The following is a 53,511-nucleotide window of genomic DNA, read 5'->3' as shown; positions in this document are numbered from 1 at the left end:
CGTCCGAAACCCGCGCGTCCGGAACCCGCGCCCCGCTGATGCGCCACCGCGCGGACCGGCCGGTCTCCGGCGTCGCCGCCGGCGTGGCTCGCCACCTGGACCTGTCGCCGCGCACGGCGCGGGCCGGGTTCGCCGTGCTCGCGCTCGCGGGCGGCGCCGGGCTCGCCCTCTACGTCTGGCTGTGGCTGCTCATGCCCGAGGAGGGCGCGGACGGCGCGCCGACCGGCGAGGCGCCGAGCCTGCGCGGGCGCGCCCCCGAGGTGCTCGAGCGGGTGCGCGAGGGCGGCTGGCCGGTGCTGCTGGCGGGAGTGGTGCTCGGCGTCGGCGTGATCACGGTCGCGGACGGCCTGGGGCTCGCCGTGGACTGGGCCCTCGTGGGGCCGGTGGCGGTGCTCGTGATCGGGCTCGGGCTGGCCTGGATGCAGCTCGACCTGGCCGGGGGCCCGCCCGCCGGGCGTGTGGGACGGGTCGTGCGCCTGGCGCTCGGCACCGCGCTCGTGCTGCTCGCCGTGCTCGCGATCGTCCTCGGCGGCGTGACCTCGGGGGACCTGTGGCTGGGGCTGCTGGTCGCCGTCGCCCTGATCGCCGGCGTCGCGATGGTGGCCATGCCCTACGCGCTGTCGTGGCTGCGCCGGCGCGACGCCGAGCGCACAGCGTTCGCGGTGCAGGCCCAGCGGGCCGAGATCGCGGCCCACCTGCACGACTCGGTGCTGCAGTCCCTGGCGCTGATCCAGCGTCGCGCACACGACCCCGAGGCCGTCGCCCGGGCCGCCCGTGCACAGGAGCGCGAGCTGCGCCGGTTCCTCGCCCTGGACGACCGCGGCGGCCACGACTCGCTGGCCGCCACCCTGCGGGAGCACGCCGCCGCCGTCGAGGACGCCCACGGGCGCCGCGTCGAGGTGGTGGCCGTGGGCGAGGCCTCGGGGGCGTGGCTGGAGCCGCTGACCGCCGCGGCCCGGGAGGCGATGCTCAACGCGGCCCGGCACGCCGGCGACGCCCAGGTGTTCGCCGAGGTCGCCGAGGACGACGACGGCCGGACCGTGGCCGAGGTGTTCGTGCGGGACCGGGGCCCCGGCTTCGACCCGGGGGCCGTCCCGGCGGACCGCCTCGGCGTCCGCGAGTCCGTGGTCGGGCGCATGGAGCGCGCCGGCGGCACCGCGCGGATCCGCTCCGGCCCCGGCGGCACCGAGGTCCACCTGACCCTGATCCGACCCGACCGCGTGCCCCCGCACGCCGCCCAGGAGCGTCCGTGAGCGTCCCCGCCCCCCGCACCGCCGTGATCGTCGACGACCACGCCATCTTCCGCTCCGGCCTCCGGGCGGACCTGGACCCCGCCCGCCTGGCGATCGTGGGCGAGGCCGGGGACGTGGACGAGGCGGTCCGCGCGGTCCTCGAGCTCGCCCCGGACGTCGTGCTCCTGGACGTGCACCTGCCCGGCGGCGCCGGCGGCGGGGGCGCCGAGGTGGCCGAGCGGGTGCTGGCCCGCCGGCCCGCGCAGCGGTTCCTGGCGCTGTCCGTCTCGGACGCCGCCGAGGACGTCGTCGCGGTGATCCGGGCGGGGGCGCGCGGCTACATCACCAAGACGGCGTCCGGGGCCGAGGTCGTGGACGCCGCGGTGCGCGTGGCCGGCGGCGACGCGGTGTTCTCGCCCCGGCTGGCCGGGTTCGTGCTGGACGCCTTCCGCGGCGCCGCGGCCCCGGCGGCAGCGCCCGCCGCGCCGGCCTCGCCCGCCGTCCCCGACGAGGACGTGGACCGGCTCTCCGCGCGCGAGCGCGAGGTGATGCGCCTGATCGCCCGCGGCTACACCTACCGCGAGGCCGGCGCCGAGCTGTTCATCTCGGACCGGACCGTGGAGACCCACGTCTCCTCCGTGCTGCGCAAGCTGCAGCTCTCCAACCGCCACGAGCTCACCCGCTGGGCCGCCCGCCGCGGCTACGCCTGAGCGGGTCTGCGCTCCGGACACCCGGCTCCGGACACCCCGCTCCGGACGCCCCGCCCCGGGCGTCACGCCCCCGGATGCGCGCGGGCCCCCGCGGCCGGCGTGCGGCGGCGGGGGCCCGGGCGTCGGGAGCGGGTCACTCGGAGAGCAGCGCCCGGATCCGCTCCACGCCCTCGGCGAGGTCGTCGTCGCCCAGCGCGTAGGACAGGCGCAGGTAGCCGGAGGGGCCGAACGCCTCGCCCGGGACCACGGCCACCTCGGCCTCGTCCAGGATGAAGGCGGCCAGCTCGGCCGACGTCGTCGGGGTGACGTCGCCGCGGTAGGTCCGGCCGAGGGCCTCGCGGACGTCCACGTACGCGTAGAACGCGCCCTGCGGCGTGGGGCAGTGGAAGCCGGGGACGGCGTTCATGGCCTCGACCATGGCGCGCCGGCGGCGGTCGAAGGCGACCTTCATCTCGTCCACGGCGTCCAGCGGTCCGGCGACGGCGGCCAGGGCGGCCCGCTGGGACACGTTGGACACGTTCGAGGTGGCGTGGGACTGCAGGTTCGTGGCGGCCTTGATCACGTCCAGCGGGCCGGCCATCCATCCCACGCGCCAGCCGGTCATGGCGTAGGTCTTGGCGACGCCGTTGAGGATCACCGCCTGGTCTGCCAGCTCCGGGACGGCCTTCAGGATCGAGGTGAACGGCATGCCGTCGTAGGTGAGGTGCTCGTAGATCTCGTCCGTGATCACCCACAGCCCTCGGTCCAGAGCCCAGCGGCCCACGGCCTCGGTCTCCTCGGGGGAGTAGACGGCGCCGGTGGGGTTGGACGGGGAGACGAACAGCAGGGCCTTGGTGCGCTCGGTGACGGCGGCCTCGAGCTGCTCCACGCTCACCTTGTAGCCGGCCTCGGGGCCCGCGAACACGTCCACGGGGACGCCGCCGGCCAGGCGGATGGCCTCCGGGTAGGTGGTCCAGTAGGGGGAGGGGACGAGGACCTCGTCCTGCGGGTCCAGCAGCGCGGCGAACGTGTTGTAGACGGCCTGCTTGCCGCCGTTGGTCACCAGCACCTGGGCGGCGTCGATCGCCACGCCGGAGTCGCGCAGCGTCTTGGCGGCGATGGCCTCGCGCAGCTCGGGCAGGCCCGCGGCGGGGGAGTAGCGGTGGTTCTTCGGGTCCTTCGCGGCCGCGACGGCGGCCTCCACGATGTAGTCCGGGGTGGGGAAGTCCGGCTCCCCGGCGCCGAAGCCGATCACGGGGCGCCCGGCGGCCTTGAGCTCCTTGGCGCGGGCGTCGACGACGAGGGTGGCGGAGGGGGCGATCGCGGCCAGACGGGCCGAGACGCGGCGGGCGGGGGCGCTCATGGAGACCTTCTTCGAGATCGACGACGGCGGCGGGACGGAGCGTGCTCCGTCAGGCCCAGCGTACTGACTGTCCACGGGCCCGTTCGACGCGCGCCGCTCGATGGCGTATCCTTGATCACCGGTGCCGCGATCACGGTCGATCCCGCGAGGGTTCGGCCGGACGGATCCGGAGCCGAAGGGTAGTGGCGCAATTGGTAGCGCAGCGGTCTCCAAAACCGCAGGTTGCAGGTTCGAGTCCTGTCTGCCCTGCTCGATGCCGGGCCTCGTGCTCGGCATCGGACGTGTAGAAAGCGATTCGGCGATCCGACGAGTGAGGCCACGTGACTGACATTGCGGCGAACGGCGGGGGCTCGACCCCCGCGCCGGACAGGCAGCGTCGCGGGCTGTTCACGCGGATCGCGCTGTTCCTGCGCCAGGTGGTGGACGAGCTCCGCAAGGTGGTCACCCCCACGAGCGAGGAGCTGCTGCGCACGACCGGAGTGGTGCTCGCCTTCGTGGCGTTCATGATCCTGCTGGTCATGGGGCTGGACTGGGTGTTCGGCACCGTGGCGGGCCTCCTGTTCGGCGGCGGCGGCGGCCTCTGAGCCCGGCGAGGACGGTCCCGACGTCGCTGGACGCGTCCGCCGCACCCCCGTGAGGGCCCTCCCGGACGGCAGGGCCCGACGCCCGTCAGCAGAAAGCAGGAACCGTGTCCGAGCAGGAACTGGATCGTCAGGCCGCCGAGGAGTCCGTCTCCGTGCAGGAGGACGGCGCCGTGGAGGAGACCGTCGAGACCGCGCAGGACGCCCCGGCCCCCGCTGAGGACGCCGCCGGCGAGTCCGCCGTCGACGGCGAGCAGGCCGCCGAGGCCACCGTGCAGGAGGCCGACCTGGCCGCCGCCGAGGGCGAGGACGTCCCGGCCGCCGTCGAGCAGGCCGAGGAGGAGCCCGCCGTCGACCCCGGCGAGGAGCTGCGCACCCGCCTGCGCCGCCAGCCGGGCGACTGGTACGTGGTCCACACCTACGCCGGCTACGAGAAGCGCGTGAAGACGAACCTCGAGGCCCGCATCCTGACCCAGGACATGGAGGACGCGATCTATGAGATCGAGGTCCCCATGGAGGAGGTCGTGGAGATCAAGAACACCACGCGCAAGATCGTCTCGCGCGTGCGCATCCCGGGCTACGTGCTCGTCCGCATGGACCTCGACGACGCCTCGTGGGGCGTCGTGCGCCACACCCCGGGCGTCACGGGCTTCGTGGGCAACGACGCCCACCACCCGCAGCCGCTCAGCCTGGACGAGGTCTACGACATGCTGGCCCCGTCCGTGATCCAGGAGGCCGCCCGCGCCGCCGAGAAGGCCGGCCTGGCCGTCCCCGCCTCCGCGGAGTCGAGCGCGGCCGCCGCCCCGGCGATCCACGTGGACTTCGAGGTGGGCGAGTCGGTCACCGTCAACGACGGCCCGTTCGAGACCCTCCCGGCCACGATCTCCGAGATCAAGCCGGAGGCCCAGCAGCTCGTGGTGCTCGTCTCGATCTTCGAGCGCGAGACCCCCGTGACCCTGTCCTTCAACCAGGTGACCAAGGTCATCTGAGGACACCCGACGCTTCCGCACCGGGCCGGCCGCCTGCCGGCCCGGACGCGGCACCGGCCGCCGCGCCACGGCGGCCACCGCCCCCGGTGCGCTCCTGCGCCGAGGGTCCCCCAGTGAGAGAAGGATCCACTCATGGCTCCCAAGAAGAAGGTCTCCGGTCTGATCAAGCTTCAGATCCAGGCCGGCGCGGCCAACCCGGCCCCGCCCATCGGCCCTGCCCTGGGCCAGCACGGCGTGAACATCATGGAGTTCTGCAAGGCCTACAACGCCGCCACCGAGTCGCAGCGCGGCAACGTGGTGCCGGTCGAGATCACCGTGTACGAGGACCGCTCGTTCACGTTCATCACCAAGACCCCGCCGGCCGCCGAGCTCATCAAGAAGGCCGCCGGCGTCGCCAAGGGCTCCGCCACCCCGCACACGGCCAAGGTCGGCAAGCTGACCCAGGCCCAGTGCGAGGAGATCGCCCAGACCAAGATGGAGGACCTGAACGCCAACGACGTGCAGGCCGCCGCCAAGATCATCGCGGGCACCGCCCGCTCCATGGGCATCACCGTCGAGGGCTGACGCCCTCCTCCCACCACCTTCCAGTGGCAGGGCCGAGCGCGGCCCGCAGACCACGACTGCACAAGGAGAAGAACGCAGATGGCACAGCGCAGCAAGGCATACAAGGCGGCCAAGGCCGCGATCGGCGAGGACGTCTACTCGCCGGTGGAGGCGATCCGCCTCGCCAAGGAGACCAACCCCTCCAAGACCGACGCCACCGTGGAGGTCGCCCTCCGCCTCTCGGTCGACCCCCGCAAGGCCGACCAGATGGTGCGCGGCTCCGTGAGCCTGCCCCACGGCACCGGCAAGACCGCCCGCGTCGTCGTGTTCGCCACCGGTGAGCGCGCCGAGGCCGCCCGCGCCGCCGGCGCGGACGTGGTGGGCGACGACGACCTGATCGCCAAGATCTCCGACGGCTGGGTGGACTTCGACGCCGCCGTGGCCTCCCCCGAGCTCATGGGCAAGGTCGGCCGCCTGGGCAAGGTGCTCGGCCCCCGCAACCTGATGCCGAACCCCAAGACCGGCACCGTGACCCCGGACGTGGCCAAGGCCGTGACCGACATCAAGGGCGGCAAGATCGACTTCCGCGTCGACAAGCACTCCAACCTGCACTTCATCATCGGCAAGACCTCCTTCGAGGCCAAGGCCCTGGTGGAGAACTACGCCGCCGCCCTCGAGGAGGTGCTTCGCCTGAAGCCCTCGTCCTCCAAGGGCCGCTACATCTCCAAGGCCACCGTGGCCACCACCTTCGGCCCGGGCGTGTCCATGGACCCGAACGTGACCTCGGTGGACTCCTCGGAGCTCTGATCCCGCCCGGGTCCCGGTGAGTCCGGGCCCGTCGAGACGGCCGGTCGCCCCCTGCGGGGCGGCCGGCCGTCGTCGTCCCCGGCCACCGTCGTCCCCTGGCGACGGCGGCGCTGCCGCGACCGTGGCCGGGGGCCGATTCGGCTGGCCGGGTGCCGATTTTGCGGGGGCCGGGGGAGGGGGTACGCTGGTGCCTACCGAAGACCGCCGGTCGTGGTGCCCTGCCCTCGGGCAGTGCCCAACGAAGGATCTCCCTGACGGGGAGGCGACCTGCGCAGGTGAACGTGAGCCCCGCTCGCATCCGCGGACTGACCCTGGTCGGATCGCGTCGATGCTCCCGCTGCGCCCCGTGCATCTGCACGGGGCGTTTTCTCGTCTTGCGGGGGAGGCGGTCCCCACGAATCATCGAGAGGAGTGCCATGGCGACGTCCGCGAAGGAGTCGGCGGTGGCTGAGCTCACGGACCTGTTCCGTGAGTCCAACGCCGCTGTTCTGACGGAATACCGTGGCCTGACGGTGACGGAGCTCAAGCAGCTGCGTGACTCCATCCGTCAGGACGCGACCTACGCCGTGGCGAAGAACACGCTTGCCGAGATCGCGGCCAAGGAAGCCGGCGTGGAGGGCCTCGAGGCCCACCTGTCCGGTCCCACCGCGATCGCCTTCGTGACCGGTGACCCGGTCAACGTCGCGAAGGCCCTGCGTGACTTTGCCAAGGATCACGAGAAGCTCGTGCTCAAGGGCGGCTACATGGATGGCCAGCCCCTGGACGAGGCCGGCATCAAGAAGATCGCGGACCTCGAGTCCCGCGAGGTTCTGCTGGCCAAGTTCGCCGGCGCGATGAAGGGCAGCATGTCCAAGGCTGCCGCCCTGTTCCAGGCGCCGCTGTCCAAGACCGTCCGCACGGTCGAGGCGCTGCGCGCCCAGCAGGGCGAGGCTGCCTGAGCAGTCCGCCCCGGGCTGCACGGCCCACCACTTCACACGTAGACAAGACGTACACGTAAAGGAGCCATCATGGCCAAGCTGACCACCGAAGAGCTGCTCGCCGCGTTCGAGGAGCTGACCCTCATCGAGCTGTCCGAGTTCATCAAGGCGTTCGAGGAGAAGTTCGACGTCACCGCCGCCGCCCCCGTGGCCGTGGCCGCCGCCGCCGGTGCCGCCGGTGGCGACGCCGCCGCCGCCGAGGAGAAGGACGAGTTCGACGTCGTCCTCGAGTCCGCCGGCGACAAGAAGATCGGCGTCATCAAGGAGGTGCGCGCCCTCACCTCCCTCGGCCTGAAGGAGGCCAAGGACCTGGTGGACGGCGCCCCCAAGCCGATCCTCGAGGGCGTCAACAAGGAGACCGCCGAGAAGGCCAAGGAGCAGCTCGAGGGCGCCGGCGCCACCGTCACCCTCAAGTGATGATCGCGGCCTGAGCCGCATCACGCTTCGCCACGAGGCCCCCGGATCCGCACAGCGGACCGGGGGCCTCGCGGCGTCCGGGGGAGTGCTCGGGGGAGCGGCCCGAGCGGCCGAGCGGCTGCTGGACACGCGCGCCGGACAGGGCTACGATGGATCTTTGCACCTCCCCTGTTCCGTGCCGCCCACAGGACGCCATGTCCGAGAGAACGGCCGCACGGTCCCGTGCGGCCTTCATATAGCGGTGGGCCCGGGCGCTCGCGCGAGCGGACGAAGGGGAGTGGAACGGAACCCCAGAAGGCCTGTGGAAGGATCCTACGTGGTCGCCTCGAGCACCTCCAACGAAACCGCTACCGTCTCCCCGCGATCCGGCGCCTCCGCCGGACGCATCTCCTTCGCCAAGATCTCCGAGCCGCTGGACGTGCCGGACCTGCTGGCGCTGCAGACCGAGTCGTTCGACCGCCTGATCGGCAATGAGCGCTGGGTCGCCCGCGTGGAGGAGGCCCAGGCGGCCGACGACCACTCGGTGCCCGTCACCTCCGGCCTCACGGACATCTTCGAGGAGATCTCCCCGATCGAGGACTTCCAGGGCACCATGTCCCTGTCCTTCTCCGAGCCGGAGTTCGCCGACGCGAAGATGACGGAGGAGGAGTGCAAGGACCGCGACGCGACCTTCGCCGCCCCGCTGTACGTCAAGGCCGAGTTCATGAACAACACGACCGGCGAGATCAAGCAGCAGACCGTCTTCATGGGCGACTTCCCGCTGATGACCCGCAACGGCACGTTCATCATCAACGGCACCGAGCGCGTCGTCGTCTCCCAGCTGGTCCGCTCCCCGGGCGCCTACTTCGAGCGCACCCCGGACAAGACCTCCGACAAGGAGATCTTCTCCGCCAAGATCATCCCCTCGCGCGGCGCCTGGTTCGAGCTCGAGGTGGACAAGCGCGACCAGGTCGGCGTCCGCCTCGACCGCAAGCGCAAGCAGCCCGTGACCGTGCTGCTCAAGGCCATGGGCTGGACCGAGTCCCGCATCCTCGAGGAGTTCGGCCACTACGACTCCATCCGCGCCACCCTCGAGAAGGACGGCACCGCGGACCAGGACGAGGCCCTCCTCGACATCTACCGCAAGCTGCGCCCGGGCGAGCCGGCCGCCGTCGACGCGGCCCAGACGCTGCTGAACAACCTGTACTTCACCCCGAAGCGCTACGACCTGGCGAAGGTGGGCCGCTACAAGCTCAACCGCAAGCTCGGCGTGGACGTGCACCTGGGCGACCCCAACGCCTCCGTGCTCACCGAGGACGACATCGTCCAGATGGTGCACTTCATCGCCGCGCTGCACGCCGGCGAGAAGACCGTCAAGGGCGTCCGTGACGGCGAGGCCGTGGACGTGCGCGTCGAGATCGACGACATCGACCACTTCGGCAACCGCCGCATCCGCGCGGTGGGCGAGCTGATCGAGAACCAGATCCGCACCGGCCTGTCCCGCATGGAGCGCGTCGTGCGCGAGCGCATGACCACCCAGGACGTCGAGGCGATCACCCCGCAGACCCTGATCAACATCCGCCCCGTGGTGGCGGCGATCAAGGAGTTCTTCGGCACCTCGCAGCTGTCCCAGTTCATGGACCAGAACAACCCGCTGGCCGGCCTGACGCACAAGCGTCGCCTGTCCGCGCTGGGCCCCGGCGGCCTCTCCCGCGACCGCGCGGGCATGGAGGTCCGCGACGTGCACCCCTCGCACTACGGCCGCATGTGCCCCATCGAGACCCCTGAAGGCCCGAACATCGGCCTCATCGGCTCGCTCGCGACCTTCGGCCGCATCAACTCCTTCGGCTTCATCGAGACCCCGTACCGCCGCGTGGTGGACGGCCGTGTCACCGACACCGTCGACTACCTGACCGCGGACGACGAGCTGGCCTACCAGATCGCCCAGGCGAACGCCCCGGTGGCCGAGGACGGCACCTTCGAGGAGGAGCTCGTGCTCTGCCGCCAGCGCGGCGGCGACGGCGAGCCCGTGCTCTCCACCGTCGACGAGATCGACTACATGGACGTGTCCCCGCGCCAGATGGTGTCGGCGGCCACCGCCCTGATCCCGTTCCTCGAGCACGACGACGCCAACCGCGCCCTCATGGGCGCGAACATGCAGCGTCAGGCCGTGCCGCTGCTCCGCTCCGAGGCCCCCTACGTGGGCACCGGCATGGAGAAGTACGTGGCCGTGGACGCGGGCGACTCCGTGACCGCCACCGCGGCCGGCGTCGTGACCGAGGTGGCCGCGGACCTGGTGACCGTGATGAACGACGACGGCACCACCACGCACTACCCGATCATGAAGTTCGCCCGCTCGAACCAGGGCAACGCGTACAACCAGCGCGTGCGCGTCTCCGAGGGCGACCGAGTGGAGCCGCTGAGCGTCATCGCCGACGGCCCGGCCACGGACAACGGCGAGCTCGCGCTCGGCAAGAACCTCCTCGTCGCGTTCATGCCCTGGGAGGGCCTGAACTACGAGGACGCGATCATCCTGTCCCAGCGCATGGTCTCCGAGGACGTCCTCACCTCGATCCACATCGAGGAGCACGAGGTCGACGCCCGCGACACCAAGCTGGGCGCCGAGGAGATCACCCGCGACATCCCCAACGTGTCCGAGGAGGTGCTGTCCCAGCTCGACGAGCGCGGCATCATCCACATCGGCGCCGAGGTGGAGGCCGGCGACATCCTGGTCGGCCGCGTGACCCCGAAGGGCGAGACGGAGCTGACCCCGGAGGAGCGCCTGCTGCGCGCGATCTTCGGCGAGAAGTCCCGCGAGGTGCGCGACACCTCCCTGAAGGTGCCCCACGGCGAGTCCGGCACCGTCATCGGCGTGCGCATCTTCGACCGCGACGAGGACGACGACCTGCCCCCGGGCGTGAATCAGCTGGTGCGCGTCTACGTGGCCCAGAAGCGCAAGATCACCGACGGCGACAAGATGGCCGGCCGCCACGGCAACAAGGGCGTCATCTCGAAGATCCTGCCGCTCGAGGACATGCCGTTCCTGGCGGACGGCACCCCGGTGGACATCGTGCTGAACCCGCTCGGCGTGCCCGGCCGCATGAACCTCGGCCAGGTCATGGAGCTGCACCTGGGCTGGGCCGCCTCGCGCGGCTGGGACATCCAGGGCGAGCCCGAGTGGATCAAGGACCTGCCGAACTTCCCGCGGCAGTCCGACCCGGTCAACGTCGCCACCCCGGTGTTCGACGGCGCGGAGGCGTACGAGATCACGGGCCTGCTCGGCCACGTGAACGCCACCCGTGACGGCGACCGCCTCATGGGCGAGAACGGCAAGGCGCAGCTGTTCGACGGCCGCACCGGCGAGCCGTTCCCGGACCCGGTGTCCGTGGGCTACATGTACATGCTCAAGCTGCACCACCTGGTGGACGACAAGATCCACGCGCGCTCCACGGGCCCGTACTCGATGATCACGCAGCAGCCGCTGGGCGGAAAGGCCCAGTTCGGCGGCCAGCGCTTCGGCGAGATGGAGGTGTGGGCGCTCGAGGCGTACGGCGCCGCGTTCACCCTCCAGGAGCTGCTGACCATCAAGTCGGACGACATCCACGGCCGCGTGAAGGTGTACGAGGCCATCGTCAAGGGCGAGAACATCCCCGAGCCGGGCGTGCCGGAGTCCTTCAAGGTGCTCATCAAGGAGATGCAGTCCCTCTGCCTCAACGTGGAGGTGCTCTCCGCGGACGGCCAGACCATCGAGATGCGCGACGCGGAGGACGAGGTCTACCGCGCCGCCGAGGAGCTGGGCATCGACCTCTCCCACGCCGAGCCGAGCTCGGTCGAGGAAGTCTGAGCCGGGCCCGATCCCGCATCCACAAGACGTCACCTGAGAACCACTGAACCAAGGGAGTTCACCGGAGCATGAGCGTGAACAGCATGTCCACTGACAACTCTTTCGGCCTGATGCGCATCGGCCTGGCCACGGCGGAGGACATCCGCCGCTGGTCCTACGGCGAGGTCAAGAAGCCGGAGACCATCAACTACCGCACCCTGAAGCCGGAGAAGGACGGGCTCTTCTGCGAGAAGATCTTCGGCCCCACCCGTGACTGGGAGTGCGCCTGCGGCAAGTACAAGCGCGTGCGCTTCAAGGGCATCATCTGCGAGCGCTGCGGCGTCGAGGTGACCCGCTCGAAGGTGCGCCGCGACCGCATGGGCCACATCGAGCTGGCCGCGCCGGTCACCCACATCTGGTACTTCAAGGGCGTCCCCTCGCGCCTGGGGTACCTGCTGGACCTGGCGCCGAAGGACCTCGAGAAGGTCATCTACTTCGCGGCGTACATGATCACCTCGGTGGACGAGGAGGGCCGGCACCGCGACCTGGCCAACCTCCAGGCCGAGTACGACCAGGAGACCCGCGTGCTGGCCGACCAGCGCGACGCCGACATCGCCGCGGTGGCCGCCGACCTCGAGAAGGACCTGGCCAAGCTGGAGTCCGAGGGCGCCAAGGCCGCCGAGAAGAAGAAGGCCCGCGACGCCGCGGACAAGACCATGTCGCAGATCCGCAAGCGCGCGGACGCGGAGCTGGACCGCAAGGAGCAGGTCTGGGACCGCTTCAAGAACCTCAAGGTCGCCGACCTCGAGGGCGACGAGGGCCTGTACCGCACCATGCGGGACAAGTACGGCCAGTACTTCGAGGGCTCGATGGGCGCGGAGGCGATTCAGCGTCGCCTGCAGACCTTCGACCTCGCGGCCGAGTCCGAGATGCTGCGCGAGACCATCAAGACCGGCAAGGGCCAGCGCAAGACCCGTGCCCTGAAGCGCCTGAAGGTCGTCAACGCGTTCCTCACCACGGACAACTCGCCCGAGGGCATGGTCCTGGACGCGGTCCCGGTGATCCCGCCGGAGCTGCGCCCGATGGTGCAGCTGGACGGCGGCCGCTTCGCGACCTCCGACCTGAACGACCTGTACCGCCGCGTGATCAACCGCAACAACCGCCTGAAGCGCCTGCTCGACCTCGGTGCCCCCGAGATCATCGTGAACAACGAGAAGCGCATGCTCCAGGAGGCCGTGGACTCGCTGTTCGACAACGGCCGTCGCGGCCGTCCGGTCACCGGCCCGGGCAACCGTCCGCTGAAGTCGCTCTCCGACATGCTCAAGGGCAAGCAGGGCCGCTTCCGTCAGAACCTGCTCGGCAAGCGCGTGGACTACTCGGGCCGCTCGGTCATCGTGGTGGGCCCGCAGCTGAAGCTGCACCAGTGCGGCCTGCCCAAGCAGATGGCCCTCGAGCTCTTCAAGCCGTTCGTGATGAAGCGCCTCGTGGACCTCAACCACGCGCAGAACATCAAGTCCGCCAAGCGGATGGTGGAGCGCTTCCGTCCGCAGGTGTGGGACGTGCTCGAGGAGGTCATCACCGAGCACCCGGTGCTGCTGAACCGCGCCCCCACCCTGCACCGTCTGGGCATCCAGGCCTTCGAGCCGCAGCTGGTGGAGGGCAAGGCCCTGCAGCTGCACCCGCTGGTCTGCTCCGCGTTCAACGCGGACTTCGACGGCGACCAGATGGCGGTCCACCTGCCGCTGTCGCCCGAGGCCCAGGCTGAGGCGCGCCTGCTGATGCTCTCGAGCCACAACATCCTGAAGCCCTCGGACGGCCGCGCGGTCGCCGTGCCGGCCCAGGACATGATCATCGGCCTGAACCACCTGACCACGGTGCGTCCGGACGCGGTCGGCGCGGGCAACGCCTACGCCACCGTCGGCGAGGCCGTCATGGCCTTCGACGGCGGCGACCTGCACCTGAACGCCCCGGTGAAGATCGGCGTGGACGGCTTCGTGCCGTCGACCGCGGTGCCGGCCCCCGAGGGCTGGTCCGAGGGCGAGCTCGCCGTCATCGAGACGACCCTGGGCAAGGTGCTCTTCAACGAGCTGCTCCCGGCCGACTACCCGTGGCTGGACACCCAGGCCACCAAGGGCAGCCTCGGCCAGCTGGTCAACGACCTGGCCGAGCGCTACCCGATGGTCGTCACCGCCCAGACGCTGGACAACCTCAAGGACGCCGGCTTCCACTGGGGCACCTGGTCGGGCGTCACCGTGGCGATCTCGGACATCACGTCCGACTTCGACAAGGCCGCCATCATGGAGGGCTACGAGGAGCAGGCCCTGCGCGTGCAGCAGCAGTACGAGAAGGGCCTCATCGCGGACGACGAGCGTCGCTCCGAGCTGATCGACATCTGGAACAAGGCCACCGACGAGGTCGCCGCGGCCATGAAGGACGGCCTCCCGGAGCTGAACACCATCAACCGCATGGTGTCCTCCGGCGCGCGAGGCAACTGGCTCCAGGTGCGCCAGATCGCGGGCATCCGCGGCCTGGTGGCCAACCCGAAGGGCGAGATCATCCCGCGTCCGATCAAGTCCTCGTACCGCGAGGGCCTGTCCGTGCTCGAGTACTTCTCCGCCACCCACGGCGCCCGCAAGGGCCTCGCGGACACCGCGCTGAAGACCGCGAACTCGGGCTACCTGACCCGTCGCCTCGTGGACGTCTCGCAGGACGTCATCGTGCGCGAGGAGGACTGCGGCACCGAGCGCGGCCTGTCCGTGACGATCGCCGTGCCGAACGCGGACGGCGAGCTCGTGGCCCACGAGCAGGTCGAGAACTCGGCCTTCGCCCGCACCCTGGCCCAGGACGTCACCGGCGAGGACGGCTCCGTGCTGGCCTCGGGCGGCGCCGACGTGGGCGACGTGCTGATCGACCAGCTGGTCGGCGCCGGCGTCTCGGAGATCAAGGTCCGCTCGGTCCTGACCTGCGAGTCCGCCGTGGGCACGTGTGCCAAGTGCTACGGCCGCTCCATGGCCACCGGCCAGCTGGTGGACATCGGCGAGGCCGTGGGCATCATCGCCGCCCAGTCCATCGGCGAGCCAGGCACCCAGCTCACGATGCGCACGTTCCACACCGGCGGTGTGGCCTCGGCGGACGACATCACCCAGGGTCTGCCCCGCATCCAGGAGCTCTTCGAGGCCCGCACCCCGAAGGGCGTGGCCCCGATCTCCGAGGTCGCCGGCCGCGTGACCATCGAGGACACCGACGCGTCGGTGCGCCTGCTGCTCACCCCGGACGACGGCTCCGAGGAGATCGCCTACCCGGTGCTGCGCCGCGCGCGCATCCTGGTGGCGGACGGCGAGCACGTGGCCGTCGGCACCCAGCTCGTCGCCGGCGCCGTGGACCCCAAGCAGGTCCTGCGCGTGCTCGGCCCCCGGGCCGCCCAGCGGTTCCTCGTGGACGAGGTGCAGAACGTGTACCAGTCCCAGGGCGTGGGCATCCACGACAAGCACGTGGAGGTCATCGTCCGCCAGATGCTGCGTCGCATCACCGTCATCGAGTCCGGTGAGACCGACCTGCTGCCGGGCGAGCTGACCGACCGTGCGCGCTTCGTGGCCGCCAACCGCTCCGCCGTCGCCGAGGGCCGCCAGCCGGCCTCCGGCCGCGACGAGCTCATGGGCATCACGAAGGCCTCGCTGGCGACGGACTCGTGGCTCTCGGCCGCGTCCTTCCAGGAGACGACCCGCGTCCTGACGCAGGCGGCCATGGAGGGCAAGTCCGACCCGCTGCTGGGCCTGAAGGAGAACGTGATCATCGGCAAGCTGATCCCGGCCGGCACCGGCCTGGACCGGTACACGAAGACCGTGGTGGAGCCGACGGAGGAGGCCAAGGCGAACCTGTTCGCCTCGCCGGCCGGCTTCGCGGACTTCGACTACCCGGGCCTGGACCAGCAGCTCGGCGAGAGCGACTTCCACGCCGTCTCGCTGGACGACTACGGCCGCGGGGGCGACTTCCGCTCCTGAGCCGCGTGCCCGACCGAGGGGCCCGTCCCTCCCGCCTGAGCGGGGGAGGGGCGGGCCCCTCGCCGTCGGGTGGGACGGCGACCCGGCACGTGGTATGCTTGCAAGGATTGTTTTTCGTGTGGCAAATCGGACGCTGTCCACGTCGCGGGGTACTTGCGCGGCAGATGCCACACTTTTGCACGCCTGCGGACGTCTGCTCGATGCGAGCCCCACAGGGAGAGGCAGAGCAGAGGAACGAGCAGCCGGCGCCGGCGGCGCCGGTCGATCACGTCAGCGATCACCCACACAGGAAGGCTGGAGAGTGCCTACGATTCAGCAGCTGGTCCGCAAGGGCCGCTCACCCAAGGTCGTCAAGACCAAGGCCCCTGCGCTGCAGGGGAACCCCATGCGCCGTGGCGTGTGCACCCGCGTGTACACCACCACCCCGAAGAAGCCGAACTCGGCTCTGCGCAAGGTCGCCCGTGTGCGCCTCAACGGCGGCATCGAGGTCACCGCGTACATCCCCGGCGAGGGCCACAACCTGCAGGAGCACTCGATCGTGCTCGTGCGCGGCGGTCGTGTGAAGGACCTGCCCGGCGTGCGCTACAAGATCGTGCGCGGCGCCCTCGATACCCAGGGCGTGAAGAACCGCGGCCAGGCCCGCTCCCGCTACGGCGCCAAGAAGGAGAAGAAGTAATGCCTCGTAAGGGTCCTGCGCCGAAGCGCCCCCTCGTCGTCGATCCCGTCTACGGCTCCCCGCTGGTCACGCAGCTGATCAACAAGGTGCTCATCGACGGCAAGAAGTCCACCGCCGAGCGCATCGTGTACGGCGCGCTCGAGGGTGCCCGCGCCAAGAACGGCGCCGATCCCGTGGCCACGCTCAAGAAGGCCATGGACAACATCAAGCCGGCCCTCGAGGTCCGCTCCCGCCGCGTCGGCGGCGCCACCTACCAGGTGCCCGTCGAGGTCAAGCCGGGCCGCTCCACGGCCCTGGCCCTGCGCTGGCTGGTCGGCTTCTCCAAGGCCCGCCGTGAGAAGACCATGACCGAGCGTCTGATGAACGAGATCCTGGACGCCTCGAACGGCCTGGGCGGCGCCGTGAAGCGTCGCGAGGACACCCACAAGATGGCCGAGGCCAACAAGGCCTTCGCCCACTACCGCTGGTGATCCGTGCGGCCCGGGGCGCGCGTTCCGCGCCCCGGGCCGTCCGCCGTGGACCGGTCGTCGGACCTGCGGCCCCCTGACGAATCCATCTCACGAGCCCCCAACACCACCCGAGCAAGGGAGACACCGTGGCACAGGACGTGCTGACCGACCTGAACAAGGTCCGCAACATCGGCATCATGGCCCACATCGATGCCGGCAAGACCACCACCACCGAGCGCATCCTGTTCTACACGGGTGTCAACCACAAGCTGGGCGAGACCCACGACGGCGCCTCGACGACCGACTGGATGGAGCAGGAGAAGGAGCGCGGCATCACCATCACCTCCGCCGCGGTGACCTGCTTCTGGAACGACAACCAGATCAACATCATCGACACCCCCGGCCACGTGGACTTCACGGTCGAGGTGGAGCGCTCGCTGCGCGTGCTGGACGGCGCCGTGGCCGTGTTCGACGGCAAGGAGGGCGTGGAGCCCCAGTCGGAGACCGTGTGGCGCCAGGCGGACAAGTACAACGTCCCCCGCATCTGCTTCGTCAACAAGATGGACAAGCTCGGCGCGGACTTCTACTTCACCGTCGACACCATCGTGAACCGCCTCGGCGCGCGTCCGCTCGTGATGCAGCTGCCGATCGGCGCCGAGAACGACTTCGTGGGCGTCGTCGACCTGCTCTCCATGAAGGCCTTCGTGTGGCCGGGCGACGCCAAGGGCGACGTGACCATGGGCGCCGAGTACGAGACCCGTGAGATCCCGGCCGAGCTCCAGGAGAAGGCCGAGGAGTACCGCGCCCAGCTGGTGGAGGCCGTGGCCGACACCTCCGAGGAGCTCATGGAGAAGTACCTCGAGGGCGAGGAGCTCACCACCGAGGAGATCCAGGCCGGCGTGCGTCACCTGACCGTGAACGCCGAGGCCTACCCGGTGTTCTGCGGCTCCGCGTTCAAGAACCGCGGCGTGCAGCCGATGCTCGACGCCGTCGTCGCCTACCTGCCTAACCCGCTGGACGCCGGCGCCGTGAAGGGCCACGACGTCAAGGACGAGGAGGTCGAGCTGGAGCGCGAGGCCTCGAAGGACGCGCCGTTCTCCGCCCTGGCCTTCAAGATCGCCTCGCACCCGTTCTTCGGCACCCTGACCTTCATCCGCGTGTACTCCGGCCGTCTGGAGTCCGGTGCGCAGATCCTCAACGCCACCAAGGGCAAGAAGGAGCGCATCGGCAAGCTCTTCCAGATGCACGCCAACAAGGAGAACCCGGTGGAGGAGGTCGTGGCCGGCCACATCTACGCGGTCATCGGCCTGAAGGACACCACCACCGGCGACACCCTGTGCGACGCCGCGCACCCGATCATCCTCGAGTCGATGACCTTCCCGGAGCCCGTGATCTCCGTGGCCATCGAGCCGAAGACCAAGGGCGACCAGGAGAAGCTCTCCACCGCCATCCAGAAGCTCGTCGCCGAGGACCCCACGTTCCGCGTGAACCTCAACGAGGAGACCGGCCAGACCGAGATCGGCGGCATGGGCGAGCTCCACCTGGACGTCTTCGTGGACCGCATGAAGCGCGAGTTCAAGGTCGAGGCCAACGTGGGCAAGCCCCAGGTCGCGTACCGCGAGACCATCAAGCGCAAGGTCGACAAGGTCGACTACACGCACAAGAAGCAGACCGGCGGCTCCGGTCAGTTCGCCAAGGTGCAGCTGTCCTTCGAGCCCCTGGACACCGCCGACGGCGAGATCTACGAGTTCGAGAACGCCGTCACCGGCGGTCGCGTGCCCCGCGAGTACATCCCGTCCGTGGACGCGGGCATCCAGGACGCCATGCAGTTCGGCGTGCTGGCCGGCTACCCGATGGTGGGCGTCAAGGCCACCCTGCTCGACGGCGCGTACCACGACGTCGACTCCTCGGAGATGGCGTTCAAGATCGCCGGCTCCCAGGCGTTCAAGGAGGGTGTCCGCAAGGCCAACCCGATCATCCTCGAGCCCCTGATGGCCGTCGAGGTGCGCACCCCGGAGGAGTTCATGGGCGACGTCATCGGCGACCTGAACTCCCGCCGTGGCCAGATCCAGACCATGGAGGACGCCACCGGCGTCAAGGTCGTCAAGGCCCTCGTGCCGCTGTCCGAGATGTTCGGCTACATCGGCGACCTGCGCTCCAAGACCCAGGGTCGCGCCGTGTACTCGATGACCTTCCACTCCTACGCCGAGGTCCCCAAGGCCGTGGCGGACGAGATCATCCAGAAGTCCCAGGGCGAGTGACCTCAGGTCCCCTGCTCTGAACGACCTGCCCCGGGTCGGCCGCCGCAGCCGCGGCCGGCCCGGGGCGACCGGACCGGCGCCCCCGGCGCGTCGGTCCGCGAACAGGACGGGTCAGGCCCGGTCCGCTTCCGGCGGTCCAGGAGCCCTGGAACCGGACTGGCCCCGTGAGGCCGGGATTTCCCCAACCCAGCACCATCCGAGTAGACTCCATCAAGTTGTCAGCACGTCGCAGGCGGCTGAGCAGTCTACTTGACGATGAACCAGTTCTTAGGAGGAACTAGTGGCAAAGGCAAAGTTCGAGCGGACGAAGCCGCACGTCAACATCGGCACCATCGGCCACGTTGACCACGGCAAGACCACGCTGACCGCCGCCATCTCGAAGGTCCTGTACGACAAGTACCCGGACCTGAACGAGGCCCGTGACTTCGCGACGATCGACTCGGCCCCCGAGGAGCGTCAGCGCGGCATCACCATCAACATCTCCCACGTGGAGTACCAGACCGAGAAGCGTCACTACGCCCACGTGGACGCCCCCGGTCACGCCGACTACATCAAGAACATGATCACCGGCGCCGCTCAGATGGACGGCGCGATCCTCGTGGTCGCCGCCACCGACGGCCCGATGGCCCAGACCCGCGAGCACGTGCTCCTGGCCCGCCAGGTCGGCGTGCCGGCGCTGCTGGTGGCCCTGAACAAGTCCGACATGGTCGAGGACGAGGAGCTCCTGGAGCTCGTCGAGATGGAGGTCCGCGAGCTGCTGTCCTCCCAGGAGTTCGACGGCGACGACGCCCCGGTCATCCGCACCTCCGGCCTGAAGGCCCTCGAGGGCGACGCCCAGTGGGTCAAGTCCGTCGAGGACCTCATGGACGCCGTGGACGAGTACATCCCGGATCCGGTCCGCGACAAGGACAAGCCGTTCCTGATGCCGATCGAGGACGTCTTCACCATCACCGGCCGCGGCACCGTGGTGACCGGTCGCGCCGAGCGCGGCACCCTCGCCATCAACTCCGAGGTCGAGATCGTGGGCATCCGCGACGTGCAGAAGACCACCGTCACCGGCATCGAGATGTTCCACAAGCAGCTCGACGAGGCCTGGGCCGGCGAGAACTGCGGCCTGCTGCTTCGCGGTCTGAAGCGTGACGACGTCGAGCGCGGCCAGGTCGTCGTGGCCCCGGGCTCGATCACCCCGCACACCAACTTCGAGGCGAACGTCTACATCCTGTCCAAGGACGAGGGTGGCCGTCACAACCCGTTCTACTCGAACTACCGCCCGCAGTTCTACTTCCGCACCACCGACGTCACCGGCGTCATCACGCTGCCCGAGGGCACCGAGATGGTCATGCCCGGCGACACCACCGAGATGACGGTCGAGCTCATCCAGCCGATCGCCATGGAGGAGGGCCTCGGCTTCGCCATCCGCGAGGGCGGCCGCACCGTGGGCTCCGGCCGCGTCACCAAGATCACCAAGTGATCTGACGCATCCCGTCGCCCGGCTCGTCTGAGCCGCTGACGCACAGCGCCCCCGTCTCCGGGTCTCCGGAGGCGGGGGCGCTGTCGTGCGCCGGGGCCGCGGCCGCACGGGGGCCGTTAGGCTGATGGGATGCCAGAACTGCTGATCACCCTCCTGGTCCTCGCGGCGGCCGTCGTCGCCGTCGTGTGGGCCCTGCGCACCTTCCGACCCGAGATCGACCGCGCCCGCCGGATCCGCCGGGCGAACCGGAACGGGGAGCTGCGTCGATGAGCCTGCCGTCCCCGCGCAGCCTGTTCCGGGTGACCGCCGCCGCCGAGATGGTGACGTGGGCGGGTCTGCTGACCGCCATGGCCTTGAAGTACACGGGGGTCACCGACGCGGTGATGCCGATCGCCGGCGGCATCCACGGCTTCGTCTTCCTCTGCTACTTCGTCGTCACCGTGGCGGTGTGGATCGACGGCCGCTGGCCGGCCGCGCGCGGCCTGCTCGGCCTCGGCTCCGCCGTCGTCCCGTTCATGACCGTCCCCTTCGAGCGGGCCCAGCTGCGCCGCGGGGAGCCGGCGCCGCACTGGCGCGTGCTCGAGGGCGAGCCGGGGGAGCGGACCGGGGCCCAGCGGGTGCTGGCCGCCGTGCTGCGCCGCCCGCTGGTCAGCGCGCTGGTGGCGCTGATCGCCGTCGTCGTCGTGTTCACCCTGCTCCTCAACGCCGGCCCGCCCACCGAGTGGGGTCGCTGAGCCGAGCCTCAAGGACGGGCCCGGATCGCCGAGTGGCGGTCCGGGCCCGTCTCTGTCTATACTGGTTCGGTTGCTCAAGCGCCATTGCGCTGTCGTCGTGTGTCTCGCGGCGCCAGCTCGGCCCAGATGTGACGTCACCACTCCGATCCGCCCACGGCGCGCGCGTCCTCAGGAATGCGACACGCCCGACCGCGTGGACCGGAGTCCGACGGAGGCGAGGAACCCGGTCCAGACCGGATTCGCCCCGTGCGGGTGGAGGACAAGGAGGCGGACCCCGGTCCGCCGCACAGGGACAGGAACAGCACACCCGACGAGAGAGGCGTGACGCCATGGCGGGACAGAAGATCCGCATCCGGCTGAAGTCGTACGACCACGAGGTCATCGACGTCTCGGCCCGCAAGATCGTTGACACGGTCACGCGCGCAGGCGCGACGGTGGTCGGCCCCGTGCCGCTGCCGACGGAGAAGAACGTGTACTGCGTTATCCGTTCTCCCCACAAGTACAAGGACAGCCGCGAGCATTTCGAGATGCGCACCCACAAGCGGCTCATCGACATCATCGACCCGACCCCCAAGGCCGTCGACTCGCTCATGCGACTGGACCTGCCCGCGGACGTCAACATCGAGATCAAGCTCTGAGAGGGAGGTGCTGAGAGACTATGACCAACACCCAGAACATCAAGGGCCTGCTGGGCACGAAGCTCGGCATGACCCAGGTCTGGGATGAGGACAACAAGCTCATCCCCGTGACCGTGGTCAAGGCAGACCCGAACGTCGTCACCCAGCTGCGCTCCGAGGAGACCGACGGCTACACCGCCGTGCAGATCGCCTACGGCCAGATCGACCCCCGCCGCGTGACCAAGCCCCTGGCCGGTCACTTCGAGAAGGCCGGCGTGACCCCGCGCCGTCACCTCGTCGAGCTGCGCACCGCCGACGCCGCCGAGTACTCGCTCGGCCAGGACCTGACCGTGGAGGTCTTCGAGGCCGGCCAGAAGGTCGACGTCGTGGGCACCACCAAGGGCAAGGGCTTCGCCGGCGCCATGAAGCGCCACGGCTTCGCCGGCGTGAGCGCCTCCCACGGCGCCCACAAGAACCACCGCAAGCCCGGCTCCGTGGGCGGCGCGTCCACCCCGGGCCGCGTGTTCAAGGGCCAGCGCATGCCCGGTCGCATGGGCGCCGTGCGCCAGACCACCATGAACCTGACCCTCCACGGCGTCGACGTGGAGAACAACCTCCTGCTGATCAAGGGCGCGGTGCCCGGCTCCAAGGGCCAGGTCGTGCTCGTCCGCAGCGCCGTGAAGGGAGCCTGAGACCATGGCTGAGAACTCCGTGAAGACCGTCCAGGTCGATCTGCCCGCCGAGATCTTCGACGTGCAGTCCAACGTGCCGCTCATGCACCAGGTCGTCGTGGCCCAGCTCGCCGCCGCCCGTCAGGGCACGCACAAGGTGAAGCGCCGCGGCGAGGTGTCCGGCGCCGGCCGCAAGCCGTTCAAGCAGAAGGGCACCGGCCGCGCCCGTCAGGGCTCGATCCGCGCGCCGCACATGACCGGCGGCGGCATCGTCCACGGCCCGACCCCGCGCGACTACTCGCAGCGCACCCCCAAGAAGATGAAGGCCGCCGCCCTCCGCGGCGCCCTGTCGGACCGCGCCCGCAACGGCCGCGTCCACGTCATCGAGGCCCTCGTGTCCGGGACCACCCCGTCCACCAAGGCCGCCAAGGCGGGTCTCGCGTCCCTGAACACCGGCCGCAAGAACGTGCTGCTGGTGATCGACCGGGCCGACGACGTCGCCGCCCTGTCCGCCCGCAACCTGCCGGCGGTCCACACCCTGTACGCCGACCAGCTGAACACCTACGACGTGCTCGTCTCCGACGACGTCGTGTTCACCCAGGCGGCCTACGAGGCGTACGTGGCCCAGGCCTCCGGTGCCAAGAAGGAGGATGCCCAGTGAGCGGCTCCATCAACAAGGATCCCCGCGACGTGATCATCGCTCCCGTCGTGTCGGAGAAGAGCTACGGCCTGATCGACGAGGGCAAGTACACCTTCCTGGTCGACCCGCGCTCCAACAAGTCCGAGATCAAGCAGGCGGTGGAGCGCATCTTCAACGTCGACGTGGCCTCGGTCAACACCCTGAACCGTTCCGGCAAGCGCCGTCGCACCCGCTTCGGGTGGGGCCAGCGCAAGTCCACCAAGCGTGCCATCGTCACGCTCAAGGACGGGACGATCGACATCTTCGGAGGTCCGCTCGCCTGACCGGCGTGCGGAGACCACTTAATCGAGGAACTGACACATGGCTATCCGTAAGTACAAGCCGACCACCCCGGGCCTGCGCGGCTCGTCCGTGGCCGACTTCGCAGAGATCACCCGGTCCACGCCGGAGAAGTCCCTTCTCCGTCCGCTGCACAAGACCGGCGGCCGCAACAACACCGGCCGCATCACCACCCGTCACAAGGGCGGCGGCCACAAGCGCCAGTACCGCCTGGTCGACTTCCGTCGCCACGACAAGGACGGCGTGCCCGCCACCGTCGCGCACATCGAGTACGACCCGAACCGGACCGCCCGCATCGCGCTGCTGCACTACGCGGACGGCGCCAAGCGCTACATCCTGGCCCCGGCCAAGCTGAAGCAGGGCGACGTGGTCGAGGCCGGCCCGAACGCCGACATCAAGCCCGGCAACAACCTGCCGATGCGTAACATCCCCGTGGGCACCACCATCCACGCGGTGGAGCTGCGTCCGGGCGGCGGCGCCAAGATGGCCCGCTCCGCCGGCGCCTCCGTGCAGCTCGTCGCCCGTGAGGGCAAGTACGCGCAGCTGCGCCTGCCCTCCGGCGAGATCCGCAACGTCGACGTGCGCTGCCGCGCCACGATCGGCGAGGTCGGCAACGCCGAGCAGTCGAACATCAACTGGGGCAAGGCCGGCCGCATGCGCTGGAAGGGCGTGCGCCCGACCGTCCGCGGCGTCGTGATGAACCCCGTCGACCACCCGCACGGCGGTGGCGAGGGCAAGACCTCCGGCGGCCGTCACCCCGTCAACCGGAACGGCAAGCCCGAGGGCCGCACGCGCCGCCCGAACAAGGAAAGCGACAAGCTCATCGTGCGTCGCCGTCGTACCGGCAAGAACAAGCGATAAGGGAGCAGGGAAGACATGCCTCGCAGCCTGAAGAAGGGCCCCTTCGTCGATCAGCACCTCTACCTGAAGGTTCTGGCCGAGAACGAGAAGGGCAGCAAGAACGTCATCAAGACCTGGTCCCGCCGGTCGATGATCATCCCGGACATGCTGGGTCACACCATCGCGGTCCACGACGGACGCAAGCACGTCCCGGTGTTCGTCACCGAGTCCATGGTGGGTCACAAGCTGGGCGAGTTCGCCCCGACCCGCACCTACCGCGGCCACGTGAAGGACGACAAGAAGGGCAAGCGTCGCTGAGCCTGACGGCACAGCACGCTTGACCTTCTCGAGAATCGAAAGAGAGAAGCAATGGAAGCCAAGGCAATTGCGCGCCACCTGCGCGTGACGCCGATGAAGGCCCGGCGCGTCGTCGACCTGGTCCGTGGCAAGCAGGCCACCGAGGCACTGGCCATCCTGAAGTTCGCCCAGCAGGGCGCTTCGGAGCCGGTGTACAAGCTGGTGGCCTCCGCGGTGGCGAACGCCCGCGTGAAGGCGGACCGCGAGGGCCAGGCCTTCGACGAGGACGCCCTCTACATCACCGAGGCCTTCGTGGACGAGGGCCCGACCATGAAGCGGTTCCAGCCCCGTGCCCAGGGCCGCGCATACCGCATCAACAAGCGCACGAGCCACGTCACTGTGGTCGTCGCGTCCAAGGACGAGAAGGGTGGGAACTGACAATGGGACAGAAGATCAACCCCAACGGGTTCCGCCTCGGCATCACCACCGACCACGTCTCGCACTGGTTCGCGGACTCCCACAAGGAGGGCCAGCGCTACGCTGACTTCCTCAAGGAGGACGTCAAGATCCGCGAGCTGATGACCACCGGCATGGAGCGCGCCGGCATCTCCAAGGTGGAGATCGAGCGCACCCGTGACCGCGTTCGCGTGGACATCCACACCGCGCGTCCCGGCATCGTGATCGGTCGCCGCGGCGCCGAGGCCGACCGCATCCGCGGCGAGCTCGAGAAGCTCACCGGCAAGCAGATCCAGCTGAACATCCTCGAGGTCAAGAACCCCGAGACCGATGCGCAGCTGGTGGCGCAGGGTGTGGCCGAGCAGCTCGCCTCGCGCGTTGCGTTCCGCCGCGCGATGAAGAAGGCGATCCAGTCCGCCATGCGCGCCGGCGCGCAGGGCATCCGCATCCAGTGCGCCGGCCGCCTCGGCGGTGCCGAGATGAGCCGTTCGGAGTTCTACCGCGAGGGCCGCGTGCCGCTGCACACCCTCCGCGCGAACATCGACTTCGGCAAGTTCGAGGCCAAGACCACCTTCGGCCGCATCGGCGTGAAGGTCTGGATCTACAAGGGCGACCTGACCGCCAAGGAGCTCGCGGCCAAGGAGGCCGCGCAGCCCTCCGGCCGTGGCCGTGGCGGCGACCGCCGCGGCGGCGGCGGTGGCGAGCGTCGTCGTCGCAACGACCGTGCCGAGCGTGCTCCCCGCCAGGAGAACGCCGGCGCCGGCGCCGAGACCCCGGCCGCCGCTCCCGCTGAAGGAGGCAACGCCTGATGCTGATCCCCCGTCGCGTCAAGCACCGCAAGCAGCACCACCCCAAGCGTTCCGGCGCCGCCAAGGGCGGCACCACCGTGACCTTCGGCGAGTGGGGCATCCAGGCGCTCACGCCGGCCTATGTGACGAACCGTCAGATCGAGGCCGCCCGTATCGCCATGACCCGTTACATCAAGCGTGGCGGCAAGGTCTGGATCAACATCTACCCGGACCGTCCGCTCACGAAGAAGCCCGCCGAGACCCGCATGGGCTCCGGCAAGGGCTCGCCCGAGTGGTGGGTCGCCAACGTCAAGCCCGGACGCGTGCTCTTCGAGCTCTCGGGTGTCTCGGAGGAGGTCGCCCGTGAGGCGCTCCGCCTTGCCATCCACAAGCTGCCGCTGAAGGCCCGTGTCATCCGTCGAGAGGGTGGTGAGTGATCCCATGGCGATCGGCACCAAGGATCTGAACGTCGAGTCCCTGGACGGGATGGACAACGCCCGCCTGCTGGAGGCCCTGAAGTCCTCCAAGGAGGAGCTGTTCAACCTGCGCTTCCAGGCCGCCACCGGCCAGCTGGACAACTCCAGCCGGCTGAAGGCCGTCAAGCGTGACATCGCGCGCATCTACACGATCCTGCGCGAGCGCGAGCTGGGCATCCGCGGCGATGTCGCCGCCGAGGCGCAGGCCGACAACAACGAGGAGGCTGCCAAGTGACCGAGCAGACCCCCGCCGTCTCCGAGGAGCGCGGCTACCGCAAGGCCCTGCGCGGCGTCGTCGTGTCCGACAAGATGGACAAGACGATCGTCGTCGAGGTCGAGGACCGCAAGAAGCACTCGCTGTACGGCAAGGTGATGAAGACCTCGAAGCGCGTCAAGGCGCACGACGAGGACAACACCGCCGGCATCGGCGACCGCGTCCGCATCGCCGAGACCCGCCCGCTGTCCGCCTCCAAGCGGTGGCGCCTGGTGGAGATCGTCGAGCGCGCCAAGTGATCGACCCGGCCCCCTGAGGGCCGGCGACATGGAAGGCCGCCCCGTGCACTGGCACGGGGCGGCCTTCTGCGTTAGACTCTGATATTCGTGCGCCCTTTCGTTGGCAGGACCATCCATCCTGCGTGCCGAGGGCAGCGCACGCCGATCCCGGATCCGCCTCGGCCCTGCCCTGCGCGCCCCTCCGCTCTCGACCTCCCCGACGCTGTCTGAACACGCGCCGGCCGGAGACGACGACGGGAGGCCCGCCTCGGGGGAGGGGTAAGCGTCCCGGGATGACCGTTCAACCGTTCCGCAAGGCTCGCCCATCGTGGGGGAGAACCGGCGCGACGCTAGGAGAGACAAGTGATCCAGCAGGAGTCGCGGCTCAAGGTCGCCGACAACACCGGTGCGAAGGAGATCCTGACCATCCGTGTTCTCGGTGGCTCAGGACGCCGCTACGCAGGAATCGGCGACACCATCGTCGCCACCGTCAAGGACGCCATCCCCGGCGGCAACGTCAAGAAGGGCGACGTCGTCAAGGCCGTGGTGGTCCGCACCCGCAAGCAGTCCCGTCGTCCCGACGGCTCGTACATCAAGTTCGACGAGAACGCGGCCGTCATCCTGAAGACGGACGGCGAGCCCCGTGGCACGCGCATCTTCGGCCCCGTGGGCCGCGAGCTGCGTGACAAGAAGTTCATGAAGATCGTGTCGCTCGCCCCGGAGGTGATCTGACCTCATGGCCAAGATCAAGAAGGACGACCTCGTCCAGGTCATCAGTGGCAAGGACAAGGGCAAGCAGGGCAAGGTCCTGCGCGTGTTCCCGGCTGACGAGCGCGTGCTCGTCGAGGGCGTGAACCGCGTGACGAAGCACCTGCGCGCCGGCCAGGACAACAACGGCTCCACCGAGGGCGGCCGTCAGGTCGCCGAGGCCCCGATCCACATCTCGAACGTGGCCGTGGTGGACCCGGAGACCAAGAAGCCGACCCGTGTGGGCTACCGCTTCGAGACCGTCGAGAAGAACGGCGAGAGCAAGACCGTGAAGGTCCGCTTCGCCAAGGCCTCGGGGAAGGAGCTGTGATGACCGAGGTGCAGCAGACCGAGAAGGTCGCCCCGCGTCTGAAGACCAAGTACCGCGAGGAGATCCGCGCGACCCTGCAGGAGCAGTTCCAGTACGGGAACGTCATGCAGGTGCCCGGGCTCGTCAAGGTCGTCGTGAACATGGGCGTCGGCGAGGCCGCCAAGGACTCCAAGATCATCGACGGCGCGGTCACCGACCTCACCGCCATCACCGGCCAGAAGCCGATGATCACCAAGGCCCGCAAGTCCATCGCGCAGTTCAAGCTGCGCGAGGGCATGCCGATCGGCACGCACGCGACCCTGCGCGGCGACCGCATGTGGGAGTTCCTGGACCGCCTGGTCACGCTCGCGCTGCCGCGCATCCGTGACTTCCGCGGCCTGTCCGACCGCCAGTTCGACGGCAACGGCAACTACACCTTCGGCCTGTCCGAGCAGACCGTGTTCCACGAGATCGATCAGGACAAGATCGACCGCGTGCGCGGCATGGACATCACCGTGGTGACCACCGCCAAGAACGACGACGAGGGCCGCGCGCTGCTGAAGGCGCTGGGCTTCCCGTTCAAGACCGACCAGTAAGACCTCCACGCCACAGGTCCTCCACCGGTGAACCGGTGGCGGAAACCACGGCGAGAAAGGGCGTGAAGCCCACATGACCATGACCGATCCCGTCGCAGACATGCTGACCCGTCTGCGCAACGCAAACTCGGCCTACCACGACACCGTGTCCATGCCGTCCTCGAAGCTGAAGACTCGCGTCGCCGAGATCCTCAAGTCCGAGGGCTACATCCAGGACTGGCGCGAGGAGGAGGCCGAGGTCGGCAAGAAGCTGACCATCGACCTGAAGTTCGGCCCGCAGCGTGAGCGTGCGATCGCCGGCCTGCGCCGCATCTCCAAGCCGGGCCTGCGCGTGTACGCCAAGTCCACGAACCTGCCCCACGTGCTGGGCGGCCTCGGCATCGCCATCCTGTCCACCTCCTCTGGTCTTCTCACGAACCAGCAGGCCGCCAAGAAGGGCGTGGGCGGAGAAGTCCTCGCCTACGTCTGGTGACGGGCACGACGGAAGAAAGGCTGAACTGACATGTCTCGAATCGGACGTCTCCCGATCACCATCCCCAGCGGCGTCGACGTGACCATCGACGGCGACCGCGTCTCCGTGAAGGGCCCCAAGGGCCAGCTCGAGCACTCGCTGCCCACGCCCATCACGGCCACCCTCGAGGAGGGGCAGGTCACCGTGGCCCGCCCCGACGACGAGCGTGAGTCCCGCTCCCTGCACGGCCTGACCCGCACCCTGATCAGCAACATGGTCGAGGGCGTGACCAACGGCTTCTCCAAGCAGCTCGAGGTCGTCGGCACCGGCTACCGCGTGCAGGCCAAGGGCCAGGACCTGGAGTTCGCCCTGGGCTACTCCCACCCCGTCCCGGTCAAGGCGCCCCAGGGCATCACCTTCACCGTCGAGGGCAACAAGGTCACCGTCGCCGGTATCGACAAGCAGCAGGTCGGCGAGACCGCCGCCAACATCCGCAAGCTGCGCCGTCCCGACCCGTACAAGGGCAAGGGCGTGCGCTACGCGGGCGAGCAGATCCGCCGCAAGGCCGGAAAGGCAGGTAAGTGATGTCTACTCTGAAGGTGAAGGGCAAGGGCAAGTTCAACGCCCGCACCCGCCGCCACCTCCGGGTGCGCAAGCGGATCTCCGGCACCACCGTCCGTCCCCGCCTGGTCGTCAACCGCTCTGCACGGCACATGTTCGTGCAGGTCGTGGACGACACGCAGAGCCGCACGCTCGCCTGGGCCTCCACCATGGAGGCCGACGTGCGCGCGCTCGAGGGTGACAAGACGGCCAAGGCCAAGCGCGTGGGCGAGCTCGTCGCCGAGCGCGCCAAGGCCGCCGGCATCGAGGCCGTGGTCTTCGACCGCGGCGGCAACAAGTACCACGGGCGCGTCGCGGCCGTGGCCGACGGTGCGCGAGAGGGTGGACTGAAGCTGTGACCGAGAACAACAACCAGAAGGACACCCAGGTGACCGAGAGCACCGAGACCACCGTCTCCGAGACCGCGTCGGGCTCGGCCAGCCAGACCACCGAGCGTTCCGCCGGCGGCCGTGGCGGTCGCGACGGCGGCCGCGGTGGCCGTGACGGCGATCGCCGTGGCGGTCGTCGCGACGACCGCAACCGTCGTGGCGCCCAGGACGACGAGAAGGACCAGTTCCTCGAGCGCGTCGTGGCCATCAACCGCGTCTCCAAGGTCGTCAAGGGCGGCCGTCGCTTCTCCTTCACCGCCCTCGTGGTGGTGGGTGACGGCGACGGCACCGTCGGCGTGGGCTACGGCAAGGCGAAGGAGGTTCCCGCCGCGATCCAGAAGGCCGTGGAGGAGGCCAAGAAGTCCTTCTTCCGCGTCCCGCGCGTCGGCTCCACCATCCCGCACCTGGTGCAGGGTGAGGACGCCGCCGGCGTCGTGCTCCTCCGTCCGGCCTCGCCGGGCACCGGCGTGATCGCCGGCGGTCCCGTGCGCGCCGTGCTCGAGTGCGCCGGCATCCACGACGTGCTGTCGAAGTCCATGGGCTCCGTGAACGCGATCAACATCGTGCGCGGCACCGTGGACGCCCTCAAGAAGCTCGAAGAGCCCCAGGCCGTCGCCGCCCGCCGCGGCAAGGCCCTGGACGAGATCGCCCCCCATGCGATGCTGCGCACCATGGAGAACGATCGCGCCCAGAAGAGCGCGAAGGCAGGTGCGTGAGCCGTGACTGAGCCCACCCGCAAGAACATCCAGCCCTCGGACGCCACCCTGGTCATCACCCAGACCCGCGGCGTCACGGGCACCAAGCAGAACCATCGGGACACCCTGCGCTCGCTGGGCCTGAAGCGGATCGGCCACCAGGTCACCCGCAAGGCTGACGCGGTGACGGTCGGCATGGTCAACACCGTGCCGCACCTGGTGTCCGTGGAGGAGGTCAACAATGGCTGACAACGACGCCATCAAGGTCCACGACCTGCGTCCGGCCCCCGGCGCCAAGACCGCGAAGACCCGTGTGGGTCGCGGTGAGGCCTCGAAGGGCAAGACCGCCGGCCGCGGCACCAAGGGCACCAAGGCCCGCTACCAGGTGCGCGCGGGCTTCGAGGGCGGCCAGCTGCCCCTGCAGATGCGTCTGCCGAAGCTCCGCGGGTTCAAGAACCCGTTCCGCACGGAGTACCAGGTCGTGAACCTGGACAAGCTCTCCGCGCACTTCCCCGAGGGCGGCGAGGTGACCGTGGACGCGCTCGTGTCCAAGGGCCTCGTCCGTCGCGGCCAGCCCGTGAAGGTGCTGGGCACGGGGGAGATCACCTCGGCCGTGCAGGTGAAGGTCGACGCTTTCTCCGCCTCCGCCGTGGAGAAGATCCAGGCCGCCGGCGGGTCCACCGAGACCCTCTGACGCGCCGCGTTTCATCCCGAGGGCCCCGGCCCGGAGCATCCGCTCCGGACCGGGGCCCTCGGCCTGTCCGTGTAGACTCGCACAGCGCCCGCCCGGATGTGGCGGCCGTCTCGCGCGCCCCCTGCCCTGCACGGGGCCGGCGCACGCCATCTCAGGACCACCGCAGGAGGACTCGTGTTCAAGGCCATCGCCCGGATCGTCCGGACGCCTGACCTGTTGCGGAAGATCGCCTTCACGCTCGGGATCATCGCCGTCTACCGGATGGGCGCGTTCGTGCCCTCCCCGGGTGTCGACTATCCCGCGGTGCAGCAGTGCCTGGCCGCCGGCAACGCCCAGGGCGGCCTGTACTCGTTCGTGAACATGTTCTCCGGCGGAGCGCTGCTGCAGGTCTCGATCTTCGCGCTCGGCATCATGCCGTACATCACCGCCTCGATCATCGTGCAGCTGCTGCGCGTGGTGATCCCGCGCTTCGAGCAGCTGCACCAGGAGGGCCCGCAGGGCCAGTCCACGCTGACGCAGTACACCCGCTACCTCACCCTGGCGCTGGCGCTGCTTCAGGCGACGACGATGGCCTCCCTCGCCCGCACGGGCGCCCTGCTCGGGTGCCAGCTGCCCCTGCTGCGCAACGACTCGATCCTCACCGTGCTGCTCGTCGTCGTCGTCCTCACGGCGGGCTGCATCATTGTGATGTGGCTCGGCGAGCGCGTCACGGAGAACGGCGTGGGCAACGGCATGTCCCTGCTGATCTTCGCCTCGATCGCCGCCGGCTTCCCCGCGGGCCTCGGCCAGGTCGTGCAGACCCAGGGCTGGCGCGTCTTCGCCATCGTCATGCTGATCGGCCTGCTGACCATGCTCGCCATCGTCTTCGTCGAGGAGTCCCAGCGCCGGATCCCGGTGCAGTACGCCAAGCGCCAGATCGGCTCGCGGACCGTCGGCGGCTCCAGCACGTTCATCCCGATCAAGGTGAACATGGCCAACGTCATCCCGGTCATCTTCGCCTCGTCCGTGCTGATGCTCCCGGGCATCCTGATCCAGTTCAACACCCCGCAGGACGGCACCGCTCCGGCCCCGTGGATCGCCTGGCTCAGCCGGTACTTCGGCAACGGCGACCACCCGGTCTACATGGCCGTGTACTTCCTGATGATCATCGGGTTCACCTACTTCTACGTGTCGATCACGTTCAACCCGCAGGAGATCTCGGACAACATGAAGCGCTACGGCGGCTTCATCCCCGGCGTGCGCGCCGGCCGGCCGACCGAGCGCTACCTGCAGTACGTCATCAGCCGCATCACGCTCGCGGGCGCCCTCTACCTCGGTATCGTGGCCATGATCCCGCTGATCGCCTTCGTGGTGATCGGCGCCAGCCAGAACTTCCCGTTCGGCGGCACGTCCATCCTCATCATGGTGGGCGTGGGCCTCCAGACGGTGAAGCAGGTCAACGCCCAGATGGAGCAGCGCCACTACGAGGGCCTGCTGCGCTGAGACCCGCCCGCCACACGCAACGCCGTCCGCTTCGACAGTGAGGAACACACGATGACCCGCATGCTGCTCATGGGCCCTCCCGGTTCCGGCAAGGGAACCCAGGCCACCCGGATCGCCGACAAGCTGGGGATCGTGGCGATCTCCACGGGCGACATCTTCCGCCACAACGTGAAGTCGATGACCCCGCTGGGCGTCGAGGCGAAGAAGTACATCGACAACGGCGACTTCGTCCCCGACGACGTCACCAACCGCATGGTCGCCGACCGCATCGCCCAGGCGGACGCCGAGCACGGCTTCCTCCTCGACGGCTACCCGCGCACCAAGGGCCAGGTGGAGGCCCTTGACGCGATGCTCACGGAGGCCGGCCTGGCGCTGTCCGCCGTCGTCGAGCTGGAAGTCCCGGACGCCGAGCTCGTGGAGCGACTTCTCAAGCGCGCCGAGATCGAGGGCCGCGCGGACGACACCCAGGAGGTCATCGAGCACCGCCTGGACCTGTACCACCGCGAGACCGAGGCGGTCATCCACGAGTACGTCGAGCGCGGCATCGTGGCCCGCGTCGACGGCACCGGCCAGATCGACGACGTGACCGAGCGCCTGCTCCAGTCCGTCTACTCGGTCCGCGCGGCCACCGGCTCCCTGCCGGTCATCGCCCCGGACACGGAGTCCTGACCTCCGTGGTCGGCCGCCGCTCGCTCGAGCTCAAGACCACCCCCCAGCTGCAGACGATGCGGCGTGCGGGGGTGGTCCTGTCCGCGGCGCTGGACGCCACGCTCGCCGCCGCCGCCCCCGGGGTCACCACCGCGGAGCTCGACGCCGTCTTCGCCGGCGTCCTGGCCGAACACGGGGCGTCGTCCAACTTCCTGGGCTACTACGACTTCCCGGCGACCATCTGCGCCTCCGTGAACGAGGAGGTCGTGCACGGCATCCCCGGGGACCGCGTCCTGCAGGCCGGAGACGTCCTCAAGGTCGACGGCGGCGCGATCGTCGACGGCTGGCACGCCGACTCGGCGCGCACCCTGGTGCTGGGCTCCTCGGAGGCCGGCACCGCGGACGAGGGCGACGAGCGCCTCTCCGCGATCACGCGCGAGGCCCTCTGGGTCGGGATCGCCGCCTTCGCCACCGCCAAGCACGTCGGGGACATCGGCGACGCGATCGACGACTTCGTCTCCGCGCAGCCGGGGGAGCCCCTCGGGATCCTCGAGGAGTACGTGGGCCACGGCATCGGCTCGTCGATGCACATGCCCCCGGACGTCTTCAACTACCGCACGGGCCACCGCGGGCCGAAGGTGCGTCCGGGCCTGGCCCTGGCGATCGAGCCCATGCTCGTCCGCGGCGGCATCGAGACCCGTGTCCTCGAGGACGACTGGACCGTGGTGACCGTCGACGGCGCCCGCGCGAGCCAGTGGGAGCACTCGGTCTGCCGCCACGCCGGCGGCCTCTGGGTGCTCACCGACCCGGACGGCGGCGCCTCGGAGCTGGAGCGCTTCGGCGTCGTCCCCGTCCCGCCGGGGGAGTAGCCCCGGGAGGCCGCACCCGCCGTCCCGTGTGGAACCCGGGCGCGGAATGCGGTACCATCGAACGTTGATCGTGTGCGTGCACTGTCGTGCGGCCTCGATCAGACCCGTTCCCGTCCCGCCGGTGCGGCCCTTCGCGGCCGGCCTCGGGGCATGACGATTGTGGAGGACATGGCTAAGAAGGAAGGTGTCATCGAGGTCGAGGGCACGGTGTCGGAGGCATTGCCGAACGCGATGTTCCGAGTCCGTCTGCAGAACGAGCACGTCGTGCTCGCCACGATCTCCGGAAAGATGCGTCAGCACTACATCCGCATCCTCCCCGAGGATCGCGTCGTGGTGGAGCTTAGCCCGTACGACCTCAGCCGGGGTCGCATCGTGTACCGCTACAAGTAAGAACCCCCGTCCAAGCGAGCGCAGGAGGAAGAGCCGTGAAGGTTCAGCCGAGCGTGAAGCGGATTTGTGACAAGTGCCAGGTCGTGCGCCGTAAGGGCCGCGTGCTGGTGATCTGCTCGAACCCGCGCCACAAGCAGCGCCAGGGCTGATCGCGTCCCCGGGAGACCGGGGAGCGACGCCACCGCGTTGACCACACCACCCATCCGGCCCATCCGGGCCGAACAGCAGGGACAGCGGTCCACCCCGAGCAGGGGAGGGCCTCCACCTCCGGCCGCAGGGGCCGGAGACCGACGACGGCGGACTTCCGTCGCGGAGCACGCCGGAGCTTCCCCGGCGCCGCGACGCGGGGATCCGCGGGGCCGCAGGCCGCGTCGTGCGGGACGTCCCTGGTGCAGACCCCTGCTGCAGAAGAACAGGAGGACGGCCACATGGCTCGTCTTGCAGGCGTTGACATTCCGCGCGAGAAGCGCGTGATCATCGCACTCACGTACATCTACGGTGTGGGCAAGACCCGCGCTGAGGAGACCCTCGCCGCCACGGGCATCGACCCGAACATCCGCGTGAAGGACCTCTCCGACGAGCAGCTGGTGCAGCTGCGCGACCACATCGAGGGCAGCTACAAGGTCGAGGGCGACCTCCGCCGCGAGGTGGCCGCCGACATCCGCCGCAAGGTGGAGATCGGCTCCTACGAGGGCCTGCGCCACCGTCGCGGCCTGCCGGTGCGCGGCCAGCGCACCAAGACCAATGCCCGCACCCGCAAGGGCCCCAAGAAGACGGTCGCCGGCAAGAAGAAGTGATCCTGCCTCGGCGGTGACCGCGTCCGGACCCGGACGCCCCGCCCGCAGCATCGGCACCAGCAGCTTTCCCGGAGGAGAAACACATGCCCCCCAAGACCCGCGCATCGGCCGCTCGCAAGCCGCGTCGCAAGGACAAGAAGAACATCACCGTGGGCCAGGCCCACATCAAGAGCACGTTCAACAACACCATCGTGTCCATCACGGACACCACGGGTGCCGTCATCTCCTGGGCCTCGTCCGGCGAGGTGGGCTTCAAGGGCTCGCGCAAGTCGACCCCGTACGCCGCGCAGATGGCCGCCGAGCAGGCCGCCAAGCGTGCGCAGGAGCACGGCATGAAGAAGGTGGACGTCTTCGTGAAGGGCCCGGGCTCGGGCCGCGAGACCGCCATCCGCTCCCTGCAGGCCGCCGGCCTCGAGGTGGGGTCCATCCAGGACGTCACCCCCATGGCCCACAACGGCGCTCGCCCCGCGAAGCGCCGCCGCGTCTGACCTGAGCGCTGTGTCCGCGTCCGCCCCCGCCGGGGGCGGACGCGGACAGGTCTGCGGACCTGCCCCCACCCCGTCCTCGTTTCCACCCACCGCGTGCGTCATATGGCGGACGCTCGCCGAAAGGAAATGTCCGTGCTCATTGCACAGCGCCCCACGCTGACCGAAGAGGTCGTCTCCGACCGTCGCTCCCGGTTCGTCATCGAGCCGCTGGAGCCCGGCTTCGGCTACACCCTCGGCAACTCCCTGCGCCGCACTCTGCTCTCGTCGATCCCCGGTGCTGCCGTGACCAGCATCCGCGTGGACGGCGTGCTGCACGAGTTCAGCACCGTCAACGGAGTCAAGGAGGATGTCACCGAGATCATCCTCAACATCAAGAAGCTCTCCGTCTCCTCGGAGAACGACGAGCCCGTGGTCGCCTACCTGCGCAAGCAGGGGGCAGGCGTCGTCACCGCCGCGGACATCACCGCGCCGGCCGGCGTCGAGGTCCACAACCCCGACCTGCACATCGCGACGCTGAACGCGAAGGGCAAGTTCGACATGGAGCTCACCGTCGAGCGCGGTCGCGGCTACGTGACCGCCGCCCAGAACAAGTCCGCGGACGCGGAGATCGGCCGGATCCCGGTCGACTCCATCTACTCGCCGGTCCTCAAGGTGACCTTCAAGGTCGAGGCCACGCGTGTGGAGCAGCGCACCGACTTCGACCGCCTCATCCTGGACGTGGAGACCAAGGAGAACATGCTGCCGCGCGACGCGGTGGCCTCCGCCGGCTCCACCCTCGTCGAGCTGTTCGGCCTGGCCCGTTCGCTCAACGTCGAGGCCGAGGGCATCGACCTGGGCGACGAGCCGGAGACCGCCGAGGGCTCGGCAGACCTGGCCCAGCCCATCGAGGAGCTCGAGCTCACCGTGCGCTCGTACAACTGCCTCAAGCGCGAGGGCATCCACACCGTGGGCGAGCTCGTGGGCCGTTCCGAGGCCGACCTGATGGACATCCGCAACTTCGGCGCGAAGTCCATCGACGAGGTCAAGGAGAAGCTCTACGAGCTGGGCCTGTCCCTCAAGGACTCCCCGGCCGGCTACGACCCGCAGGCGCACGCGCGTCAGATGGACGACGACCCGTTCTCGGACTTCTGAGCCGACCCCGCACCACCTGAAATCTTCGACCCGACGCCGCAGTCGGCTGAAGGGTCCCACCCGAGGAGAAACACCATGCCTACCCCCACCAAGGGTCCGCGCCTGGGCGGCAGCCCGGCCCACGAGCGCATCATGCTGGCGAACATGTCCGCCCAGCTGTTCGAGCACAAGTCGATCACCACGACGCTCACCCGCGCCAAGCGCCTGCGCCCGTACGCCGAGCGCCTGATCACCTTCGCGAAGAAGGGCGACCTGCCCGCGCGTCGCAAGGTCCAGGGCCTCATCGCCGCGAAGAACCGCACGAACAAGTCGATCGTGCACGAGCTGTTCACCGTGATCGGCCCGGCCATGGCCGAGCGCAACGGCGGCTACACCCGCATCACCAAGATCGGCAACCGCCAGGGCGACAACGCGCCGATGGCCGTGATCGAGCTGATCATGGAGCCGATCTCCGGCAAGCAGGCCGTGGTGCGCGAGGCCGAGCAGGCCGCCGCGTCCGCGCCGGCCGCCGAGACCGCGCCCGTGCAGGAGACCGCCCCGGTCGAGGCCGTGGACCCGGCCGCTACCGAGGACGTCACTGTGGCCGAGTCCCAGGAGGCCGCCGCCGAGATCGACGGCGCCGTGGCCACCACCGAGGACGGCTCCGCCCCCGAGGGCGCGTCCATCAAGGGCAACGCCAGCTCGAAGAAGTACCACGTGCCCGGCTCCCGCTGGTACGACCAGACCACCGCCGAGGTCTGGTTCTCCACCGTCGAGGAGGCCAAGGCCGCGGGCTTCGAGCCCGCCGGCGGCGAGGCCGCCCAGAAGATGGCCGACTGAATCCTGTCGACCACGGCGCGCCGTCCCTCGTGACGGCGCCGCGGCGAGGGCCGTCCACCACCGGTGGGCGGCCCTCCGCCGTCTCCGGCCCCCGCGGGCCCGCCGCCCGCCTTCCGCGTGCCAGCCCCGCCCTGCCGCCCCCGACCAGCCGACCTCGAGGAGCACCATGACCGAGCAGTCCGCCCCGTCCGCCCCCTCCGCGGCGCGCGTGGAGCCCGTGCGCGTCCGCCTCGACCTGGCCTACGACGGCGGCGCCTTCCGCGGCTGGGCCCGTCAGCCCGGCCTGGACTCGGTCCAGGGCGCCCTGGAGGACGGGCTCGAGCGGATCCTGCGCCGCCCGGTGCGCACCGTCGTGGCGGGCCGCACCGACGCCGGCGTCCACGCGCGCGGGCAGGTGGTCCACCTCGACCTCGCCGAGGGGGAGTGGGCCGGCCTGACCCGCGGCCGGCCGGACCTCGAGCCGGGAGCCTCCCTGACTCGGCGCCTGGGCGGGGTGCTCTCGGGCTGGGACGGCGCCGTCGTCGTGCACGGCGCCCGCCGCGCCCCCGCCGGCTTCGACGCGCGGTTCAGCGCGCTGTGGCGCGAGTACGAGTACCGGATCGACGACGCGCCCGACCGCCGGGACCCGCGCACGCGGGCCTTCACCCACTGGCACGGGGCCGCCCTGGACGAGCGGCTCATGGCCCTGGAGGCGGACGCGGTGCTGGGGCTGCACGACTTCCTCTCCTTCTGCCGGCCCCGCGAGGGGGCCACCACCATCCGCGAGGTCCAGGACCTGCGGGTGGCGCGGGACGAAGACGGCTCGGTCCGCGTGCGGATCCGCGCCGACGCGTTCTGCCACAACATGGTCCGGGCCGTCGTGGGCGCGCTGCTCCAGGTGGGTGAGGGCTCCCGCGCGCCGGGCTGGCTCGGCCTGCGGGTGGCGACGCCGGCGCGCGACTCCCAGGTCCGCCTCGCCCCGCCACGGGGCCTGACGCTGCTCGCCGTCGGCTACCCCGAGGACGGGGAGGGGCTGCGGCGCCGGGCCGAGGGGACGCGCGCCCGGCGGACGCTCTGAGGCCGGACCAGCCCGATGCCCTGACTTTTGGCGACGGGGCCCGGCTTCGGTAGGATGGGGGGACGTTGCGCATGCCCGCACCCGGATGCGTCGTGCCGCGAGTGGCTCAGTTGCATGGCCGTCAGCTCGCGCCGCACCCCCGGGGCATCGGGCCCGGACGCCTTCCAGCCCTCACCTGGGGGACCGGCGCGCACGGAGAACTGACAGCGCTCGCGCACCGGAATCACGACCCGGCGGGCAGGCGCTGTGACAAACACCGACCCTGAAGGCAGACAACGTGCGTACGTACTCTCCCAAGCCTGGTGACGCCGACCGCCAGTGGCACATCATCGATGCCACCGACGTCGTCCTCGGCCGCCTGGCCTCCCACACCGCCACCCTCCTGCGTGGCAAGCACAAGCCGACGTTCGCCCCCCACATGGACATGGGCGACTACGTCATCATCGTGAACGCCGAGAAGGTGGCCCTCACCGGCGCCAAGCTCGAGAAGAAGCGCGCCTACCGCCACTCCGGCTACCCGGGCGGCCTGAAGTCGCAGTCCTACGCCGAGCTGCTCGAGACCAACCCGGTGCGCGCCGTGGAGAAGGCCGTCAAGGGCATGCTCCCGAAGAACTCGCTGGCCGCCCAGCAGCTGACCAAGCTGAAGGTGTACCGCGGTGCCGAGCACCCGCACGCCGCCCAGCAGCCCCAGACCTTCGAGATCGGCCAGGTCGCCCAGTGACCCTGGCGGTCGACTGACGCGAACCTTCCCTGAGGAGAACCATGAGCATCAATGAGCACGACGACGTGGAGCTGACGAGCTACACCTCCGAGTCCACCGCCGCCGGCACCGAGGCCCCCGCCGCCTCCGAGCGCCCGGCCCTGACCGTGCCCGGCTCCGCCGTCGGCCGCCGCAAGGAGGCCGTGGCCCGCGTGCGCCTCGTCCCCGGCTCCGGCCAGTGGACCATCAACGGCCGCAGCCTGGAGAACTACTTCCCCAACAAGCTGCACCAGCAGGAGGTCAACGACCCCTTCACGCTGCTGGAGCTCGCCGGCGCCTACGACGTGATCGCCCGCATCCACGGCGGCGGTCCCTCCGGCCAGGCCGGTGCGCTGCGCCTGGGCATCTCCCGCGCCCTCAACGAGATCGACCGCGAGCACAACCGCCCGGCGCTCAAGAAGGCCGGGTTCCTGACCCGCGACGCCCGCGTCATCGAGCGCAAGAAGGCCGGCCTCAAGAAGGCCCGCAAGGCCTCGCAGTTCTCGAAGCGCTGATCCGCGCCGCGCGGCCCCGACCGCCGCGCACCCCGCGCCGACGCCCCGTCCCGCTCCTCGCGAGCGGGGCGGGGCGTCCGCCCTACCGGGGAGCAGACTGGGAGCGCATGGTGAGGAAGCCATGACGGGCCGCTCGCCCGTCCGGTGCGTGGTCCGGTCGAACACGACCTCAGGAACCGCCGTGGCTGAGAACACGAGCACCACCACCGAGACCACGCCCGCCGGCGGGCACGCCATGGAGGACGCCGCCGACGCCCGGTGGACCGTGGTGAAGTCGAACGACAAGAAGCGCGCCCGCCTCGAGGCGATCCGCCACGTGCTGCACACGCTGCCGTACCCGGACAAGGACGAGCGGATCGTGCACCGTCCGGACCCGCACATCTGCGCCCCGGCCACGGAGCTGTTCGAGACCGGCGAGGACTCCGGCGGCTCGTTCCCGCGCGTGCGCTGAGCCGGCCCCGGCCTGCCCGGCCCCGGACGCGACGGCGCCCCTCACCGATCCCGGTGAGGGGCGCCGTCGTCGTCGAGCGGGGACGCGGGGGAGGGGCTCAGTAGCCCTGCTCCTGCAGGTAGTCCGGGGTGACGTGGGCGTCGTCGAAGAGGTTGTCCGCGCCGAAGCCCTCGGAGACGTGGTACTCGCCCGTGGCCAGGGACAGGCGGACGTCCTCGCGCAGCACGGGCAGCTTGCCGTAGAACGCGTCGCCGCAGCAGCTGGTGGCGGTGACGTCGCGGTGGCCGATGATGCGCGAGGGCGGCAGCTCGTACTGCTGGCAGATGTAGGCGGCCAGTGGCACGAGGCCCGCGTAGAGGCTCTGCGGCGGCGGGTTCAGCGTGTACAGGCCCTCGCACTCGATCCCGAGGGCGTACGCGTTGAAGCCGAGGGCGTGGACGCCCAGCATGAAGGTCTGGCCCTGCTCCAGCGTGTAGCGGGAGCCGTGGCGGCCCTCCATGGCGAAGCCGCCGCGGGAGACGGTGAAGTGCTGGCCGGTGTCGCCCCAGTCGTTCAGCGTGCTCATGTGGGCGTTCTGGACCATCTTGGCGATGCTCTCGGCCGCCTCGCGGGAGCCGTCCGTGACGTTCGGCGTGGTGGTGTGGTGGATGACCAGGTAGGAGGGGCGCTCGTCGAGCGTCTGCAGATGGTAGTTGGGCTGCAGGGCGCCCCACTGCGCGGTGGTCAGGATGTCCGGGGCGGGCAGCCGCTTCGGTGCCGCCTCGGTCTCCTCGGCCTCCTCGGCCGCCTCGGGCCGGGAGCACCCGGCGACGCCGGCCGCGATCGCCAGGCCCGTGCCGCCCAGCACGGTGCGGCGCGTCCAGGGGCGGGAGGACGGAGTCGGAGACTGCTCGGGCATGGGGCGGGTCCTTCTGTTCGGGGCGGGAGTCCGCGTCGACGGCGGCGCGCTCAGGCACGCGGGCGCGGGTCGCACGGACTCGTCCGGTCCGATGCTACCGGTCCCGGTCCCGTTTCGTGACCTCCCCGTGATGCAGGCCGCAGGGGGCGGGTCCTACACTGACTGATCATGTCGAGATTGTTCGGAACCGATGGCGTCCGTGGCCTGGCCAACGAGACCCTCACCGTGGAGTTGTCCGTCCAGCTGGCCCAGGCCGCCGCGCCCGTGCTCGGCGCCGAGGCGCTGGAGGCGGGACGACGCCCCGTCGCCGTCGTGGCCCGCGACCCGCGCATCAGCGGGGAGTTCATCGCCGCCGCCGTCCAGGCGGGCCTGGCGTCCTCGGGCGTAGACGTGTGGGACGCCGGCGTGCTCCCCACGCCCGCGGCCGCCTACCTCGTGGGGGACCTGGGGGCGGACTTCGGCGTCATGATCTCCGCCTCCCACAACCCGGCCCCGGACAACGGCATCAAGTTCCTGGCGCGCGGCGGCGAGAAGCTCACCGACGCCCAGGAGGACGAGATCATCCGCCACCTCGAGGGCGTCGAACCGCGACGCCCCCAGGGCGCGGACGTGGGCCGGGTCAAGGTGTTCTCCGACGCCGAGGACCGCTACGTGGTGCACCTGCTCCAGGCGCTGCCGCACCGCCTCGAGGGGCTGAAGGTCGTCCTGGACTGCGCCCACGGCGCGGCCGCGGGCTGCTCGCCCGAGGCGTTCCGCGACGCCGGCGCGGAGGTCGTCGTGATCGGCGCGTCCCCGGACGGGCTCAACATCAACGAGGGCTACGGCTCCACCCACCTGGAGAAGCTCCAGGCGGCCGTGCTCGAGCACGGCGCCGACCTGGGCATCGCCCACGACGGCGACGCCGACCGCTGCCTCGCCGTGGACGAGCGCGGCGAGGTGGTGGACGGCGACCAGATCATGGGCGTCATGGCCGTGGCCATGAAGGACCGCGGCGTCCTGCGCGACGACACGCTCGTGGTGACGGTGATGTCCAACCTCGGCCTGAAGCTGGCCATGGGCCGCGAGGGCGTGCAGCTCGTGGAGACCCAGGTCGGCGACCGCTACGTGCTGGCCGGCATGAAGCTGGGCGACTACTCCCTCGGCGGCGAGCAGTCCGGCCACGTGATCTTCTCCGACCACGCCACCACCGGTGACGGCGTGCTCACCGGCCTGCAGCTGGCCGCCCGCGTGGCCGAGACCGGCCGGCCGCTGTCCGCCCTGGCTGCCGTGATGGACCGCCTGCCGCAGGTGCTCGTGAACGTGCGCGGCGTGGACAAGTCCCGGGCCGCCGAGGACGTGGCCGTCCAGGCCGCCGTCGCCGAGGCCGAGGCCCGGCTGGGCGAGACCGGACGGGTGCTGCTGCGCCCCTCGGGCACCGAGCCCGTCGTGCGCGTCATGGTCGAGGCCCCGGACGAGGAGACCGCCGGCCGCGAGGCCGAGGCGCTGGCCGACGTCGTGCAGCGCGAGCTGCGCCTGCACGTCTGAGGGGGCGCCCGTGAGCTCGGAGGCGGTGCCCCGGCCCCCGCGGTGGTCCCTCTTCGGGGCGCTGCTGGCGGGGCTCGCCGTGCTGTGGGGCGCCGCGTTCCTCGCGGTGGACGCGCCCGTCTGCGAGCGGCACGGCGCCCCCGTGGAGTGGCTGCCGTGCCTGGACCGGGACCGGGGGGACCCGGACGTCGCGCCGCAGCGCTGAGCCCGCCCCCGGCACGCCGGATCGAAGAGGGCCGCCGGACCACACGAGGAAGGGCCCGGGACGACTCGTAGGAGTCGTCCCGGGCCCTTCGCGGTCCGGCGGGCGGAGAGGTCAGAGGGTGGTGTGCGTGGTGCCGGCGGCGCCGCCGCGCTGGGCGGACAGCAGGTCGCGGATCTCGGTGAGCAGCGCGACGTCCTCCGGGACCTCCTCCTCGGCGGGGTCGATGCCGAGGCGGCGGTTGCGGCGCTCGATCATCTTGTTCATCGGCAGGACGATGGCGAAGTAGATGGCGGCGGCGACGAGCAGGAAGTTGACGACGGCGGTGAGCACCACGCCGAACTTCACGAGCACGCCGTTGATGTCGAGGACCAGCCAGTCGTCGAAGCTCGGGGCCGCGAACAGCGCGGCGATCAGCGGCATGAGGACCGAGTCGACGACGGCGTTGATGACGGCGCCGAACGCGGCGCCGATGACGACGGCAACCGCCAGGTCGATGACGTTGCCCTTCATGATGAATTCCTTGAAACCCTGAAGCATGGGCACGAGTGTAGACCTCGCCCCGGCCCCTGTCCCTATGATCTGCGTCGCCGCAGGAATCGCCCAGGTCAGCCGGTGTAGTCGGGTGCCGCGGGCAGTCCCCAGGCGGTCTCCAGCACGCCGCCGGCCGCCTCGATCCGGCCCGCCGCGGCGGGGCCCACGTAGCGCAGGTGCCAGGGCTCGGGGGCGTAGCCCGTGACGTGCTCCGCCCCCGCGGGATAGCGGACCACGAACCCGTGCTCGGCGGCGTGCTCGGCCACCCAGCGGCCGGCCGCGGTGTCCCCGAAGCAGGCCTCGAGGTGGCACTGCGGGGACTCGGGGTCGCCCACGTCCCACGCGAGGCCGGTCTGGTGCTCGGAGTGGCCGGGCCGGGCCGAGACCCGGTCCGCCTCCTGCCGCCCGAGCTCGTCCACCCAGTGGCCGTAGGTCTGCGCCTGGTATGCGTGGGAGCGGTAGGCGCTGAGGGTGCTGAGGGCGTGCCCGCTCCGGGCGGCGGCCTCGATCAGCCCGCCGGCGGCCCGGGCGGCCTCGGCGCGCAGCGGCAGGTCGGAGCCCGGCACGGGGACGAGGTCCTGCGGCGCCCAGTCCACGGGGGAGAGGGGGCGGGCCTTGTTCACGACGACGTCCAGGGCGGCCGGGTCCGCATGCGCGCCCGCGGGAGCGACGGAGGAGGGGGCGGGGCCCGTGGCCGTGCCGCTCGGCGAGGCGGACGACGCCGCCGGGGCCGACGTCGTCGTCGAGGGCGCGGGCTGCCCGTCCGAGAGCGAGCAGCCGGCCGCGAGGGCGGCGAGCACGGCCAGGCCGGCGGCGGGCAGCGCGCGGCGGGCCACCGGCCTCAGACCTTCCTCAGGAGCACGCGGGTCACCTCGTGCTGGGCGTTCTTGGTGAGCACCAGCCGGGCGCGCCCGCGGGTGGGCTGCACGTTCTGCTGCAGGTTCGGGCCGTTGATGGAGTCCCAGATGGACTCGGCGGTGCCCTGCGCCTCGGCGTCGGAGAGCGTGGCGTAGCGATGGAAGTAGCTGCGCGGGTCCGCGAACGCGCCCGAGCGCAGGCCCATGAACCGCTCGATGTACCAGGAGCGGATCCAGTCCGCGCGGGCGTCCACGTACACGGAGAAGTCGAAGAAGTCCGAGACGGAGAGCCCGGCCGTGCCGTCCGCGCGGGTCACCGGCGGGGCCAGCACGTTGAGGCCCTCGACGATCAGCACGTCCGGGCGGCGCACCACCTGCTCCTCGCCCGGGACGATGTCATAGGTGATGTGCGAGTAGACGGGCGCGCGCACCTCCTGCGCCCCGGACTTCACGTCCACCATGAAGCGCAGCAGCGCCCGGCGGTCGTAGGACTCGGGGAAGCCCTTGCGGGCCATGATGCCGCGCTCCTGCAGCACTGCGTTGGGGTGCAGGAACCCGTCCGTGGTGATCAGCTCGACGCGCGGGGTGGTGGGCCAGCGGCGCAGCATCTCCTGGAGCACGCGGGCCGTCGTCGACTTCCCGACGGCGACCGAGCCGGCCACGCCGATCACGTACGGGGTGCGCCCCGTGCGCTCCCCGAGGAACGCGTTGGTCGCGCTGCGCAGCGCCCCGGAGGCCTCCACGTTGATGCTCAGCAGGCGCGACAGCGGCAGGTACACCTCCGCCACCTCGCGCAGGGACAGGTGCTCGCCGAGGCCGCGCAGCCGCTCGACGTCCCCCTGGTCGAACGGCTGGGCCATCTCCGTGGCGAGCCGGGCCCAGGTCTGGCGCTCGAGCTCCACGAAGGGGGAGCGGTGGTGGTCCGAGACCGGGTCGTCCTCGAGGTCCTCGGGAACCGGCGGCGCGGGCTGGGTGGAGTCCTTCACCCCACCAGTATGGTGCCGCGCCGGCCTCGGCCCGGCCCGGGGACGCACGCGGCGCGGCGTCACGGGGGCGGCATAGGATCGGCCCATGCGCGTGCTCGTGACCGGCGGAGCCGGCTACCTGGGGTCCCACACCGTCGTGGTCCTGCTCGAGGCCGGCCACGACGTCCTGGTGCTGGACAGCCTCGTGGCCGGCTCGACGGCGCCGCTCGAGCGGGCGGCCGAGCTCGCCGGCGTGGCCCTCGGCGGCCGGCGGCTGGACCTCGTGGTCGCCGACATCCGCTGCCCGGCGGACTACCGGGCCGCCCTGGAGGCCTTCGCACCCGAGGCGATGGTGCACTTCGCCGGCCTGAAGTCCCCGGCCGAGTCCCTGAGCCGCCCGGCCGACTACTACGACGTCAACGTGGGCGGCACCGCCGCAGTGGCCGCGGCCGCGCTCGCGGCCGGGGCGCGGACCGTGCTGTTCTCCTCCTCCGCCACCGTCTACGGCGACCGCGCCCCCGTCCCCGTGGACGAGGCGGCCCCCACGGACCCGGTCTCGCCCTACGGCCGCTCCAAGCTGATGGCCGAGCAGGTCCTGCGGGACGTCTGCGCCACCACGGACGGCGTGGGCCTGGCGATGCTGCGCTACTTCAACCCCGTGGGCGCCCACCCGTCCGGCCGGCTGGGGGAGGACCCCCGCGGCGTCCCCGCCAACCTCATGCCGTTCGTGGCGCGCGTGGCGACGGGGGCCTACCCGGAGCTGCAGGTCTTCGGGGCGGACTTCCCCACTCGGGACGGCAGCGCCGTGCGGGACTTCATCCATGTGATGGACCTCGCCGAGGCGCACCTGGCCGCCCTGGCGTGGCTCGCGGCGCGCCGCGGGGACGGGGCGGAGCCGACGACGCGGGTGTGGAACATCGGCCGCGGCGAGGGCGTGACGGTCTTCGAGATGGTGCGCGCGTTCGAGGAGGTCACCGGGGCGCGGATCCCGTGCCGCGTGACGGCGCGGCGCGCCGGGGACATCGCCGAGTCGTGCGCGGCGGTGGACGCCGTCGGGGCCGAGGTCGGCTGGCGGGCCCGGCGCGACGTCACCGCCATGGTGCGCGACCTGTGGGCCTGGCAGCGGGCCCATCCCCACGGCTTCGGCACCGGCGCGGCCTGAGCCCGGCCGCCGTCAGCGGAAGGGGCCCGCGCCCGGTATCCTCGTCCGCATGTGCGGAATCGTCGGATACATCGGCCAGCCCTCCTCGACCCGTGAGCACGGCGCTCTCGACGTCCTGATGGAGGGGCTGCGTCGACTCGAATACCGCGGATACGACTCCGCCGGCGTCGCCGTGGTGGACGGCGGCGAGCTGTACCACCGCAAGAAGGCGGGCAAGCTCGCCAACCTCGCCCAGGAGCTCGAGGAGCGCCCCGTGCCCACCGGCCTCGTGGGCATCGGCCACACCCGCTGGGCCACCCACGGCGGGCCCACCGACGTCAACGCGCACCCGCACGTGGCGGACGAGGGCCGCCTGGCCATGATCCACAACGGCATCATCGAGAACTACGCCGAGCTGCGCGAGGAGCTGCTGGCCAAGGGCGCACAGTTCCTCTCCGAGACGGACACCGAGGTCGCCGCGCACCTGCTCGCGGACGTCTACCGCAACGCCGGCGGCCAGGACCTGACCCGCTCCCTGCAGCTGGCCTCCCAGCGCCTCGAGGGCGCCTTCACCCTGCTGGCCGTGCACGTGGACCACCCGGACCGCGTGGTGGCCTCCCGCCGCAACTCCCCGCTCGTCGTGGGCCTGGGCGAGGGCGAGAACTTCCTCGGCTCCGACGTCTCCGGCTTCATCGACTTCACCCGCGAGGCCATCGAGCTCGAGCAGGACCAGGTCGTCACCATCACCGCCGAGGGCGTGGAGATCACCGACTTCTCCGGCAACCCCGCCGAGGGCAAGCGCTTCACCGTGGACTGGGACGCCTCCGCCGCGGAGAAGGGCGGCTTCGAGACCTTCATGGAGAAGGAGATCCACGACCAGCCGCAGGCCGTGCAGGACACCCTGCTGGGCCGCATGGACGCCGCCGGCGTCCTCGTGCTGGACGAGCTGCGCATCGACCCGGAGGAGCTCAAGGCCGTCAACAAGATCATCGTCCTGGCGTGCGGCACCTCCGCCTACGCCGGCACGGTGGCCAAGTACGCGATCGAGCACTGGTGCCGCATCCCGGTCGAGGTCGAGCTCTCCCACGAGTTCCGCTACCGCGACCCGATCATCGACCCCAACACGCTCGTGGTCTCCATCTCCCAGTCCGGCGAGACCATGGACACCCTCATGGCGGTCCGCTACGCCAAGGAGCAGGGAGCCCGCACGGTGTCCATCTGCAACACCAACGGCTCCACGATCCCGCGCGAGTCCGACGCCGTGCTCTACACGCACGCCGGCCCGGAGATCGCCGTCGCCTCCACCAAGGCGTTCCTGGCGCAGATCACCGCCGCCTACCTGCTGGGCCTCTACCTGGCGCAGCTGAACAAGAAGCTGTTCAGCGGTCAGATCAAGGACATCCTGGCGGACCTGCACGCCATCCCCGGCAAGATCCAGGAGATCCTGGACGACAAGGAGCAGGTCAAGGAGCTGGCCCGCTCCATGGCGGACACCTCCTCGGTGCTCTTCCTCGGCCGCAACGTGGGCTACCCCGTGGCCATGGAGGGCGCGCTCAAGCTCAAGGAGCTGGCCTACATCCACGCCGAGGGCTTCGCCGCAGGCGAGCTCAAGCACGGCCCCATCGCCCTGATCGACGACGGCCAGGCCGTCTTCGTGGTGATGCCCTCCCCGATGGACCGGCACTCCCTGCACGCCAAGGTCGTCTCCAACATCCAGGAGGTCCGCGCCCGCGGCGCCCGCACCTTCGTGGTGGCCGAGCGCGGCGACCAGGCCGTGCGCAGCCACGCCGAGGTCGTCATCGAGGTCCCGGAGACCCAGCCGATGCTCATGCCGCTGCTCACCACCGTGCCGCTGCAGATCTTCGCCCTCGAGCTGGCCTCCGCCAAGGGCTACGACGTAGACCAGCCGCGCAACCTCGCCAAGTCCGTGACGGTGGAGTGATCCTCCGCCGCTGAGGCCGCCGCGGCCTCGCCCCGGGCCCGGTCGCCGTTCGGCGGCCGGGCCCGAGCCGTCCCGCAGGAGCGTGGCCGGCCAGGGCGGTAGGGTGATCCACGTCACGGTCGCCATGGGCGCCGTGGCCTTCCACCCCCACCGATCCCGAGGAGCCCGCCCATGTCCACCTCCCGTCGCCGTCTGACCCAGGGGCTGGCCGCCGGTGCGGCCTGTCTCGCCCTGCCCGCGGGCCTCAGCGCCCCCGCGGCCGCTGCACCCTCCGCGCGGTCCTCCCGCACCCCGGACAGCGCCGCCCTGCAGGCCGCGCTCGAGGCACTCGTGCAGTGGCCGGTGGCGGGCGCCGTCTGCGCGGCCGCGAGCCCCGCCGGACTCGTGGAGCTCGCCGCGGGGCGCCGTTCCACGGCCTCCCCGGCCCCGGCGCGTCCGCAGTCCGTGGCCCGCGTGGCGAGCGTGACCAAGGCCATGACCGCCACCGTGGCCTTCCAGGAGATCGAGCGGGGCACCCTGCGCCTGGACTCCACGATCGGCGAGGTCCTGCCCGGGCTGTGGCCCGGCCGCGAGTCCGTGACGCTCGGCCAGCTGCTCAACCACACCTCAGGGATGCCCGACGCCGTCTGGGTGCTGATGGACCACGTGTCGCTGTGGGACCTGCCCCTGGAGCACGTGCGCGACGTCGTCGCCCGCTCCTACCCGCCGCGTGAGCTGGTGGAGCTGGCGAAGCAGGACGGCTGGTGGTTCGAGCCCGGCACCGACTGGGGTTACTCGAACACGGGATACGTCGTCGCCCAGCTCATGGTCGAGGCGGCGGCGGGCCGTCCGCTGTCCTCCCTCATCCGCGACCGTGTCTTCCGCCCGGCGGGCATGCACCGCACGCGCCTGGAGGAGGGCGCCCTGGTGCGGGGCGCCGAGATGGAGGACGCCGCCGTCCGGCCCGGGCAGACCATGCGGCTGCAGACGATCGACCAGTCCGTGTTCGCCGGCGCCGCGGCCGTCAACGCCACGGCCGGGGACGTCGTGCGCTTCTACCAGGCCCTGATGCGGGGCCGTCTGGTCGGCCAGGCCTCCGTGGACGCGATGGTCACCCCGGTGGGCGCCGCCCGGGCGGCCGCCTACGGCTACGGGATCTTCCAGGTCCCGGACCCCGTCCGCGCCGGCGAGGTGCTCTACGGCCACGACGGCGGCGGATTCGGCTCCGCCTCGCTCGCCGTGTCCAGCCGGGACGGCTCCCGGGCCATGGCGTTCACCTTCGTGGGGCGCCCGTACTGGGCGGCCGGCGCGAACGAGGTCTGGCCACGTCAGACGGCGGTGCTGCGCGCGGCCATGTCCCTGTCCGGCACCGCCGGGCGCCCGGGAGGCTCGGCGGGCCGGGCCGCCGCGGGGGCGGCCCACACGGCCGTGGGCGGCACGCGCCTGGGCTGAGGCCCCGGCCACGCCGCCCGCCGGCCGGGCCAGGCCTGGCCGGCGCCGGCCCGGGTCCGTGCCCCTACGCCCCAGTAGACTCCCGGAGGGAGCCCGATGGTCGGGCCCCGTCGAACGACCCCTCGGAGAGTCATGCACACTGTGGACATCGGCCAGCCGTACCCCCTCGGGGCCACGGTGGACGAGACCGGAACGAACTTCGCCGTCGCGCTGGCCCGCGAGGCGGAGTCGGTCGAGCTGTGCCTGGTGGACGAGGACGGCGTCGAGACCCGCCTGCCCGTCGTGGAGCGCCACGGCACCACGTGGCACGTCCACGTGGCCGGCGTCGGGCACGGCCAGCGCTACGGCTACCGCGTGACCGGCCCCTGGGACCCCTCCCGCGGCCTCTGGCACAACCCGGCGAAGATCCTCGTGGACCCGTACGCCCGCGCGTTCGCCGGCGAGCACGAGTGGGGCCAGCAGCACCACTCCTACGACTTCGACGAGCCGGACCGCATGGACACCTCGGACAACCTGGGGACCACCATGCTCGGCGTCGTCACCGACGACGACTTCGACTGGGGCGAGGACGCGCCGCCCAGCGTCGCGCTCGCGGACACCGTGATCTACGAGACCCACGTGAAGGGCATGACGAAGCTGCACCCGGCGGTGCCCGAGGAGCTGCGCGGCACCTACGCCGGCATGGCGCACCCCGAGGTCGTGCGCCACCTCACGGACCTGGGGGTGACCGCCGTCGAGCTGATGCCGGTCCACCAGTTCGTGGACGACGCCACCCTGCAGGAGAAGGGCCTGAGCAACTACTGGGGCTACAACACGCTCGGCTTCTTCGCGCCCCACGCCGCCTACGCCGCCTCCCGGGAGGTCGGCGGCCAGGTGCGCGAGTTCAAGCAGATGGTGAAGGACCTCCACGCGGCCGGCCTCGAGGTGATCCTCGACGTGGTGTACAACCACACCGCGGAGGGCAACGACAAGGGCCCCATGCTGAGCATGCGCGGGCTCGACAACGCCGGCTACTACCACCTCGTCGAGGGCGACGAGCGGCACTACATGGACTACACCGGCACCGGCAACTCCGTGGACCTGTCCAGCCCCAAGGCCCTCCAGCTGGTCATGGACTCGCTGCGGCACTGGGTCACGGAGATGCATGTGGACGGCTTCCGCTTCGACCTGGCCACCACCCTGACCCGGGTGGAGGGCGAGCAGGGCCCGGACATGTTCTCCGCGTTCTTCGACGTGGTCCGCCAGGACCCGGTGCTGCGCACGGTCAAGCTCATCGCCGAGCCGTGGGACGTGGGCTGGGGCGGCTACCAGGTGGGCAACTTCCCGGGCATCTGGTCCGAGTGGAACGGCATGTACCGGGACACCGTCCGCGACTTCTGGCGCGGCGAGCCCGGCACGCTCGGCGAGTTCGCCACCCGCCTGACCGGCTCCGCGGACCTCTACGAGGGTGACGGGCGCAGCCCGGGCGCCTCGGTGAACTTCGTCACGGCCCACGACGGCTTCACGCTGCGCGACCTCGTCTCCTACAACGAGAAGCACAACGAGGCCAACGGTGAGGGCAACAACGACGGCGACTCCCACAACCGGTCCTGGAACTGCGGCGTGGAGGGGGAGACCGACGACCCCGAGGTCCTCACCCTGCGGGCCCGTCAGCAGCGCAACTTCCTGGCCACCCTGCTGGTGAGCCAGGGCGTGCCGATGATCAGCCACGGCGACGAGCTGGGCCGCACCCAGGGCGGCAACAACAACGTGTACTGCCAGGACAACGAGATCTCCTGGATCGACTGGTCCGCGGTGGACGACTCGCTCGTGGCGTTCACCCGCGACCTGATCGCGCTGCGCCATGACCACGCGGTGTTCCGCCGCCGCCACCACTTCGACGGTCGCCCCGCGGCCCGCGACGTCGAGGCGCCCCTGCCGGACATCGTGTGGCTCGAGCCGGACGCGACCGCCAAGACGGAGGACGACTGGGGCGCCGAGGCCCGGTCGATCGGCTTCTACCTCAACGGGCACACCCTCACCCGCGGGGACGAGGACGAGGAGGGGCCCTACCGCGACTTCTACGTGCTCATGAACGCCTGGTGGGAGCCGGTGCCCTACACCCTGCCCGGCCCGCTCTTCCCGGAGACATGGGAGGTCGTGGTGGACACCTCGTCCCACGTGGCCCCCAGCGGATCCCGCCCGCGCGTGCGCGCCGGCGAGGTGCTCGAGGTGCCCGCCCGCTCCACCGTGATCCTGCGGCAGGTCCCCGAGGGCGCATGAGCGAGGGCTCGGACCGGGCGCGCGCCCGGCGCGGCGCGCGAGGCGTGCCGCGCGGGGTGCGGGCCCTGCTGTCCGCCGCGGCGGGCACCGCCGCCCTCGCCCTGGCGTTCGGGGTCGGCTGGGCCGCGCACGCCGTGACCTCCCCGCGCCCGGACGACCCGGAGCGCGTGGACGCCCTGCTGGTGCTCTACAGCCAGCCCCGGGTGTACGACGCCGCGATCGAGCTGGCCGCCGACGGCGTCGCCGACCGCCTGTTCGTCTCCGCGCACCTCGGCCCGGACGGCCACGAGCGCCTGTGCGGCCCCGAGGAGCGGCGGGACCCGCGCCTGGCCGGCGTGAGCGTGGAGTGCTTCGCTCCCGACCCGCTCACCACCCAGGGCGAGGCGATGCACGCCGCCGCCCGCATGCGCGAGCTCGGCCTGGAGCACCTCGGCGTGCTCACGTTCCACCAGCACCTGGAGCGCTCGCGGCTGCTCGTCGAGCGGTGCTGGACGCCCCAGGAGGGCCGGGTGTCCATGTTCGCGTTCGACGCCGGGCTGGACCGGTGGGGCCGGGTGCGCCACGGCGCCTACGGGGTGCTCGCCTACGGCAAGACAATGGCGACCCCCGGCTGCGACCAGGAGCTGCCCGGCGTGCTGCAGTGGCCCCTGGACCTGGCCAAGCGGCTGCGCGGCCAGCCGGTGGGCGCCGAGGCCGGCGCCGCCGGTCCCGCTGGGGCCGTCTCGGCCGCCCCCGCCGCCGCGACGCCCGCGGCCCCGGCACGAGGAGAGGGTCCGGCATGATCGTGGGAGTCGGGATGGACGTGGTGGACGTGCCGCGGTTCCGGGCGCAGCTGGAGCGCACGCCCGCCCTGCGCGAGCGCCTGTTCACGGAGGACGAGCGGGACCTGCCCCTGCGCTCGCTGGCCGCGCGGTTCGCCGCGAAGGAGGCGATCGCCAAGGCGATGGGCGCCCCGCCCGGGATGATGTGGCACCACTGCTGGATCCCGCGCCCGGACCACGGCGACGGCCGCCCCACCGTGCACCTCACCGGCACCGTGCAGGCCCAGGCCGAGGCGCAGGGCATCACGCACTGGCACCTGTCCCTGAGCCACGACGGCGACGTGGCCGCCGCCTACGTGGTGGCCGAGCGCCGGGCGGGGGAGGACGGGGCATGAGCGTCGAGGAGCTGCGCCGCGTCGCGGTCGCCGGATCCGCGGTGCGCGCGGCCGAGGCACCGCTGCTGGCCGCCGGCCGCGGCCCGGCGATGATGCGCGACGCCGCCTGGGCCCTCGCCGAGC

At 70.9% G+C, this 53,511-nt stretch carries 62 protein-coding genes and 1 tRNA gene; 58 read left to right on the top strand and 5 right to left on the bottom strand.

Annotated elements, in window-relative coordinates:
- Together NWP10_RS00315 and NWP10_RS00310 are read left to right on the top strand one after the other, a co-directional pair.
- Nucleotides 1-1,253, top strand: a 1,253-nt coding sequence (locus NWP10_RS00315) for a PspC domain-containing protein (protein WP_375162451.1), incomplete at its 5' end; no start/stop codon positions are given.
- On the top strand, nt 1,250-1,942 hold the full coding sequence (locus tag NWP10_RS00310) for a response regulator transcription factor (protein ID WP_258299455.1): 693 nt from the start codon (nt 1,250-1,252) through the stop codon (nt 1,940-1,942). The genes NWP10_RS00315 and NWP10_RS00310, both read left to right, overlap by 4 nt.
- Nucleotides 1,943-2,075: 133 nt before the next feature.
- Here NWP10_RS00310 and NWP10_RS00305 read toward each other — a convergent pair whose 3' ends face one another.
- Nucleotides 2,076-3,284 (bottom strand): pyridoxal phosphate-dependent aminotransferase, encoded by a 1,209-nt coding sequence (locus NWP10_RS00305; protein WP_258299453.1) that lies wholly within the window; start codon nt 3,282-3,284, stop codon nt 2,076-2,078.
- Nucleotides 3,285-3,460: 176 nt separating this feature from the next.
- Here NWP10_RS00305 and NWP10_RS00300 point away from each other — a divergent pair.
- The 48 genes from NWP10_RS00300 (at nt 3,461) to NWP10_RS00065 (ending at nt 40,476) form a co-directional block, all read left to right on the top strand.
- A tRNA-Trp gene (locus NWP10_RS00300) sits at nt 3,461-3,533 on the top strand.
- Between the two features lie 80 nt (nt 3,534-3,613).
- Entirely contained in the window at nt 3,614-3,868 is a 255-nt protein-coding gene (gene secE, locus NWP10_RS00295) for a preprotein translocase subunit SecE (protein WP_375162452.1), read from the top strand.
- Between the two features lie 104 nt (nt 3,869-3,972).
- The gene (nusG, locus tag NWP10_RS00290; protein WP_258299451.1) at nt 3,973-4,854 is read left to right on the top strand and encodes a transcription termination/antitermination protein NusG; all 882 of its coding nucleotides are present in this window, start codon (nt 3,973-3,975) and stop codon (nt 4,852-4,854) included.
- Nucleotides 4,855-4,986: 132 nt separating this feature from the next.
- The gene (rplK, locus tag NWP10_RS00285; RefSeq protein ID WP_258299450.1) at nt 4,987-5,418 is read left to right on the top strand and encodes a 50S ribosomal protein L11; all 432 of its coding nucleotides are present in this window, start codon (nt 4,987-4,989) and stop codon (nt 5,416-5,418) included.
- Nucleotides 5,419-5,496: 78 nt separating this feature from the next.
- Complete coding sequence (gene rplA / locus NWP10_RS00280; protein WP_184169848.1) at nt 5,497-6,204, top strand: 50S ribosomal protein L1; 708 nt, start codon at nt 5,497-5,499, stop codon at nt 6,202-6,204.
- A gap of 416 nt (nt 6,205-6,620) precedes the next feature.
- A complete protein-coding gene (rplJ, locus tag NWP10_RS00275; RefSeq protein WP_017487848.1) occupies nt 6,621-7,142 on the top strand; it encodes a 50S ribosomal protein L10 in 522 nt (173 codons plus the stop codon).
- A gap of 69 nt (nt 7,143-7,211) precedes the next feature.
- On the top strand, nt 7,212-7,598 hold the full coding sequence (gene rplL / locus NWP10_RS00270) for a 50S ribosomal protein L7/L12 (protein ID WP_017487847.1): 387 nt from the start codon (nt 7,212-7,214) through the stop codon (nt 7,596-7,598).
- Between the two features lie 316 nt (nt 7,599-7,914).
- The gene (locus NWP10_RS00265) at nt 7,915-11,421 is read left to right on the top strand and encodes a DNA-directed RNA polymerase subunit beta (RefSeq protein ID WP_017487846.1); all 3,507 of its coding nucleotides are present in this window, start codon (nt 7,915-7,917) and stop codon (nt 11,419-11,421) included.
- 83 nt (nt 11,422-11,504) lie between these two features.
- Nucleotides 11,505-15,401, top strand: a complete 3,897-nt coding sequence (locus NWP10_RS00260; protein ID WP_017487845.1) for a DNA-directed RNA polymerase subunit beta' — start codon at nt 11,505-11,507, stop codon at nt 15,399-15,401.
- A 301-nt stretch (nt 15,402-15,702) separates the two neighbouring features.
- The gene (gene rpsL, locus NWP10_RS00255; RefSeq protein WP_017487844.1) at nt 15,703-16,077 is read left to right on the top strand and encodes a 30S ribosomal protein S12; all 375 of its coding nucleotides are present in this window, start codon (nt 15,703-15,705) and stop codon (nt 16,075-16,077) included.
- Entirely contained in the window at nt 16,077-16,547 is a 471-nt protein-coding gene (gene rpsG, locus NWP10_RS00250; RefSeq protein ID WP_002854788.1) for a 30S ribosomal protein S7, read from the top strand. The genes rpsL and rpsG overlap by 1 nt, the downstream gene beginning before the upstream one ends.
- Before the next feature lie 125 nt (nt 16,548-16,672).
- A complete protein-coding gene (gene fusA, locus NWP10_RS00245; protein WP_258299449.1) occupies nt 16,673-18,787 on the top strand; it encodes an elongation factor G in 2,115 nt (704 codons plus the stop codon).
- A 280-nt stretch (nt 18,788-19,067) separates the two neighbouring features.
- Nucleotides 19,068-20,258, top strand: coding sequence for an elongation factor Tu (tuf, locus tag NWP10_RS00240; protein WP_017487842.1), 1,191 nt, complete (start codon nt 19,068-19,070; stop codon nt 20,256-20,258).
- A gap of 129 nt (nt 20,259-20,387) precedes the next feature.
- Complete coding sequence (locus NWP10_RS00235) at nt 20,388-20,528, top strand: hypothetical protein (RefSeq protein ID WP_184169863.1); 141 nt, start codon at nt 20,388-20,390, stop codon at nt 20,526-20,528.
- A complete protein-coding gene (locus NWP10_RS00230; protein ID WP_258299448.1) occupies nt 20,525-20,992 on the top strand; it encodes a DUF3817 domain-containing protein in 468 nt (155 codons plus the stop codon). Before NWP10_RS00235 ends, NWP10_RS00230 begins: the two co-directional genes overlap by 4 nt.
- A gap of 329 nt (nt 20,993-21,321) precedes the next feature.
- The gene (rpsJ, locus tag NWP10_RS00225) at nt 21,322-21,630 is read left to right on the top strand and encodes a 30S ribosomal protein S10 (RefSeq protein ID WP_002857463.1); all 309 of its coding nucleotides are present in this window, start codon (nt 21,322-21,324) and stop codon (nt 21,628-21,630) included.
- 20 nt (nt 21,631-21,650) lie between these two features.
- Nucleotides 21,651-22,301, top strand: coding sequence for a 50S ribosomal protein L3 (rplC, locus tag NWP10_RS00220; protein ID WP_017487839.1), 651 nt, complete (start codon nt 21,651-21,653; stop codon nt 22,299-22,301).
- A gap of 4 nt (nt 22,302-22,305) precedes the next feature.
- Entirely contained in the window at nt 22,306-22,941 is a 636-nt protein-coding gene (gene rplD / locus NWP10_RS00215) for a 50S ribosomal protein L4 (RefSeq protein WP_017487838.1), read from the top strand.
- Complete coding sequence (rplW, locus tag NWP10_RS00210) at nt 22,938-23,243, top strand: 50S ribosomal protein L23 (RefSeq protein ID WP_002857471.1); 306 nt, start codon at nt 22,938-22,940, stop codon at nt 23,241-23,243. Before rplD ends, rplW begins: the two co-directional genes overlap by 4 nt.
- A 37-nt stretch (nt 23,244-23,280) precedes the next feature.
- Nucleotides 23,281-24,120, top strand: coding sequence for a 50S ribosomal protein L2 (gene rplB / locus NWP10_RS00205; protein WP_010080386.1), 840 nt, complete (start codon nt 23,281-23,283; stop codon nt 24,118-24,120).
- A 15-nt stretch (nt 24,121-24,135) separates the two neighbouring features.
- The gene (gene rpsS / locus NWP10_RS00200) at nt 24,136-24,417 is read left to right on the top strand and encodes a 30S ribosomal protein S19 (protein ID WP_002857475.1); all 282 of its coding nucleotides are present in this window, start codon (nt 24,136-24,138) and stop codon (nt 24,415-24,417) included.
- 51 nt (nt 24,418-24,468) lie between these two features.
- Nucleotides 24,469-24,834 carry a 50S ribosomal protein L22 gene (gene rplV, locus NWP10_RS00195; RefSeq protein WP_017487837.1) on the top strand — a complete coding sequence of 122 codons (366 nt, stop codon included), beginning with the start codon at nt 24,469-24,471 and terminating at the stop codon, nt 24,832-24,834.
- A gap of 2 nt (nt 24,835-24,836) precedes the next feature.
- Entirely contained in the window at nt 24,837-25,661 is an 825-nt protein-coding gene (gene rpsC, locus NWP10_RS00190) for a 30S ribosomal protein S3 (protein ID WP_017487836.1), read from the top strand.
- Nucleotides 25,661-26,077, top strand: a complete 417-nt coding sequence (gene rplP, locus NWP10_RS00185; protein ID WP_158491539.1) for a 50S ribosomal protein L16 — start codon at nt 25,661-25,663, stop codon at nt 26,075-26,077. Before rpsC ends, rplP begins: the two co-directional genes overlap by 1 nt.
- 4 nt (nt 26,078-26,081) lie before the next feature.
- Nucleotides 26,082-26,351, top strand: coding sequence for a 50S ribosomal protein L29 (gene rpmC, locus NWP10_RS00180; protein ID WP_017487834.1), 270 nt, complete (start codon nt 26,082-26,084; stop codon nt 26,349-26,351).
- On the top strand, nt 26,348-26,629 hold the full coding sequence (gene rpsQ, locus NWP10_RS00175) for a 30S ribosomal protein S17 (protein WP_017487833.1): 282 nt from the start codon (nt 26,348-26,350) through the stop codon (nt 26,627-26,629). Before rpmC ends, rpsQ begins: the two co-directional genes overlap by 4 nt.
- 342 nt (nt 26,630-26,971) lie before the next feature.
- Entirely contained in the window at nt 26,972-27,340 is a 369-nt protein-coding gene (rplN, locus tag NWP10_RS00170) for a 50S ribosomal protein L14 (RefSeq protein WP_002857487.1), read from the top strand.
- A gap of 4 nt (nt 27,341-27,344) precedes the next feature.
- The gene (gene rplX / locus NWP10_RS00165) at nt 27,345-27,686 is read left to right on the top strand and encodes a 50S ribosomal protein L24 (protein ID WP_017487832.1); all 342 of its coding nucleotides are present in this window, start codon (nt 27,345-27,347) and stop codon (nt 27,684-27,686) included.
- Entirely contained in the window at nt 27,686-28,261 is a 576-nt protein-coding gene (rplE, locus tag NWP10_RS00160) for a 50S ribosomal protein L5 (protein ID WP_158491538.1), read from the top strand. Before rplX ends, rplE begins: the two co-directional genes overlap by 1 nt.
- Nucleotides 28,262-28,334: 73 nt before the next feature.
- Entirely contained in the window at nt 28,335-28,733 is a 399-nt protein-coding gene (gene rpsH, locus NWP10_RS00155) for a 30S ribosomal protein S8 (RefSeq protein ID WP_017487831.1), read from the top strand.
- Nucleotides 28,734-28,763: 30 nt separating this feature from the next.
- Nucleotides 28,764-29,297: a 50S ribosomal protein L6 gene (gene rplF, locus NWP10_RS00150; protein ID WP_017487830.1), complete on the top strand. Its 534-nt coding sequence runs from the start codon at nt 28,764-28,766 to the stop codon at nt 29,295-29,297.
- On the top strand, nt 29,297-29,671 hold the full coding sequence (gene rplR / locus NWP10_RS00145; RefSeq protein ID WP_017487829.1) for a 50S ribosomal protein L18: 375 nt from the start codon (nt 29,297-29,299) through the stop codon (nt 29,669-29,671). Before rplF ends, rplR begins: the two co-directional genes overlap by 1 nt.
- The gene (gene rpsE / locus NWP10_RS00140; protein WP_017487828.1) at nt 29,668-30,417 is read left to right on the top strand and encodes a 30S ribosomal protein S5; all 750 of its coding nucleotides are present in this window, start codon (nt 29,668-29,670) and stop codon (nt 30,415-30,417) included. The genes rplR and rpsE overlap by 4 nt, the downstream gene beginning before the upstream one ends.
- 3 nt (nt 30,418-30,420) lie before the next feature.
- A complete protein-coding gene (gene rpmD, locus NWP10_RS00135) occupies nt 30,421-30,645 on the top strand; it encodes a 50S ribosomal protein L30 (RefSeq protein WP_017487827.1) in 225 nt (74 codons plus the stop codon).
- Nucleotides 30,638-31,090, top strand: coding sequence for a 50S ribosomal protein L15 (gene rplO / locus NWP10_RS00130; protein ID WP_017487826.1), 453 nt, complete (start codon nt 30,638-30,640; stop codon nt 31,088-31,090). The genes rpmD and rplO overlap by 8 nt, the downstream gene beginning before the upstream one ends.
- Before the next feature lie 174 nt (nt 31,091-31,264).
- Nucleotides 31,265-32,572, top strand: coding sequence for a preprotein translocase subunit SecY (gene secY, locus NWP10_RS00125; RefSeq protein WP_017487825.1), 1,308 nt, complete (start codon nt 31,265-31,267; stop codon nt 32,570-32,572).
- Between the two features lie 51 nt (nt 32,573-32,623).
- The gene (locus NWP10_RS00120; protein WP_017487824.1) at nt 32,624-33,241 is read left to right on the top strand and encodes an adenylate kinase; all 618 of its coding nucleotides are present in this window, start codon (nt 32,624-32,626) and stop codon (nt 33,239-33,241) included.
- A 5-nt stretch (nt 33,242-33,246) separates the two neighbouring features.
- Nucleotides 33,247-34,089, top strand: coding sequence for a type I methionyl aminopeptidase (gene map / locus NWP10_RS00115; protein ID WP_258299447.1), 843 nt, complete (start codon nt 33,247-33,249; stop codon nt 34,087-34,089).
- Between the two features lie 168 nt (nt 34,090-34,257).
- Nucleotides 34,258-34,479 carry a translation initiation factor IF-1 gene (infA, locus tag NWP10_RS00110; RefSeq protein WP_026106783.1) on the top strand — a complete coding sequence of 74 codons (222 nt, stop codon included), beginning with the start codon at nt 34,258-34,260 and terminating at the stop codon, nt 34,477-34,479.
- A gap of 35 nt (nt 34,480-34,514) precedes the next feature.
- Entirely contained in the window at nt 34,515-34,628 is a 114-nt protein-coding gene (rpmJ, locus tag NWP10_RS00105; RefSeq protein WP_002857509.1) for a 50S ribosomal protein L36, read from the top strand.
- Nucleotides 34,629-34,907: 279 nt separating this feature from the next.
- Complete coding sequence (rpsM, locus tag NWP10_RS00100) at nt 34,908-35,276, top strand: 30S ribosomal protein S13 (protein ID WP_017487821.1); 369 nt, start codon at nt 34,908-34,910, stop codon at nt 35,274-35,276.
- A gap of 83 nt (nt 35,277-35,359) precedes the next feature.
- On the top strand, nt 35,360-35,764 hold the full coding sequence (gene rpsK, locus NWP10_RS00095) for a 30S ribosomal protein S11 (RefSeq protein ID WP_017487820.1): 405 nt from the start codon (nt 35,360-35,362) through the stop codon (nt 35,762-35,764).
- A gap of 132 nt (nt 35,765-35,896) precedes the next feature.
- Entirely contained in the window at nt 35,897-36,895 is a 999-nt protein-coding gene (locus NWP10_RS00090; RefSeq protein ID WP_026106782.1) for a DNA-directed RNA polymerase subunit alpha, read from the top strand.
- A gap of 75 nt (nt 36,896-36,970) precedes the next feature.
- On the top strand, nt 36,971-37,714 hold the full coding sequence (gene rplQ, locus NWP10_RS00085) for a 50S ribosomal protein L17 (RefSeq protein WP_017487818.1): 744 nt from the start codon (nt 36,971-36,973) through the stop codon (nt 37,712-37,714).
- 166 nt (nt 37,715-37,880) lie between these two features.
- Nucleotides 37,881-38,771, top strand: coding sequence for a tRNA pseudouridine(38-40) synthase TruA (locus NWP10_RS00080; RefSeq protein ID WP_258299446.1), 891 nt, complete (start codon nt 37,881-37,883; stop codon nt 38,769-38,771).
- 277 nt (nt 38,772-39,048) lie between these two features.
- A complete protein-coding gene (rplM, locus tag NWP10_RS00075) occupies nt 39,049-39,492 on the top strand; it encodes a 50S ribosomal protein L13 (protein ID WP_017487816.1) in 444 nt (147 codons plus the stop codon).
- Between the two features lie 41 nt (nt 39,493-39,533).
- Nucleotides 39,534-40,025: a 30S ribosomal protein S9 gene (gene rpsI, locus NWP10_RS00070; RefSeq protein ID WP_258299445.1), complete on the top strand. Its 492-nt coding sequence runs from the start codon at nt 39,534-39,536 to the stop codon at nt 40,023-40,025.
- Nucleotides 40,026-40,206: 181 nt separating this feature from the next.
- On the top strand, nt 40,207-40,476 hold the full coding sequence (locus NWP10_RS00065) for a hypothetical protein (protein WP_375162450.1): 270 nt from the start codon (nt 40,207-40,209) through the stop codon (nt 40,474-40,476).
- Between the two features lie 97 nt (nt 40,477-40,573).
- Here the strand turns inward: NWP10_RS00065 and NWP10_RS00060 are convergent, their stop codons facing one another.
- Nucleotides 40,574-41,374 carry a peptidoglycan recognition family protein gene (locus NWP10_RS00060; RefSeq protein WP_258299444.1) on the bottom strand — a complete coding sequence of 267 codons (801 nt, stop codon included), beginning with the start codon at nt 41,372-41,374 and terminating at the stop codon, nt 40,574-40,576.
- 168 nt (nt 41,375-41,542) lie between these two features.
- Here NWP10_RS00060 and glmM point away from each other — a divergent pair, with 168 nt between their 5' ends.
- Both glmM and NWP10_RS00050 read left to right on the top strand, forming a co-directional pair.
- Nucleotides 41,543-42,898, top strand: a complete 1,356-nt coding sequence (gene glmM / locus NWP10_RS00055; RefSeq protein ID WP_026106781.1) for a phosphoglucosamine mutase — start codon at nt 41,543-41,545, stop codon at nt 42,896-42,898.
- Between the two features lie 10 nt (nt 42,899-42,908).
- Entirely contained in the window at nt 42,909-43,103 is a 195-nt protein-coding gene (locus NWP10_RS00050; RefSeq protein WP_258299443.1) for a hypothetical protein, read from the top strand.
- Between the two features lie 111 nt (nt 43,104-43,214).
- On the opposite strand, the gene mscL is transcribed toward NWP10_RS00050, so the two are convergent.
- The 3 genes from mscL to coaA all read right to left on the bottom strand — a co-directional run bounded on the left by mscL (nt 43,215) and on the right by coaA (nt 45,477).
- Entirely contained in the window at nt 43,215-43,640 is a 426-nt protein-coding gene (gene mscL, locus NWP10_RS00045; RefSeq protein ID WP_258299442.1) for a large conductance mechanosensitive channel protein MscL, read from the bottom strand.
- Nucleotides 43,641-43,708: 68 nt separating this feature from the next.
- The gene (locus tag NWP10_RS00040; RefSeq protein ID WP_258299441.1) at nt 43,709-44,470 is read right to left on the bottom strand and encodes a D-alanyl-D-alanine carboxypeptidase family protein; all 762 of its coding nucleotides are present in this window, start codon (nt 44,468-44,470) and stop codon (nt 43,709-43,711) included.
- Nucleotides 44,471-44,475: 5 nt separating this feature from the next.
- On the bottom strand, nt 44,476-45,477 hold the full coding sequence (coaA, locus tag NWP10_RS00035) for a type I pantothenate kinase (protein WP_017487808.1): 1,002 nt from the start codon (nt 45,475-45,477) through the stop codon (nt 44,476-44,478).
- Nucleotides 45,478-45,562: 85 nt separating this feature from the next.
- On the opposite strand from coaA, the gene galE reads away from it, so the two are divergent.
- The 6 genes from galE (at nt 45,563) to NWP10_RS00005 (ending at nt 53,388) form a co-directional block, all read left to right on the top strand.
- On the top strand, nt 45,563-46,618 hold the full coding sequence (galE, locus tag NWP10_RS00030) for a UDP-glucose 4-epimerase GalE (protein ID WP_017487807.1): 1,056 nt from the start codon (nt 45,563-45,565) through the stop codon (nt 46,616-46,618).
- 49 nt (nt 46,619-46,667) lie between these two features.
- On the top strand, nt 46,668-48,539 hold the full coding sequence (gene glmS / locus NWP10_RS00025) for a glutamine--fructose-6-phosphate transaminase (isomerizing) (RefSeq protein ID WP_258299440.1): 1,872 nt from the start codon (nt 46,668-46,670) through the stop codon (nt 48,537-48,539).
- Between the two features lie 171 nt (nt 48,540-48,710).
- Nucleotides 48,711-49,970 carry a serine hydrolase gene (locus tag NWP10_RS00020; protein ID WP_258299439.1) on the top strand — a complete coding sequence of 420 codons (1,260 nt, stop codon included), beginning with the start codon at nt 48,711-48,713 and terminating at the stop codon, nt 49,968-49,970.
- Nucleotides 49,971-50,102: 132 nt separating this feature from the next.
- Nucleotides 50,103-52,232: a glycogen debranching protein GlgX gene (gene glgX, locus NWP10_RS00015; RefSeq protein ID WP_258299438.1), complete on the top strand. Its 2,130-nt coding sequence runs from the start codon at nt 50,103-50,105 to the stop codon at nt 52,230-52,232.
- Nucleotides 52,229-53,014, top strand: coding sequence for a hypothetical protein (locus NWP10_RS00010; protein ID WP_258299437.1), 786 nt, complete (start codon nt 52,229-52,231; stop codon nt 53,012-53,014). The genes glgX and NWP10_RS00010 overlap by 4 nt, the downstream gene beginning before the upstream one ends.
- A complete protein-coding gene (locus tag NWP10_RS00005) occupies nt 53,011-53,388 on the top strand; it encodes a holo-ACP synthase (protein WP_158491521.1) in 378 nt (125 codons plus the stop codon). Before NWP10_RS00010 ends, NWP10_RS00005 begins: the two co-directional genes overlap by 4 nt.
- Nucleotides 53,389-53,511 lie beyond the last annotated feature (123 nt).

This window comes from Micrococcus sp. HG099 (assembly GCF_024723355.1).
GTDB classification, from domain to species: Bacteria; Actinomycetota; Actinomycetes; order Actinomycetales; family Micrococcaceae; genus Micrococcus; species Micrococcus endophyticus.
Note: the sequence above shows the minus strand (reverse complement) of the source record. Positions and strands in the feature narration are given on the sequence as shown.

Bases quoted from the DNA above. Each gene is read 5' to 3' on its own strand.
- glgX (WP_258299438.1), top strand. From the start codon at position 50,103: ATGCACACTGTGGACATCGGCCAGCCGTACCCCCTCGGGGCCACGGTG.
- rplL (WP_017487847.1), top strand. From the start codon at position 7,212: ATGGCCAAGCTGACCACCGAAGAGCTGCTCGCCGCGTTCGAGGAGCTG.
- rplV (WP_017487837.1), top strand. From the start codon at position 24,469: ATGGAAGCCAAGGCAATTGCGCGCCACCTGCGCGTGACGCCGATGAAG.
- rplE (WP_158491538.1), top strand. From the start codon at position 27,686: ATGACCGAGGTGCAGCAGACCGAGAAGGTCGCCCCGCGTCTGAAGACC.
- rplO (WP_017487826.1), top strand. From the start codon at position 30,638: ATGGCTGACAACGACGCCATCAAGGTCCACGACCTGCGTCCGGCCCCC.
- rpsC (WP_017487836.1), top strand. From the start codon at position 24,837: ATGGGACAGAAGATCAACCCCAACGGGTTCCGCCTCGGCATCACCACC.
- galE (WP_017487807.1), top strand. From the start codon at position 45,563: ATGCGCGTGCTCGTGACCGGCGGAGCCGGCTACCTGGGGTCCCACACC.
- rplJ (WP_017487848.1), top strand. From the start codon at position 6,621: ATGGCGACGTCCGCGAAGGAGTCGGCGGTGGCTGAGCTCACGGACCTG.
- rpsM (WP_017487821.1), top strand. From the start codon at position 34,908: ATGGCTCGTCTTGCAGGCGTTGACATTCCGCGCGAGAAGCGCGTGATC.
- infA (WP_026106783.1), top strand. From the start codon at position 34,258: ATGGCTAAGAAGGAAGGTGTCATCGAGGTCGAGGGCACGGTGTCGGAG.
- NWP10_RS00080 (WP_258299446.1), top strand. From the start codon at position 37,881: ATGACCGAGCAGTCCGCCCCGTCCGCCCCCTCCGCGGCGCGCGTGGAG.
- rplK (WP_258299450.1), top strand. From the start codon at position 4,987: ATGGCTCCCAAGAAGAAGGTCTCCGGTCTGATCAAGCTTCAGATCCAG.
- rpsK (WP_017487820.1), top strand. From the start codon at position 35,360: ATGCCCCCCAAGACCCGCGCATCGGCCGCTCGCAAGCCGCGTCGCAAG.
- NWP10_RS00120 (WP_017487824.1), top strand. From the start codon at position 32,624: ATGACCCGCATGCTGCTCATGGGCCCTCCCGGTTCCGGCAAGGGAACC.
- glmS (WP_258299440.1), top strand. From the start codon at position 46,668: ATGTGCGGAATCGTCGGATACATCGGCCAGCCCTCCTCGACCCGTGAG.
- rplQ (WP_017487818.1), top strand. From the start codon at position 36,971: ATGCCTACCCCCACCAAGGGTCCGCGCCTGGGCGGCAGCCCGGCCCAC.
- rpsG (WP_002854788.1), top strand. From the start codon at position 16,077: ATGCCTCGTAAGGGTCCTGCGCCGAAGCGCCCCCTCGTCGTCGATCCC.
- rpsJ (WP_002857463.1), top strand. From the start codon at position 21,322: ATGGCGGGACAGAAGATCCGCATCCGGCTGAAGTCGTACGACCACGAG.
- rplP (WP_158491539.1), top strand. From the start codon at position 25,661: ATGCTGATCCCCCGTCGCGTCAAGCACCGCAAGCAGCACCACCCCAAG.
- rplD (WP_017487838.1), top strand. From the start codon at position 22,306: ATGGCTGAGAACTCCGTGAAGACCGTCCAGGTCGATCTGCCCGCCGAG.
- NWP10_RS00005 (WP_158491521.1), top strand. From the start codon at position 53,011: ATGATCGTGGGAGTCGGGATGGACGTGGTGGACGTGCCGCGGTTCCGG.
- rplF (WP_017487830.1), top strand. From the start codon at position 28,764: ATGTCTCGAATCGGACGTCTCCCGATCACCATCCCCAGCGGCGTCGAC.
- NWP10_RS00230 (WP_258299448.1), top strand. From the start codon at position 20,525: ATGAGCCTGCCGTCCCCGCGCAGCCTGTTCCGGGTGACCGCCGCCGCC.
- rpsH (WP_017487831.1), top strand. From the start codon at position 28,335: ATGACCATGACCGATCCCGTCGCAGACATGCTGACCCGTCTGCGCAAC.
- rpsI (WP_258299445.1), top strand. From the start codon at position 39,534: ATGAGCATCAATGAGCACGACGACGTGGAGCTGACGAGCTACACCTCC.
- rplX (WP_017487832.1), top strand. From the start codon at position 27,345: ATGGCCAAGATCAAGAAGGACGACCTCGTCCAGGTCATCAGTGGCAAG.
- NWP10_RS00060 (WP_258299444.1), bottom strand. From the start codon at position 41,374: ATGCCCGAGCAGTCTCCGACTCCGTCCTCCCGCCCCTGGACGCGCCGC.
- NWP10_RS00260 (WP_017487845.1), top strand. From the start codon at position 11,505: ATGTCCACTGACAACTCTTTCGGCCTGATGCGCATCGGCCTGGCCACG.
- rplA (WP_184169848.1), top strand. From the start codon at position 5,497: ATGGCACAGCGCAGCAAGGCATACAAGGCGGCCAAGGCCGCGATCGGC.
- mscL (WP_258299442.1), bottom strand. From the start codon at position 43,640: ATGCTTCAGGGTTTCAAGGAATTCATCATGAAGGGCAACGTCATCGAC.
- NWP10_RS00010 (WP_258299437.1), top strand. From the start codon at position 52,229: ATGAGCGAGGGCTCGGACCGGGCGCGCGCCCGGCGCGGCGCGCGAGGC.
- rpmC (WP_017487834.1), top strand. From the start codon at position 26,082: ATGGCGATCGGCACCAAGGATCTGAACGTCGAGTCCCTGGACGGGATG.
- rplC (WP_017487839.1), top strand. From the start codon at position 21,651: ATGACCAACACCCAGAACATCAAGGGCCTGCTGGGCACGAAGCTCGGC.
- NWP10_RS00305 (WP_258299453.1), bottom strand. From the start codon at position 3,284: ATGAGCGCCCCCGCCCGCCGCGTCTCGGCCCGTCTGGCCGCGATCGCC.
- rplB (WP_010080386.1), top strand. From the start codon at position 23,281: ATGGCTATCCGTAAGTACAAGCCGACCACCCCGGGCCTGCGCGGCTCG.
- NWP10_RS00235 (WP_184169863.1), top strand. From the start codon at position 20,388: ATGCCAGAACTGCTGATCACCCTCCTGGTCCTCGCGGCGGCCGTCGTC.
- glmM (WP_026106781.1), top strand. From the start codon at position 41,543: ATGTCGAGATTGTTCGGAACCGATGGCGTCCGTGGCCTGGCCAACGAG.
- rpsS (WP_002857475.1), top strand. From the start codon at position 24,136: ATGCCTCGCAGCCTGAAGAAGGGCCCCTTCGTCGATCAGCACCTCTAC.
- NWP10_RS00020 (WP_258299439.1), top strand. From the start codon at position 48,711: ATGTCCACCTCCCGTCGCCGTCTGACCCAGGGGCTGGCCGCCGGTGCG.
- rplR (WP_017487829.1), top strand. From the start codon at position 29,297: ATGTCTACTCTGAAGGTGAAGGGCAAGGGCAAGTTCAACGCCCGCACC.